This is a genomic window from Curtobacterium sp. MCPF17_050 (genome assembly GCF_003224435.2).
Classification (GTDB): Bacteria; Actinomycetota; Actinomycetes; order Actinomycetales; family Microbacteriaceae; genus Curtobacterium.
Map to the genome: position 1 here is coordinate 2,789,117 of NZ_CP126250.1, position 54,879 is coordinate 2,843,995.

A 54,879-nucleotide genomic window follows, 5' to 3' on the forward strand; every position below is an offset into this window, starting at 1 on the left:
GTCCTCGACGACGTCGATGCGGCCGACGCCGTGCTTGCCGGCGAGGGCGTTGAGTTCCTGCACGACGCGCAGGACGCTGAATCGCTGACCGTCGATCGCGACCGGCACACCCTGCTCGAACGTGATCGTGACCTCGTCGGCCTCACGGTCGACGGCGGGGTCCTGCGTGTACGCGTACAGGTCCTCGATCGGGGCGTTCCACGGGTCCTCGAGGAACCCGGTCTCCACCGCGCGACCCCAGACGTTCTGGTCGATCGAGTACGGCGACTTCTTGCTCTGCAGGATCGGCAGGTCGTGCTCCTGCGCGTAGACGATCGCCTTGTCACGGGTCAGCGCGAGGTCACGGACCGGGGCGACGCTCGTCAGGTCGGGGGCGATCGCGGCCACGGCGGCCTCGAAGCGCACCTGGTCGTTGCCCTTGCCGGTGCAGCCGTGCGCGACGCTGTCCGCGCCGAGCTGCTTCGCCGTGGTGGCGAGGTGCTTCGCGATGAGCGGCCGGCTCAGCGCCGAGACGAGCGGGTAGCGCTTCTGGTAGAGCGCGTTGGCCTTGAGGGCCGGGACGAGGTAGTCGTCCGCGAACTCGTCCTTCGCGTCGATGACGACCGACTCCACCGCGCCGCAGTCGAGCGCGCGCTGACGGATGGCGTCCATGTCCTCGCCGCCCTGGCCGACGTCGACGGCCAGCGCCACGACCTCCTTGCCGGTGGCGTCCTTGAGCCAACCGATCCCGACGGAGGTGTCGAGCCCTCCTGAGTACGCGAGTACGACGCGGTCTGCCATGGGTTCTCTCCTGTGTGGTGGTGGTTGTCAGTTGCCGGGGGTCGCCACGTCTGCGGCGGTCGCCCCGTCTGCGGCGGTCGCCCCGTCTGCGGCGGTCGGGGCGTTGGCAGCGAGGAGCCAGGCGAGCAGGGCCTTCTGGGCGTGCAGGCGGTTCTCCGCCTCGTCCCAGATGATGCTGCGCGGTCCGTCGATGACCTCGGCGGTGACCTCGTAGCCGCGGTCGGCGGGCAGGCAGTGCATGAACACGGCGTCGTCCGCGGCGTGCGCGAGCAGGTCGTCGTCGACGCGGTACCCGGCGAAGGTGGCGAGCCGCTGCTGCTTCTCGTCCTCCTTGCCCATCGAGACCCAGGTGTCGGTCACGACGACGTCGGCACCCGCCACCGCGGCGACCGGGTCGGTCACGACGAGCACGGACCCGCCGGTCTCGGCGGCGCGGTGCTCCGCGTCCGTCACGACCTGCGGTGCGGGCGAGAACTCGACCGGTGACGCGACACGCACGTGCATCCCGGCCGTCGCGCAGGCGAGCAGGTACGACTGCGCCATGTTGCTCGCGCCGTCGCCGACGAACGCGATGGTCTGCCCGGCCAACGCGCCGCGGTGCTCGCGGATGGTGAGCAGGTCGGCGAGGAGCTGGCACGGGTGGAAGTCGTCGGACAGCGCGTTGACGACCGGCACCGTGGTGCTCGCCGCCATCTCCTCGAGCCCGGCCTGGCCGTAGGTGCGCCAGACGATCGCCGACACCATGCGCTCGAGCACGCGGGCGGTGTCGGTCGGGGTCTCCTTGCCGCCGAGCTGGCTGTTCGCGGTCGAGATGATGAGCGGGCTGCCGCCGAGGTCGCTGATGCCGACGTGGAAGGACACCCGGGTGCGGGTGGACGACTTGTCGAAGATCACGGCGACGCTCTGCGGACCGGCGAGGGGCTTGGCGCCCCACCGGTCGCGCTTCATCTCGACGGCGAGGTCGAGGATCGCGGACTGCTCGGCCTGCGTGAGGTCGTCGTCCCGGAGGAAGTGGCGGGTCATGCGGAGGTCTCCTGGTCGGCGCCCTCGACGGCCGCCATGCTCTGGGCGAGGATCGCGAGGAACGCGTCGATCTCGGCGTCGGACACGATGAGCGGCGGCGCGATGCGCAGGCTCGACTCGTTCGGTGCGTTGATGATGAGGCCGCGCTCGAGCGCGGCGGCCGACACCGCGGCGGCGACCGGGCGACGGAGGCCGACACCGATGAGCAGGCCGCTCCCCCGGACCTCCTCCACCAGGTCGGAGCCGAGTGCGGTGATCCCGGTGCGGATGCGCTCGCCCTTGACGACCGCACCGGCCACCAGGTCCGCGCGCTCGATCTCGGCGAGCACCGCGTTCGCGACGCGGGTGCCGAGCGGGTTGCCGCCGAAGGTCGAGCCGTGCTGGCCCGCCGAGAACAGGTCGGACGCCCACCCGAAGGTCACGAGCGCCCCGATCGGGAAACCACCGGCGATGCCCTTGGCCACCGTGATCGCGTCCGGGACCACGCCCGTGTTCTGGAAGGCGAACCAGGCGCCGGTGCGGCCGATGCCGGTCTGGATCTCGTCGAGGACGAGCAGTGCACCGTGCCGCTCGGTCAGGGCCCGCGCGGCCTGCAGGAAGCCCTCGGGCAGGTCGACGACGCCGGCCTCGCCCTTGATCGGCTCGAGGATGAGCGCCGCGACGGTGTCGTCGACCGAGCGCTCGAGGGCCTCGATCGACGTCTCGATGTGCTCGACGCCCGGGATCATCGGCAGGAAGTCCTGCTGGAGGGCGGGCTTGCCGGTGAGCGCGAGCGCGCCCATGGTGCGGCCGTGGAACGCCTGCTGCAGCGCGAGGATCTTCGTCTTGCGACCGTCCGCGCCGCGGTTCAGCCGAGCCAGCTTGAACGCCGCCTCGTTGGCCTCTGCGCCGGAGTTGCCGAAGTACACGCGGCCCGCGTCGCCCGCGCCGGAGATCCGCTTGAGGCGTTCCGCGAGCTCGAGCTGCGGCGGCGTCGCGAAGTAGTTCGACACGTGCACGAGCTTCGCTGCCTGGTCGCTGATCGCCTCGACGAGCGCCGGGTGGGCGTGGCCGAGCGAGTTCACCGCGATGCCGGCGAGGAAGTCGAGGTACTCGTTGCCGTCGACGTCCCACACCCGGCAGCCCTCGCCGCGCTCGAGCATGATCTTCGGCGGGGTCAGGGATCGCATGAGCGACGCCCCGAACCGGTCGTTCCAGGTCTCGGTCTGCGTCTCGGTGCTCACCGTGCTGTGCCCTTCTCGTCGTCGTGCGGAGTCGTGGAGTCGTCGTCGCGTCGGGCGACGTGCTGGCCGCCCCGGACGTCGTCGTGGCCGCTGCCCGGAGCGTGGACCGCCGCGCGTCGGCCGATCTCGGCGTGGGTGTTCTGGTTCTCGGTCCGCCGGCTCGGGTCCGGGATGACCTCGGTGCCGGCGCCGCGGAGGGTGAAGACCTCGAGCAGGATCGAGTGCGGGATGCGGCCGTCGATGATGGTCGCACCACCGACACCGCCGACCACGGCGTCGAGGCACGCGGTCATCTTCGGGATCATCCCGGACTCGAGCGACGGCAGCAGCTGGCGGAGTTCCTCGACCGCGATGAGGTCGATGATCGAGTCGCGGTCCGGCCAGTTGCGGTACAGCCCGGGCACGTCCGTCAGCATCATCAGCTTCGACGCGTTCAGCGCGATCGCGAGTGCGGCCGCCGCGGCGTCGGCGTTCACGTTGAGCGCCTGGTCCGGGTGGGCGTCGTCGATCGCGATGCTCGACACCACCGGGATGCGGTCGGCACGGATCGCGGCGAGGACCCCGGACGGGTCGACGTGGGTGATGTCGCCGACGTGGCCGAGGTCGAAGTGCTCGCCGTCGACGACGACGCCCTTCTTCTCGCCGGTGAACAGCGACCCGCCGTCGCCGAACACCCCGACGCCGAGGCCGTCGCCGTGCTCGTCGATGAGGTCGACGATCTCGCGGTTCACCTCGCCGGCCAGGACGTCGCGGACGACCGTGATCGCCTCGGTCGTCGTGACGCGGTAGCCGCCGCGGAACTCGGACTGGATGCCCTGCTCCTTCAGCGCCGCGGAGATCTGCGGACCGCCCCCGTGCACGACGACCGGGTGCAGGCCGGCGTACCGGAGGTAGACCATGTCCTCGGCGAACGCCCGCTTGAGGTCGTCATTCACCATCGCGTTGCCGCCGAACTTGACGACGACGATCTTGCCCGAGAACCGCTTCAACCACGGCAGGGACTCGATGAGGGTCGCGGCCTTGACGGTCGCGAGCTCGTGCTCTTCTTCCTTCGAGAGGTCCGCGTCGCTCATCAGCTGGAGTACGCGCTGTTCTCGTGGACGTAGTCGTGCGTCAGGTCGTTCGTCAGGATCGTCGCCGCGGCCGTGCCGACCCCGAGGTCGATGAGCACGTGCGTGTCCCGCGGGCTGAGGTCGACGTCGTCGCTCGGCTGGTCCGGGGCACCGGCGTGGCACACCCGCACCCCGTTCATCGACACGTCGACCGCGTACGGGTCGAACTCGGCGTCGGTCGTCCCGATCGCGGCGAGCACCCGCCCCCAGTTGGGGTCGTTGCCGAAGACCGCCGCCTTGAACAGGTTGTTGCGGGCGACGCTCCGGCCGACCGTCACGGCCTCGTCCTCGCTGACCGCGCCGACGACCTCGATCGTGATGTCGTGCGCTGCGCCCTCGGCGTCCTGCTGGAGCTGGCGGGCGAGGTCGGCGCAGACGCCGGTCAGGGCCTGCTGGAAGGTCTCGGCGTCGGGGGTCGTGCCCGAAGCACCGGAGGCCATGAGCACGACGGTGTCGTTCGTGGACATGCACCCGTCGGAGTCGACGCGGTCGAAGGTCACGCGGGTCGCCGCGCGCAGGGCCCGGTCGAGCTCGTCCGCGGGCAGTGCCGCGTCGGTGGTGATCACCACGAGCATCGTCGCGAGGCCGGGTGCGAGCATGCCCGCGCCCTTCGCCATCCCGCCGACCGTCCAGCCGTCGACCGAGACGACGGACTGCTTGGGCTTCGTGTCGGTGGTCATGATGGCAGCCGCGGCGTCGGGTCCGCCGGCACCGTCGAGGGCGTCGGCGGCGAGCGTCACGCCGCGGAGCACGCCGTCGCGGAAGGTCTGGTCGCCGACGCCGATGAGCCCGGTGGAACACACGACGACGTCACCCGCTCCGATGCCCAGCGCGTCGCCGACCGCCTCAGCGGTGAGGTGGGTCGTCTGGAAGCCGAAGGGACCCGTGAAGCAGTTCGCGCCTCCCGAGTTGAGGACGACGGCACGGGCGATGCCGTCGCCGACCACCTGGCGGGACCAGATGACCGGGTGCGCCTGCGCACGGTTCGTGGTGAAGACGGCCGCCACGGCGTCCGAGGGGCCGTCGTTGACGACGAGCGCCACGTCCGGCTTGCCACTCGTCTTCAGGCCGGCGGTGACGCCGGCTGCACGGAAGCCGGCGGCGGCGGTGACGCCCTGCAGGGCGCCGTCGGTCGCCGGGAGGCCCGTGGTCGCGTCGGCGCTGTCGTTGCGGTCGGTCACGGGGCGACTCCGTCCACGCTGAGGCCCAGGGTCTCGGGGAGCCCGAGCGCGATGTTCGCGGACTGCACGGCGGCACCGCCGGTCCCCTTGGCGAGGTTGTCGAGTGCGGAGACGGCGACCACCCGGCCGGCGGCCTCGTCGACCGCGATGCCCACGAGGGCGGTGTTCGCCCCGATGGTGTCGGCCACCCGGGGGAAGACGCCCTCGGGCAGCAGGTGCACGAAGGGCTCGTCGGCGTAGGCCTGCTCCCAGGCGAGCCGGACGTCGTGCGCGGTCACCCCGGGGGCGAGCCGAGCGGTCGTGGTCGCGAGGATGCCGCGGGCCATCGGCACGAGGACGGGCGTGAACGAGACACGGACGTCCGACGCACCGGCCACGCGGAGGTTCTGCTGGATCTCCGGGACGTGGCGGTGCTTCCCGCCCACGGCGTACGCGCTGGCGGACCCCATGATCTCCGCCGCCAGGTAGGTGGACTCGAGCTTCTTGCCGGCACCGCTCGGTCCGACGCTGAGGACCGCGACGATGTCGTCCGACTCGACGAGGCCGGCCTGCACCCCGGGCTGGATGCCGAGCGTGACCGCGGTGACGTTGCACCCGGGGACGGCGATCCGCTTGGTGGCCGCGAGTTCGGTGCGCTGTCGGCCCTGCGGCACGATGTCGTCGACGTCCCGCCACTCGTCCGCGGCACCGGGGGCGGGCGGCGCGTGCAGGAGCTCGGGCAGCCCGTAGGTCCAGGCGCCGTGGTACTCGCCGCCGTAGAACGCGGCCCACGCGGCCTCGTCCGTCAGCCGGTGGTCGGCGCCGCAGTCCACGACGAGCGTGTCCGCGTCGAGCTCCGCCGTGATCGCGCCGGACTGGCCGTGCGGCAGGGCGAGGAACACCACGTCGTGCCCACGGAGGTTCTCCGGGGTCGTCTCCACGAGGGTCAGGTGCGCGAGCGACCGCAGGTGCGGCTGCGTCGCGATGAGCGGCTGTCCGGCGTTCGAGAACGCCGTCACCGTCCGCACGTCGAACTCGGGATGAGCGGAGAGGATGCGCAGCAACTCGCCACCCGCGTAGCCGCTGGCACCAGCCACGGCGACGGATACGGACATGGGTTCCACCTTTGGTCGGACTGTTCGTCGAGGGAGTCGGAGGCGGCGACCCCGGGCGGTGATCCGTCGTGGATCAGTCGCGCAGGGTCGCCCCGAATCGCTCGCCGGCACGTCGGACAGCGCCGTCACGGGCCTCGGAGGCCTCGGCAGCGGTCAGCGTGCGGTCCGTGGCGCGGAAGCGCAGCGCGAACGTCAGGGACTTCTGTCCCTCGTCCAGGCCGGCGCCGCGGTAGTCGTCCACGAGCCGAGCATACTCCAACAGCTCCCCGGCACCAGCTCGCACCTCGGCGAGGACGTCGCCGGCCGGGGTCGCGACGTCGACCACGAGGGAGAGGTCCTGCGTCGCCGCCGGGTAGGAGACGATCGCCGCGACCTCGACGACGTCCGGCGCCGCGGCCACGAGGGCGTCGAGGTCGAGTTCGACGACCGCGACCACCCGGGGCAGGTCGGCGTCCGCCGCCAGCTCCGGGAGCAGCTCGCCGGCGACGCCGACGACGGTGTCGCCGACCAGGAGCGACGCCGCACGACCGGGGTGCAGCGAGGGGTGGGTCGTCTGCGCCACGGTGAGCTCGACCCCGACCGCCCAGGCGACGGTCCGCGCGACGTCGAGGGCGTCGGCGATGCCGAACGGTTCCGCGACGACGCCCGGCTGCTTCACGACCGCGTTGCCGAGCAGGAGCGCGCTGAGGTGGAACGGCTGCGCGGGCAGGGCGGCGTCGAGCGCGGCGAGGGTCTCGGGTGTCGGACGCTGCGCGCCGACCGGTACCTCCGCGGTCCCGAGCGCGACACCCTGCTCGGGCAGGAAGACACGGGACGTCTCGTACACGGCGAGGTCGACGAGTCCGCGCGACACGTTGCGACGCGCCACGTCGACGAGGGCCGGCACGCCGCTGCGGCGGAGGTGGTCCTGCGCGCTGTCGAGCGCGTTCGCGAGCACGACGCTCGGTCCGCCGGCGGCGTCGATGCCCGGGTACGCGGCAGCGGTCGCGGCGGAGACGAACGGAGCGGTCACGACCTCGGTGAGCCCGGCGGCGGCGAGGGCTGCCGCGACCCGACGGCGGGCCTGCTGGTGCAGCGTGAGACCACGGCCGGGAGGCGCGACGGGCAGCACGCTCGGGATCCGGTCGTAGCCGACGATGCGGGCGATCTCCTCGACCAGGGAGACGTCGTCCACCAGGTCGGGGCGCCAGGTCGGCGGCGTGACGGCGAGCACGTCGCCGTCGACCTCCACCGTGGCGCCGATCGCCCGGAGCGTGTCGAGGACCTCGGCGTCGGTGTAGGCGACACCGATGAGCTCGGCGGCCCGACCGGCGCGCATCGCGACGGTCGGACGGGGGCGGTCGTCGACCAGGGTCGACCCGAGCAGGTCCGGCGTACCGCCGGCGAGGTCGACGAGGAGCTCGACGGCCCGGTTCGCCGCGGCCTCGGCGACGAGCGGGTCGACGCCGCGCTCGAACCGGCGCGAGGCCTCGCTGGGCAGCTTGTGTCGCCGGGCGGAGCGGGCGATCGACACCTGGTCGAAGCCGGCGGCCTCGATGAGGACGTCGGTGGTCGCCGCGGTGATCTCGGTCCGGGCACCGCCCATGACGCCCGCGAGACCGACGGCGCCGGCGTCGTCCGCGATGACGAGGTCCTCGGCGTCGAGCGTGCGTTCGACGTCGTCGAGGGTGGTCAGGCGCTCCCCGGGGGTGGCCCGACGGACGGTCAGGCCGCCCTGCAGCGTCGCGAGGTCGTACCCGTGCAACGGCTGCCCGAGTTCGAACATGACGTAGTTCGTGATGTCGACGGGCAGCGAGATCGAACGCACGCCGGCCAGGGTCAGGCGGGCGACCATCCACGCCGGGGTCGGCCGGGTCGCGTCGATGCCGCGGACGACCCGGGTGACGAAGGTGTGCGCGCCGACACGACCACGGATCGGGGCGGCGTCGTCCACGGTCACCGTGAAGCCGTCGCCGGTGCGCGGCAGGACCCGGTCGACCGGGTCGGAGAAGGTCGCACCGGTGGCGTGCGCGTACTCACGGGCGACGCCGCGCATGCTCATGGCGTAGCCGCGGTCCGGCGTCACGTTGATCTCGACCGCGGCGTCGTCGAGGCCGAGCAGCGCGATCGCGTCCGCCCCGACCTCGGGCTCCATGCCGAGGTCGGCGAAGCGCAGGATGCCGTCGTGCTCGTCGCCGAGGCCGAGCTCCCGTGCGGAGGCGATCATGCCGTCCGACACGTGGCCGTACGTCTTCCGGGCCGCGATCGGGAACGGACCGGGGAGCACGGCGCCGGGCAGGGTCACGACGACGAGGTCGCCGACGTCGAAGTTGTGGGCACCGCACACGATGCCGCGGGGCTCGGACTCGCCGACGTCCACCTGGCACCAGTTGATGGTCTTGCCGTTCTTCTGCGGCTCGGGCACGCGCTCGAGCACCCGACCGACCACGACGGGCCCGGTCAGGTCGAAGGTGTGCACGGACTCCTCCTCGAACCCGACCGACACCAGGGCGGCGTGGACGTGCTCGAGCGAGACGTCGTCGGGCAGGTCGACGGACTCGCCGAGCCAGCGGAGTGGGACGCGCATCAGACCACCGTTCCGAACTGCTGCGAGAAGCGGATGTCGCCCTCGAGGAAGTCACGCATGTCGTTCAGGCCGTTGCGGAACTGGAGCGTCCGCTCGATGCCCATACCGAAGGCGAAGCCCTGGTACTCGTCCGGGTCGATGCCCGCGGCGCGCAGGACGTTGGGGTTGACCATGCCGCAGCCACCCCACTCGACCCACCGCGCGCCGCCCTTGGCGTTCGGCTGCCAGACGTCCATCTCGGCGCTCGGCTCGGTGAACGGGAAGTAGTTGGGGCGGAGCCGGATCTGCGCTTCGGCCCCGAAGACCTGACGCGCGAAGTGCTCGAGCGTGCCGCGCAGGTGCGCCATCGTGAGGCCCTTGTCGATCGCGATGCCCTCGACCTGGGTGAAGACGGGCAGGTGCGTGGCGTCGAGCTCGTCGGCGCGGTACACACGACCCGGCGCGATCACGTAGAGCGGGAGCGCACGCGTGAGCAGGGAGCGGATCTGCACCGGCGAGGTGTGCGTCCGCATGAGCAGGTGCCGGTCGACCGGCTCGACGAAGACGGTGTCGGCCATCGCCCGGGCCGGGTGGTCCTGGTCGAAGTTCAGGGCGTCGAAGTTGAACCACTCGTGCTCGAGCTCCGGCCCCTCCGCGACCTCCCACCCCATGCCGACGAAGACGTCGGCCACGGTCTCGTTGAGGAGCGAGAGCGGGTGGCGCGAGCCCGGCGTCCGGCGGGACGGCAGCGCGGTCACGTCGACACGCTCCGACTCGAGCCGCGCACGTTCCTCGGCCTCGGCCAGCACGGACTCCTGCGCGGCGACCACCTGGGCCACCTGCCCGCGGGCCTGTCCGACGAGCTTGCCCGCCGCGGCCTTCTGCTCCGGCGGGACACTGCGCATCGACGCGTTCATCCGGGCGAGCGTCGACTGCTCACCGGTGTGCTCGGCACGGGCCTGCTTCAGCTCCGCGACGGTGGTCGTGGCGCGGACGGCGGCGAGGGCCGCGTCCACGGCGTCGGCGACCGCCGATTCGCTGATCTCGAGAGGTTCTGACACGAGACCCAAGCCTACCGGCCGTCGGGATACCGCCGTCCTGCACCAGGCGGACGGTCGCCGTCAGTCCGTGGCTGTGGAGGGACGGGTCCGCTGTGCGAACGCGCTCTCGTAGAGGCACACCGACGCCGCGGTCGCGAGGTTCATCGACTCGGCCCGCCCGTAGATCGGCACCTTGACCGCGCGGTCGACGAGCGCCAGGTCCTCCGCCGTCAGTCCGCGGGCCTCGTTGCCGAACACCCACACGGTCGGTCCGTCGAGCATGCCGTCGGCGCGGACGTCCGGCAGGTCGTCGCCGGAGACGTCGGCGGCCAGGATCGTGTAGCCGAGCCCGCGGGCACGCTCGACCGCGTCGGCCAGGGTCACCCCGACGGAGACCGGGACGTGGAACAGCGACCCCGTGGTCGAGCGCACGACCTTCGGGTTGTACGGGTCGACACTGCGTCCGGTCAGCACCACGGCGTCCGCGCCGGCGGAGTCGGCGGCCCGGATGATCGTGCCGGCGTTCCCCGGGTCGCGGACCTCCTCGAGGATCGCGACCAGTCCGGGCAGGGCGTCCGACGCGTCGGCGTCGACGCGGGCCTCCGCGCGGGCGTCGGGGAAGACGTCCTTCACGGACGTCGGGAACTGCTGGCACACGGCGACGACGCCCTGCGGCGTGACGGTGTCCGCCATCGCGTCGAGCACCTGCTCGGTGACGAACCACGTGTCCACGGGAGCGTCGTCCAGCCCGTGGCGCGCCGCAGCGGTCGGGGTGACGTACAGCTCACGGAGGAGCTCGGGGCGGTACTCGATCGCCTCGCGCACCGCCTGCGGCCCTTCGAGCAGGAACAGCCCGGTCTCGGCGCGGACGTCCTTCTTGGCCAGGGCGGCCACGGCCTTGACACGGCCGGCACGGGGGTTCTCGAGGAGATCGCTCACGTGCTCAGTCTAGGAACGACCCGACCCCGGGAACGACGGGACCCCCACTCCGACGGAGTGGGGGTCCCGGTGCACGGTGACGTGGCTCAGGCTGCCTTCGGCGCCGAGGTGTCGGCCGGCAGGGCCTTCTTGGCGGTCTCGACGAGCGCCGCGAACGTCTCGGCGTTGTTCACCGCGAGGTCCGCGAGGATGCGACGGTCGACCTCGACGCCGGCCAGGTTGAGACCCTGGATGAGGCGGTTGTAGGTCAGGCCGTTCGCACGCGACGCGGCGTTGATGCGCTGGATCCACAGGCGACGGAACTCGCCCTTCTTCGCGTGACGGTCCCGGTACGCGTAGACGAGGGAGTGGGTGACCTGCTCCTTCGCCTTGCGGTACAGGCGCGAACGCTGGCCGCGGTAGCCCTCGGCGCGCTCGAGGATGACGCGGCGCTTCTTGGCGGCGTTGACCGCTCTCTTCACTCTTGCCATTGATCTGTTCCTTTACGTTCCGGGACGGCTCAGTGGCCGAGGAGCTTCTTGACGGCCTTGACGTCGGCCTTGGCGAGGACCTGGTCCTCGTTGAGGCGGGCCTTGCGCTTGGCGGACTTGACCTCGAGGTTGTGGCGCATACCGGCCTGCTGCTTCATGATCTTGCCGCTGCCGGTGACCTTGAAGCGCTTCTTCGACCCGGAGTGGGTCTTCTGCTTGGGCATCGTGTGCCTTTCCGTGGGGTGGATGGGGGCCGCGCGAGCGCGGGATCGGTCTGGGAGGACCTATTCGGCCGAGGAGTCGGCCGGAGCTGCTGCGGCGGTCCCGGACGTGGTCTCGTCCGCCGGCTTGGTCTTCGCGGAGTGCTCGGAGGCCTTGCGCTCCGCCTTCTCGGCGGCACGCTTGGCGTTGAGCTCGCCCTTGACGTCCGACTTGTTCTTCAGCGGCGCGATGATCATCGTCATGTTGCGGCCGTCCTGGGTCGGACGCGACTCGACGACGCCGAACTCGGCGATCTCCTCCGCGAACTTCTGGAGGAGTCGGACACCCTGCTCGGGACGCGACTGCTCGCGACCGCGGAAGAGGATCATCGCCTTCACCTTGTCGCCACCGAGGAGGAACCCCTCGGCACGCTTGCGCTTCGTCTCGTAGTCGTGCACGTCGATCTTCAGGCGGAAGCGGACCTCTTTCAGGTCGGTGTTGACCTGGTTGCGGCGGGCTTCCTTGGCCTTCTGAGCGGCTTCGTACTTGAACTTGCCGTAGTCCATGATCTTGGCGACGGGCGGCTTCGAGTTCGGCGCGACCTCGACCAGATCCAGCTCGGCTTCCTGCGCGAGGCGCAGTGCGACGGCGATGGGGACAACGCCGACCTGCTCGCCCTGGGGACCGACGAGTCGGACCTCGGGGACGCGGATTCGGTCGTTGGTACGGGGATCGGTGATGCGGAGCTCCTTCAATCAGGTGGTGGCCGTCCGGGGCGTGTGCCCGGGACGACGGCACGAGAGAGGAGATCTGACGCACGGATCGCAGATCCGTTCGGCAGCCGCCCGACGCCGACCCTTGCGGTCCGGCCGACCGGGGCCCACGTCGTGAGCACCGGCGGAGCGGTGGTGACCCGGTAGCCTTGGTGCAGCCACGGGTGGGAGGAACTCCTCTTTCGTGACACCGTCCTGACTCCCGGAAGGATCCGGGCGCGCGGACAGCGTCTGCCGTCGGCGAGTCTAGCAGAGGAGCACCGTGACCGACACCCCGAGCAACCAGGCCCCCGGATCCGACGAGGACGGGCTCGACGGCGCGGGCGATGCCGCCAGGGACATCTCCGAGGTCCCCGCGATCGAGCTCGTCAACACCGTGGCCGTCCACCTGCTCAGTGCCGCCGCCGTCAAGGTCGGCCTGGCGGACGACCCCGAGCGACAGACCGACCTGGACGAGGCCCGCAAGCTCATCACCTCGCTCGCCGGCCTGGTCACCGCTGCGGCCACCGAGATCGGCGACCAGCACGCCCGTCCGCTGCGCGACGGGCTGCGCTCCGTGCAGCTCGCGTTCCGCGAGGCCTCGGCCATCCCGGACGCGCCGGGCAAGGGGCCGGGCGAGAAGTACACCGGTCCCGTCAACTAGCCCCGGACCTCCCCGGTCGGACCCGGGCACGGACCGGACGTGGACGGACGGGAGGCCCGTGGCTGTGTCGCCACGGGCCTCCCGTCCGGTGTGCGGTCAGCCCGCCGAGCGTTCGACCAGTCGGTCCACGGCCGCGACCGGGATCCCGACCCACGTCGGACGGTTGCGCGCCTCGTACACGACCTCGTACACGGCCTTGTCGAGCTCGAACGCGTCGAGCAGTGCCCGGTGCGCGCGCAGGTCGGCACCGCTGCCCCGCGCGTAGCCGTCGAGGAAGGCGTTCCGCGCCTCCTGCGCCCAGTCGCCGGTGTCCACGGGATCGTCGTCGTGTGCGAGCGCACCCGCGACGTAGTCGAACGAGCGCAGCATGCCGGCGACGTCCCGGAGCGCGACGTCCGGACGCGAGCGTTCGGGCATCGGGCGGAGCGGCTCGCCCTCGAAGTCGAGGAACACCCAGCCGCGGGGCTCCGGGGCCGACAGGACCTGCCCGAGGTGCAGGTCACCGTGGATGCGCTGCATGGTCGGCCACGGCACGGACGCCGCACGGTCGTACACGCGGGCGACGGCGGCGGCGTGGTCGGCGACCTGCGGCACCTCGGCCGCGGCGGTCTCGAGTCGGCGGCGCATGGTCGCGACGGCCTCGTCCACCTGCTCCGGGCCGGCGGTCGCGGTCGGCATGGCGTCGGCGAGGACGGTGTGCACCTCGGCGAGGGCCGCACCGAGGCGGTCCGCGGCGCTCGCGAAGGACTCGCCGCCACGGGCCGCGGTCAGGGCCACGCGCCAGGCGTCCTCGAGGCCGGGCAGGAACTCCTGCGCGAAGGCCAGGTGGCCGTGTGCGGTGCCGCCCGGCTGCCCGTCGTCCGGCCACTCCCCGGCGAGCGCGCCGAAGGTCCGGGGCACACGCTCGGACCCGGCCGCCGAGAGCGCCCGCTGCGTGGTCACGTCGGGGTTGGCGCCGTCGTGCAGCACACGGAAGACCTTCGTGATGACCTGGCCGCTCTCCTCGGTCCCGCAGATCACCGAGGTGTTCGACTGCTCGCCGCTGAGGACACGGGCGTCGGTGACGGGGCCGATGTGGTCGCCGTCGGCCTCGATGCGTCCGAGCAACCAGCGTGCGTAGGCGACGTCGTGCGGGCCGTCGTAGACGTGTGCGCCGTCGACCTCGGCCACGAGGGCGTGCGCGAGTTCGGGGACGGGCGTCTGCCGGATCGTGAGCGGCACCTGGTACAGGACCGGTCCGGTCGGGGCGTCGTCGAGCACGTAGAGGGTGCGGATGCGGGCGTCGGCGGTGTCGTCGCTGTCCTCGGCGAGGACGCGGACCCGCGGGGTCCCGCCCTTCGCCGCGTACCAGCGTTGGTCGGCCATCCAGCCGGCGACGGCTGTCTCGAGGGGGTCGGCGTGCACGGCGTCGGTCATGTCGGGGACGGTACCCGTCGCGGCTGCACCGGTCCGGGGGTTCGGCCACTCCGTGCCGTCCGCCCGCCACTCCCGGGCGCTGTCCGGTCTGCCGACACCACCTTTACATCGATGTACCGCACGACCAGCATGGAGCCATGAACGCGTACCCCGGCAACGACGCCGCACCCGCACTCCCCGTCGCGACCCGCCAGGACGGCGAGTACCCGCGGCCGCAGATGATGCGGTCCCACTGGGCGGACCTCGACGGCACCTGGTCGTTCCGGAACACCGGGGACGACCCCTCGTGGCGGGACGGGTTCCCCGACGCCCGGGACATCGTCGTCCCGTTCCCGCCGGAGTCCGCGGCGTCCGGCATCGACGAGCCCGGGTTCCACCCCGTGGTCTGGTACGCGCGGACGATCACCGCCGCCGACCTCGCGGCCGCCGGCCACGGCGCCGACGCCCCGCGCCTCCTCCTGCACTTCGGTGCCGTGGACCACCGCGCACGCGTCTGGGTCGACGGCCGGTTCGTCGGCGACCACGAGGGCGGCCACACCCCGTTCACCCTCGACGTCACCGACGCCCTGACCGGCACCGACACCGGCACCGACGGCGACCACACGCTCGTCGTCCGCGCCGAGGACGACCCGCACGACCTCACCCAGCCCCGCGGCAAGCAGGACTGGCACGAGCAGCCGCACGACATCTGGTACCGCCGGACCACGGGGATCTGGCAGACCGTCTGGCTCGAGGCGGTCCCGACCACGGCCGTCCGGTCCGTCCGGTGGACGAACGTCGACCACGAGACGATGCGGCTCGCCGTCCGGCTGGCGGGCCCGCACCCGGTCGGCACGCGGCTCCGGGTCGAGGCGCACTGGGCGGAGCACGACGAGCACCTCGCCACGGTGGAGGTCGCCGTCCAGCCGAGCGCGCACGAGGTCGACCTCGTCGTGCCGATCGCCCGGCAGGCGAACGGGCAGGCCGAGCAGGAGCTGCAGTGGAGCCCGGACGCACCGCACCTCGTCGACGCGGTGGTGTCCCTGGTGTCCGCCGACGGCGCGCCGCTCGACGCCGTGAGCTCGTACTTCGGCATCCGCACCACCGCGGTCGGCAGCGGCCGGTTCCTGCTCAACGACCGCAGCATCGACGTGCGCAGCGTGCTGAACCAGGGCTACTGGCCGGAGTCGCACCTGACCGCACCGACCCGCCAGGCCCTCCGCCGCGAGGTCGAGCTCATCAAGGAGCTCGGCTTCAACGCGGCGCGGAACCACCAGAAGATCGAGGACCCACGGTTCCTGTACTGGGCCGACCGGCTCGGCCTCATGGTCTGGGGTGAGGCACCCGGTGCGTACGCCTTCTCCCCCACGGCCGTGCAACGCCTGATGCGCGAGTGGATGGACGCGGTGGAGCGGGACGCCTCGCACCCCTCGGTCGTCACCTGGGTGCCGGCGAACGAGAGCTGGGGCGTGCAGCACATCGCCACGGACCCCGCGCAGCAGGCGTACGCGCGTGCCCTCGCTGACGTCACGCGGGCGCTCGACCCGACCCGGCCGGTGATCTCGAACGACGGGTGGGAGCACCCCGACTCGGACATCCTGTCGGTGCACGACTACGAGGGTGACGGAGAGCGGCTCGCCCGCACGTACGCCGACGACACCGCGCGGGCCCGGCTGCTCGCCGGCATCGGTCCGGCGGACCGTCCGATCCTGGTCGGTGGGGCGGTGGACCGCGGCCAGCCGGTGATGCTGACCGAGTTCGGCGGCGTGAACCACCAGCCGGGCGTGCAGCGCGACGACGCCTGGGGGTACACGACCGCGGCGGACGGCGACGACTGGATCGCCAGGATCACCGCCCTCTACGACGCGGTGCGGGCGAGCTCGTTCCTCGCCGGCAGCTGCTGGACCCAGCTCACCGACACGATGCAGGAGACGAACGGTCTGCTCAACGCGGACCGGAGCCCGAAGGAGCCGATCGAGCGGATCCGCCGGGCCGTGCTCGGCCGCTGACCGCGGCGGTCCGCCGAACGGGTGGCGGAACCGACGGGTGGCGCAACGGACGGGAGGCCCGTGACCAGTCGGTCACGGGCCTCCCGTCCGTCTGCCGGCACCGAGGCGCCGACGGACGCGACTACCCCGCGAGGAAGCGGAGCACCGCCTCGTTCCACTCGTCGCGGTGTGACGCGAGCACGCCGTGCGGGCCGCCCTCGATGACGTGCAGCTGCGCGTCCGGGATCGCCTCGGCGGTCCGCTTGCCGGACACCTCGAACGGCACGATGCCGTCGGCGTCGCCGTGGATGACGAGCGTCGGGACGTCGACCTTCGTCAGGTCGTCGCGGAAGTCGGTCGTCGCGAACGCCGCCGTGCAGTCGAGCGTGCCCTTCGGCGAGGCGAGCTCGGCGATCGCGAGGTCGTAGGCGCGCTGGTCCTCGCTCACGAGCGGCTTGTGGGTCAGCGAGACCTTGCCGCCGGCGGTGTAGAACATGTCCACGAACTCGTGCAGGAACGCCGGGCGGTCGCCCGTGATGCCCGTCGCGAACCAGTCGGCGAGGTCCTGGTCGACGCCGCCCTCGGGGTTGTCGTCGGACTTCCACAGGTACGGCGGGACGGCGCTGGCGAAGACGAGCTTCGCGACCTCGCCGGTGCCGTAGGTCGACACGTAGCGGGCGAGCTCGCCGCCGCCCATCGAGAACCCGATGAGCGTGACGTCCGTCAGCCCGAGCTCCGTGATGAGCTTGTCGAGGTCCGCGGCGAACGTGTCGTAGTCGTACCCGTTCCACGGCTGCGAGGACTGACCGAACCCGCGGCGGTCGTAGGCGATGACGCGGTGCCCCGCGGCGACGAGGGCCGGGACCTGGCCCTCCCACGAGCGGCCCGACAGCGGCCAGCCGTGGATGAGGACGACGGGGTCGCCCGTGCCGAAGTCGTCGTAGTGCAGGTCGATGTCGTGCCCGTTCTCGGCTCCGACGGTGATGAACGGCATGCTGCCTCCGTGGTGGTGGTTTCCAGGGAACGACCGCGATGCAACGCCCGGCCTCTGGACGCGACCTGGCCGGTGCGGCGAACGGACAGCGGACCTTCTGCCAGGATCGGGCAGGTGACGGACCCGGCGGCGACGACCCGAGCCTCCCGGCGGGCCCGCGCGGGGCGGACGGTGACGGCCGTCCTGGAGGCCCGCCACAGCGGGTGGACGACTCCCCTCCTCCTGTGGCTGGCCTCGCGCATCGTCAGCACGGTGCTCCTCGGTTCGGTCTACTGGCTCGCGACGGCGAACGGGTGGCACTTCGCCTCGTACCGGCGTGACCCGTCGTTCGCCACCTTCTCGGGCTCGTGGGACGCGTCCTTCTACCGGACCATCGCCGAGCACGGGTACCCGCGCGACCTGCCCACCGACGGCGACGGGCACGTCCTCCCGAACCCGTGGGCGTTCCTGCCGCTGTTCCCCGGCGTCGTCCGGGTCCTCATGGCGCTGACGGGGTCGTCGTTCTGGGTGGCGGGGCTCGTCGTCGCCACCCTGTGCGGTGCCGGGGCGTGCGTGGTCCTGTTCCGCCTCGTCCTCGCGGTCGCGGACGCCCGACGTGCGCGATGGGCGACCGCGTTCTTCGCGTTCGGCGCGACGGGCTTCCTGCTGCAGGTCGCGTACGCCGAGAGCATGTTCCTGGTCCTGCTCTTCGGCGCACTGCTCGCGCTCGTGCGCCGGCGGTACTGGCTGGTCGCCGTCCTCGGTGTGCTCGCGGCGGCCGCCCGCCCGGGGGTCCTGGCGCTCGCGGTCGCCCTCGCCGTGCACCTCGTCGTGCGGGAGGTCGCCGCCCGGCGTGCGGGAGGCGGTCGACCCGGCGGGGAGCCGTTCCGGTGGCGGGATCGTGGGGCGGTCGTCGCCGCAGGGCTCGTCGTCGCGGCGGCGGGGCTCGCGTGGCCGGTGGTCGCGAGCGCGGTGACCGGTCGTCCGGACGCGTACCTCGAGACGGAGTTGTCGTGGTGGGTCGGGTTCGTCGGCCGGCAGCACTTCGCACCGCTGACGCCGTGGTTCCTCATGGCGGGGACGTGGCTCGGGCCCGCGGGCATCGTGCTCGTGGTGCTCGTGCTCGCCGGGGCCGCGTGGTTGTCCTGCCGACGGGGCGTCCGCGCGCTCGGGCCCGACGTCCTCGGCTTCACGGTCGCCTACGTGGCGTACCTGGTGGCGGTGTTCCTGCCGCAGCAGAGCCTGCCCCGCCTGCTCATGCCGGTCGCGCCGCTGCTCGCCGCCGACACGTTCACCGCGACCCGACGACGGGCGACCGGGTGGCTCGTCGTCGGCGTGTGCCTGCAGGCGGTCGCGGTCGTCCTGCTCTGGTTCCTCGGGTTCCCCTGAACCCGGGCACCGACGCCCCACCCCGGATGCGGGCCTCGTGCCTCAGGCGCCGGTGCCGGACCCGCGGCGCGGACCCGGGGTGCGGAGTGCGACCACGAAGCCGATGACGGCTGCCACGGCCACCGCCAGGGTGGCCCCGGCGTTGAGCAGGAACGGCATCCCGTCGACCGTCTGGCTCCGGAAGCCGAGGAACGCGTCGTACAGCACGTGGAGCAACACGGCCCCGAGGAGCGACCCGGTGACCCGACGGGCGAGGTGACAGGCGGAACCGAGCAGGAACGTCGTGAGGACCTGGAACGCGCTGCCGTCCGCGTTGAAGGCGTGTGCCAGGGCGAAGGTCGCGGTGGCGACGAGCCACACCACCCACTCGGACGCGACCCGGCGGAACCCCGCGACGAGGACCCCGCGGAACACGAGCTCCTCGACGAGGGCCACGGCGAGCACGCCGACGAGGAGCGCGCCGAGGTACCCACCGGCATCGGCCCGCAGGGGTGTCGTGAACGCGACGAGCGTCACCGCGGTGAACACGACGAGCACGCCGACACCCCACCACGACCGCGCGCGAGCGGGCTCGGTCAGGACGGACCGCCACCCGCCGAGCGCGGACACCACCACGACGAGGACCACCAGCACGACCCCGTCGCCCAGGGCCTGTCGGAGCAGTCCGACCGTCGAGCCGAGCGGATTGCCGCCGGCCCCGCCGAGCAGCGAACCGACGACGAGCAACAGGACCGGCAGGAGCACGGCGAGCCCCGCGCTGACCACGGCGGCCACGACGTCGGACCGGACGCGGGCGGGGAAGGCCGGACCGCGGTCGGTCTCGCGGAGTGCAGGTGCGGGCACGGGATCCCCTCTCGTCGCGGTACGAGGACACCCGTGATGGTACCGACGCGCCGCACCCTCCGTGCCGTGCGGAGGTTCCGGTCCCTACGCCGCGATGGTGTGGAACCAGGCGGTGCCGCCCGGGTGCTGCACCGTGATCATCTCGTCGAGGTCACGGTACGGCCCGTCCTGGTTGTGGCTCGCCGACTTGATGCGGATCGTGCCGTCGGCCTCGGTGAACACCTCGGACACGATGGTCGTGTGGTCCGGCGAGCCGTTGCCGTTCCAGTCGAACATGACGATGTCGCCGACCGCGACGTGCTGGCGTTCGTCCGAGGTCCGGCGGGTGAGCCCGAACGTGGCCGCGTTCTGGTCGAGCCACGGGTCCATGGCCGGGCAGTAGGTCCACGTCGAGGAGTGATCTGCACCGCCGGCCCGGTTGTACCAGTCGGCGCGCTGCTCCCAGCCGCGGGCCTCGAGCGTCTGGTTGACGTAGTTCGCGCAGTCGCCGCCGATGGGGTTCATCGTCCCGTACTCGGCGGTGTTGTAGTCGGCCCAGTGCCGCATGGCGTACTCGAGCTGGCGATCGACCGCGGTCTGGGCCGCGTAGGCGACGGTCGTGGTGGCGATCGCGGTGCTCGCGTCCGGAGTGGGCGCGGCCGTGGGGGTCGGCGTGCTGGCGGCACCGTCCTGGGTGGCACCGACCTGGCCGTCGTTCGCCTGGCTGCCGTTGCCGTCCGAGGTCCGGTTCGCCGACGGGACCGGTTCCACGGGCTCGGTGAACAGCGCGACGTCGGCCGGCCCGGCGGTGTACATGGCCTGGTGCGGCGCCGTGAACGTGACCTTGCCCGCTCGGGCGACGACGTCCCGTGCGGCGACCCCGCCGACGGTGACGCCCTTGACGACGGCGAGCCCCGACCCGGTGACGGTCACGGTGACGCCGCCGGCGAGGGGCAGCTCCGCCGGCTCGACCGTCGTGGCCGAGGGGCGCGCACTCGCGGCTCCGGTCGACGACGAGCCCGACGACGTCCCGCCGGTCGGTGCCGCGCCGGACGACCCCGGCGTCGACGAGGACCGGCCCCCCGGCCCGTCCGCGGAGCAGGCCGCGGCGACGAGGCCGACGCCGGTGATGCCGGCGAGGGACAGGAGGGTGCGGCGCGTGATCGGAGCAGTCATGACCGGACCAGGCTATGCGACGTCGTCCCGGGATCGGCCGACCGCACCGCCGGGAGCAGCGCGGGGTCAGGCAGCGGGGTCAGGCAGCGGGGTCAGGCAGCGGGAGCGCTGACGTTCACGAGCCAGGTGATCCCGAACCGGTCGGTGACCATGCCGAACTCGTCGCCCCACGGCGCCTGCGTGAGTGGTTCGAGCACCCTCCCGCCGACAGACAGGGCCGCGAAGTACCCGCGCAGGTCCTCGGCGTCGTCAGCGTCACCGGAGACGGACAGCGAGATGTTGTTCGTCTCCGACCGCCCCATCGACGCCGGGGTGTCCGACGCCATGAGCACGTACCCCCGCGTCGTCTCGAGCTGCCCGTGCATGACCTTGTCCGCGTCGGCCGGGTCCCCGTCGGCGCCCATCTCGGCGAAGGTACCGATCCGCAGCTCACCGCCGAACACCGACTGGTAGAACTCGAGCGCCTGTCGGGCGTCGTCCCGGAAGCCGAGGTAGGGGTTCAGTCGCGAGGTCATGATGGGCTCCTTCGTCCGTCGCCTCATCGTGACAGCCGACCCGGAGCCCCGCAAGGACCGATCAGTGGCAGGAGACGTCGCGGTCGATCGTGGTGGAGCCGTACGCGGCCTCGATCTGGGTCATCACGATCGTGCCGCCGGACAGCGGGGTCCCCGAGCAGGCCCGACGTGCCTTCGTGGTCGTGCTCTTGCCGAGGGCGATCCAGTTCGACCGGCCGTACAGGGTGCTCGACGAGCTGACCGACCCGGCGATGGTCTTCCACTGCGACGGCGTCGAGTAGATGCCGATCATCCGGACCCCACCCGCCTTGAGTCCGGCGATCATGCCTTCCATCGCGGCACGGTTCTGCGCCGTGTCCTTCTGGTACGAGAGCCCTTCCTCGACGTCGAGCCACCAGCGGTACGCGGCGGGGCGGCCGATGCCGCGGATCGTCACGTCGTCGTAGCCGCGCGCGTACCCGTACATGAACGAGCACGCGAGGGTAAGCTGCTTCGCACCGCCCTTGGTCGAGCACCGACCGAACCGGTTCGTCGGCGCGGTGCCCTTGTAGGTGTTCGACTTCGGCCAGACCGACGCCTGCAGGCCGGGGTTGGCGAACAGGACGTAGAGCTGGGTCTTCGGCTGGGTCGATCCGCCGACGGAGCCCGCGGCCCAGGCCAGCTGCTCGGCCAGGCACGGGTTCGTCGTGTTGCCGAGCGATCCGTTCACCCCGACGATGCCGAAGGCCTGTCCGGTCGGGACCGTCTTCCCGCACTGCGGCCACGAGATGTCCACTCCGGTCGGGGTGACGGCGGCGGAGGCCGCGGCGGTCGGGCCTGCGACGGCGACACCTGCTGCGATGACGACGGCGGTGACGACGGTGGCGACGAGACGACGCACGCGGTTCATGCTTCTCCCCCTGAATGTGTCCGAGCGGGCGACGTGCCCGATCGGACGACGTGCCCGATCGGGCGGCGTGCCCGAGCGGACGACGGTGCTCGGTCGGGCGACGGTGCCTGGCCGAGTGGCGGCTCCCCTCGGGACCACCTGTTGTGGCGCTCGGGGAGTCTAGGGGCCGAGCACCCGGCACCGACACCCCCCGTTGCGGGCTGTGGACGGCCGGCAACGAGAACGGCCCGGAACCAATCGGTTCCGGGCCGTCGTGCTTCTCGGTGGAGCTAAGGGGATTCGAACCCCTGACCTTCTCATTGCGAACGAGACGCGCTACCAACTGCGCCATAGCCCCGAGTGCTCGACAACGATAGCACCGGGTCGCGGCGATCCGGTAATCGGGCCGCGGCGGTCGGGCGTGCCGTCCGGTCAGACCGCTCGACGGCGTCGCATGATCGCGTCGAGGTCCGTCTGTCCGTACGCGTCGTCGCCGATCACGCCCATCCCGGCCCAGCGGCTCGGGGCGGCTGGGATGCCGGGGACGTCGACCTCGTCGGTCGCGGAGGCAGCCGGACCGGGCGCAACCGGACCGGGCGCAGCCGACGCACCGGGCGCGGGCGCACTCCGGGGAGCGGGCGACCCGGCGGTCGCGGCACGGAGCCCGAGCCGCTCCGCGAGCCGCCCCTGGTCGTGCGAGGACAGCGCCGCGGCGGCCTCCTCGACGTCGGCACGCATCCGCGACACCCGTGCGAGCGACGGGTCGGCCGCTGCGGCTCGGACGGCAGCGGCTTCTGCCTCCGCCTCGGCCTTCGCCTGGGCCACGCGGTCACGCAGCCGGGCGGCGAGTTCGGCCGACGACTCCGGGGACGGATCGGGTCGGGTCGGCGTCTGCACGTACAGCGGCTTCGGGATCGGCCCCGGCGTCCAGGTGCGGTCCGCGGGCGCGGCCGTCGGCTGGTCGGTGGAGAGCGGCGGCGCGGGATCGGTCCACGCGGTCGTCGGCCGGGAGGCCCGGGTCTGCTCCGCCGCACCGGCCGCGGCCCGTCGACGGCGCGCGGTCGCGACCTGGTGCAGCTGTGCGAGCACGGCCGCGGAACCACCGGCCGCGACGAGTCCGGCCACCGCGAGCAGCCAGGCGCCGGGGGCGACGACGAGCACGACCACCGCGAGCACGAGCCCGAGCGTGCCGAGCGTCGTGGCACCGAGGCGTGAGCGACGCATGCGCATCGCGGTCAGGGCGGGCACCGAGGACGCCTTCTCGAGCACGGGCGCCTGGGCGGCGAGGCGACGGGTGATCTCCCGCTGCCGTGCGGCCTCGTGGGCGCGGACGATCGCGGCACGCTTCGCCTCCTCGGACCGGGCGACGCGCTGCGCCTCGGCGAGGGACTTCGCGTTCAGTTCGACGCGCACCTCGTCCGGCAGCTCGGCGGTCTGCGCCAGGATGCGGAGGGTCTGCTGCAGTCGGATCGCGTTCCGCTCGGTGGCGAGGTACTCACGACGGGCCGCCCACGCGGGCATCAGGTACACGACCCAGAGCACGGCCGCCACGAGCAGCACGACGCCGCCGCCCCAGGTCCCGATTCCCATGGGGGCAACGGTAGGGGGAGCGCGCCGCCCGGACGCCCATTGCCGGGAGCGTGTCGAGCGAGTCGTGACGGATCCGTCGGCGGCGCGGCGGGCCTCCCGGCCGCGCCGGGGTCACCGGGACGCGACGCGACCCGTCCCGTGGGTCGTCAGCCGCGCGGCGAGACGGGCAGCGGCACGCCCGCCTCGTCCCAGGCCTCCTGCGGCACGCGGCCGGCACCGTGCGGCACCTGCCCACGGACCCAGCGGTCGAGGACGCCCTCGCGGATCTCCTCCGCGACGAGGCCGAAGCAGAAGTGGTCCCGCCAGTCGCCGTTGATGTGGATGTAGCGGCGGCGCAGGCCCTCGTACCGGAACCCGAGCTTCTCCACGACGCGGAGGCTCGGGGCGTTCTCGGGACGGATGCAGATCTCGAGACGGTGGATGCCGACGGAGCGGAAGCAGTGGTCGGTCGCGAGCGCGACCGCGGTCGGCGTCACGTTGTGGCCGGCGGCGTCCTGCACCACCCAGTACCCGATGGAGGCGCTCGCGAGCGACCCGTACGTGATGCCGGAGACGTTCAGCTGGCCCACGAAGCGTCCGTCCAGTTCCATCGCGAACGGGAGGCCCAACCCGGCACGGGCGTTGGCCTGCAGCGCGCGGATGCTCCCCTTGACGTCGGCGGACGCGAACCCGGAGGGGTTCGTCGCCTCCCACGTGCGGAGCCACGAGCGGTTGCCGGCCAACGCCAGGTCGAGCTCACGGGCGTCGCGGATCCGGAGGGGGCGGATGGTGACCCGCCCGTGGGTGAGGGTCGGGATCGTCGTCATCGCTTCTGGTTCCTCCGGGGTCCCGCGCTCGGCGGGACGGGTGTCCCGCACGGGGCCGGGGTCACCGGACCCGTGCGGGATGGGTCGACTCATTCGCCCGCGTTGAACTCCTTGAGCCAGGACTTGAGGTCCGGGCCGAGGTCCTCGCGGTCCGAGGCGAGCTGCACGATCGCCTTGATGTAGTCGAGTTTGTCACCGGTGTCGTAGCGGCGTCCACGGAAGACGACGCCGTACACGCCACCTGTCCATTCCTCGGCGCTCGCCATCTTCATGAGCGCGTCGGTGAGCTGGATCTCGCCGCCCTTGCCGGGCTCCTGCTTCTCGAGGACGTCGAAGACCTCGGGGCGGATGACGTAGCGGCCGATGATCGCCAGGTTCGACGGGGCCTCACCCTGGGCCGGCTTCTCGACCAGGCCGGTGATCTTCACGACGTCGTCGGTGTCGGTCTCCTCGACGGTCGCGATGCCGTAGAGGTGCGTCTGCGACGCCGGGACCTCGAGCAGGGCGACGACCGTGGCCTTCTTCTCGCCCTGGACCTCGATCATGCGCTTGAGCAGCGGGTCGCGGGCGTCGATGATGTCGTCACCGAGGAGCACGGCGAACGGCTCGCGGCCGACGTGCATCTTCGCGCGGAGCACGGCGTGACCGAGGCCGAGCGGGTCACCCTGACGCACGTAGTGCATGTCGGCCAGGTCCGTGGACTGGTTGACCTTCTGCAGCTTCTCGTGGTCGCCCTTCTTCTTGAGGGTCTCCTCGAGCTCCGACACGTGGTCGAAGTGGTTCTCGAGCGCGTTCTTGTTGCGCCCGGTGATCATCAGCACGTCGGTGAGTCCGGCGTCGACCGCCTCCTCCACCACGTACTGGATGGCCGGCTTGTCGACGACGGGGAGCATCTCCTTCGGCATCGCCTTGGTCGCGGGGAGGAAGCGCGTGCCCAGCCCTGCGGCGGGGATCACTGCCTTCGAAATCTGGAAGCCCATGGACAAGACCGTATCCGAAACGCATTTCGCGGGCATGTCAACTGATAGGAGGACAGGCAGATCAGCGGGAAGCCGCAGCACCGGCGCTCGCTACACTCTTCGCCATGACCGCCGATCTCGGGAACGAGAAGCGCGCCCTCCGAGCCGACCTCCGGCAGCGGCGACGCAGCCGGACCTCGACCGTCCGCGACGCCGACTCCCTCGCCCTGACCGCCACGCTGCAGCGCTTCGTCGAGGAACGCCAGATCACCTCGGTCGCGCTCTACCTGTCGGCGCCCGACGAACCCGACGTCCGTCCATTCCTCGACTGGGCGTTCGAGCGGGGCATCCGGGTGCTCCTGCCGATCACCCGCGAGGACGGGTTGCTCGACTGGGCGGTCGGCGACGGGTCCTCGGAGCGCGAGGGACCGTTCGGCATGCCGGAAGTCGTCGGCGAGGTGCTCTCCCCCCTGGCGATCAACGACGTCGACGTGATCATCACGCCGGCCGCCGCCGTGGGGCACGACGGCGTCCGGATGGGCTGGGGACGCGGGTACTACGACAAGACCCTCGGGTCCATGGCCAACCGCCCGCCCGTCTATGCTGTGGTGTTCGACACGGAGTACCTCGACGAGGTCCCGCGCGAACCCCACGACGAACCCGTCGACGGCATCATCACGCCGTCGCGCATCATCACGTTCCGGAGCTGACGTGCCCACCTACTCGTACCGCTGCACCGAGTGCGGCAACGCGTTCGACATCAAGCAGGCCTTCTCCGACGCCACGCTCACCGAGTGCCCGGTCTGCGGCGGGGTCCTACGGAAGGTGTTCTCGCCCGTCGGTGTGACCTTCAACGGAGGTGGCTTCTACCGGACCGACTCGCGCGCGACGCCGTCGGGGTCGGGATCCGGCTCATCGTCGGGGTCGGGGTCGTCGTCCGGGTCGGGGTCGTCCGGCTCCTCCGGGTCCTCGTCCGGCTCCGGGTCCTCGTCCGGCTCCGGGTCCTCGTCCGGCTCGGCGTCGTCCTCCGGGTCCGGGTCGTCCTCCGGGTCGGGGTCGTCCGCGTCCTGACCGGCCCCGCGCCTGCTGGATAGGTTGGACCGGGCCATCGCGCGGTGGCCGTCCACGACAGAAGGGGGCTCGCGTGAAGGGCTTCAGGGAGTTCCTGCTCCGCGGGAACGTCATCGACCTCGCGGTGGCGGTCGTCATCGGAGCCGCGTTCACCGCCATCGTGACGGCGGTCGTGACGGCGTTGATCAACCCGCTCATCGGTGCGGTCTTCAACGCCTCCAGCTTGGACAAGGCCCTGATCGTGTCGTTCGCGACCGTGTCCGGCGGCGACACCGAGCTGCTGTTCGGCAAGGTGCTCGGCGCCGTCCTGAACTTCGTGATCGTCGCAGCGGTCGTCTACTTCGCGCTCGTCGTGCCGGTGAACCACCTCAAGAAGGTCGCGTTCGACCGGACGAAGCACGACGAGGAGCAACCGCCCGCGGACGTCCCGCCGACGGACGTCGAGGTGCTCCTCGAGATCCGCGACCTGCTGCGCGCCCAGCAGGGTGCCGAGCCGGGTGTCGGCGGGCACGGAGCGCACGTCGCTCCGGCGGACGCACCCGAGGGCGCCGGCATCGCCGGAACGACGAAGCTGTAGGTGCCGGTGCCGGTGCCGGTGCCGGTGCCGGTGCCGGGAGGGTCGGCCTACGCCGGAGCGCGATGCGCCCGGTGCTTCCGGGCCATCTCCCCCGCGTACTGCAGCCCGGCGAGGACGTGCCCGACCGTGCCGAGCCAGACGAAGACGAGACCGACGTCCCGGACCCAGTGGTGGTCGGCGGCGACCGACGTCGACGAGAACAGCAGGACCGGCAGCCCGACGAACAGCAGCGCGGACCGGATCTTGCCCGTCCACGTCACGCGGAGGTCCGGGTTGCCGCGGAACCACGCGCTCGAGAGCGCCAGGAGCGCCAGGTCGACGGCCACCACGACCACGACCACGATCCACGGCAGCAGCCCGACGAGCACGAGCGACAGCACGATCGCCACGATCGCCAACCGGTCGGCGATCGGGTCGAGCGTCTTGCCGAGTTGGGACTCCTGGTGGAGTCGTCGCGCCAGGAACCCGTCGGCCCAGTCGCTCACGCCGAGGACCACCAGGGAGGCCAACGCCCATCCCGGGTGTCCGGCGACGACCAGTCCGACGTAGACCGGGATGAGGGCGAAGCGCACCAGCGTGATGAGGTTCGGCAGCGTCTGCCAGTCGGGCCGGGTCCGCCGGGAGGGCTCCGTCATCACACGCTTCCGTTCGGGGTGGGTCACTGCAAGGGTACCGGTCCGACCCGTGCACTCGTCGGTCGCACCCGACCGGCGGCAGGCCGTCCTCCGTCAGCCGGGACGGTCATCCCCAGTGCGGCGGCCGGTCGCGGAGGAGCCGGTCGTCGTTCTCGCCCGTGCCGTGGCGCGCCGGTTCCGGCGCCGGTGTCGGGTCGCTGCCGGGGACCGCACGGGTCGTGACGCGCCTGCCGGAGCGGGACGTGCCTCCCGGCCCGGTCGACCGCGGCAAGGCAAGTTCCGGGGTCGCCGCGGGGTCGGTGGCCGCCCCCGACGCGTCTCCTGCCCGGGACGCACCCGCGTCCGGTGTCCACGTCCCCGTCAGGTGGTCCGTCGTCGAGGTCACCGGTCCTGCCTGCCGCGAGGCCCGGCGTGGGACCCTGGCGGTCATCGGCGTGCGGACACCGGCGGGATCGAGATCTCCTGGGTGGCACCGCGGTCGACCCCGAGCACCTGCGCCACCGTGTTCGCCACCCGGTCCGGGTCGGAGAACAGCTGGAACGCGTGCACGCGGACGTAGTGCCAGCCGAGACGACGGAGCACCTCGGGACGGAGCCGGAGCGACTCACGCAGCGACCCCTTGACGAGCGACGCATCGGTCTCGATGGTGACGCAGACCCCGCCGTGCGCGGCGACCAGGCCGAGCTTGCCGCGGTGGCCGAGCGCGACCGGGATGCCGCGCATCTCGAGCCGGCGGGCCAGGTCGACGAGCAGCGGGTCGGAGTCGTCCGGCACGTACTCGGCGGTGGTCCGGGCGCGGACCTCGGCCAGGATCTCGGCGAGGGCGACCGTGCCGTGCCCCATGCGCTCGGCCTCGATGTCGGACGGCTGGAAGCACGTGACGATGACCATCGACCGACGGGCACGGGTCATCGCGACCGCGAGCAGCCGCTCACCGCCGGGCTTGCCGAGGGGACCGAAGTCGCGGAGGACCCGACCGTGGGGGGTCCGGCCGTAGCCGATGGAGAACACGACCCGGTCGCGGCTCTGCGCCACGGACTGCTCGAGGGTGGCCACGATGAACGGCTCCGGACGGTCACCGATGACGAACTCGGTGAGGTCCTTGTGGCCCTGCGCGGCAGCGAGCACGGCCTGCTCGACCCGGACCGCGTGCTTCGCCGAGGCCGTGATGACCATGAGCGACTCGGTCGGACGGGTGCGGGCGTGCTCGATGACGTGCCGGACGACCCGGTCCACCTCGGCGTCGACGCTCTCGACGGCGCCGGACTCGGGGTCCGGCACGGCCTTGCCCTCGCTGACGTAGTCGAGCGCGATCGAGCCGTGGCCGAGGAACGAGCCGGCCCAGGGCAGCGACTCGATCCGTCCGCCGTAGAAGCGACGGTTGACCAGCTCCGCCAGGTCCTCGCCGCCGGCGCGGTACGACCGAGTCAGCGACAGGGTCGGCAGGAGCGTGGACAGCTTCGCGAGGGCGGAGTCGGCGTGCAGGGCGTCGAGCGTCTCCTCGTCCACCTGCAGCGCGCGGTGGTCCGGGTCCACGGCGATGCGGAACGGCGACGGCGTCTGCGTGACCGGGTCACCGAACACGACGGTCTGCCGGGCGCGGCGGACGGCGCCGACGGTCTCAGCGATCGTCACGGCGCCGGCGTCGACGAGGATCACGGTGTCGAACGGCATCGTGTCGGCGATCTGCGCGACCTCGTACGGGGAGGCGAGCCAGACCGGGGCGATGGCGCGGGACAGGTGCGGTGCGGAGTCGTGGAGCAGACGCGACGTGATCGCGCCCTCCTTGAGCTGCGTCTTCAGCGCGGAGGACTCCTCCGGCCAGTCGACGAGCCCGACCTTCCAGTTCTCGGCGAGCTGCCACGCCAGGCCCTGGGACACCCCGGCCGCGTGCGCGTCGTCCACGAGTCGGAAGTCGGCCTCGACCCGGTCGAGCATGTCCGTGTTCGCACCGAGCAGGGCCCGGTCGGACTCGAGCATCGTCTCGAGCGCGGACTGCCACCAGGCCAGCTCGAGCTCGGCGGGCACCTGCACGTCCGGCACGTGCCGGTTCGCCAGGTCGGTGAGCAGCGGCTCGAGCTGCAGGTCGCGGAGCGTCTGCATGAGCTCGGTGCGCTCCTGCAGGTTGTGCAGGACGTCGGACTCGGCGGCCAGTTCGGCGATCGTCGGGACGAGCTCGTCGATCGGCAGGTTCGCGAGCTGCTGGTCGCGGCTGGTGCGACCGAGCGGCTCGTCGAGTCGGGCCAGGTCCTCGACGACGTTCGAGAACAGCACCTGGACGTCGGCGATGCCGGTGGGGACCTCGGGGTTCACGCCCGCGGCCACGTAGCGCTGCCAGAGGACACGCTGCTGCTGGACGCGGGTGAGGGCCTCGTGCAGGTCGGACACGTGCACGCCGGGACGGACGTACTCGCGGGCGAGCTTCTTGAGCCGACGGCGGTTCGTGCTCGACATCGGCGCGCCCTCGCCCCGGGGAGCGGTCGCGGCGACGAGTTCGGACACCGACCGGTCGAACACGATCGGCAGGAAGCGGTCGAGGGTGTCCCGGATCTCGGTGAGCAGGCGGAGGTAGATGCCGAGCTCGTTGATCGTCGTGAACTGCCGCATGTGGGTCGACGCCACGAGGTCGTGTGCGCGCTGCAGGAGGGCCGGCAGTGCGCCGCCGTCGAGTTCCCGCGCGGTCGCGTGGGCACGCTGGGCGCCGTCGCTCGAGGTGAACCTCGCGCCGTACCAGGGCGAGTCGTCGGGGCCGTAGCGGAACTCGCCGAGGTTCGCGGCGCTGACCATGGTCTCGGCGACGCGGGCGCGACCGGTGACCATCGAGACGACGGACTGCTTCGACAGCCGGGCCGTCGTGGACGGGGCGACCGGCAGCAGGGACAGGCGGGAGAGCTCGACCAGGCAGTCGAGCACGCTGACCCCGAAGTCGGGGTCGGTGCGGGTGAGGGCACCGCGGTAGTCGGTGAGGACCTTGCGGAGCCGCACCAGGGCGTCGTCGACCTCGCGGAGGTTCGGCCGGCTCGCCTTCTCGTTGCGGGCGATCGCACGGACCACGTCACGGCGGAGCGTCGCCGGGGTGACGGCGACGCCGGGCAGGTGCACCTCGCCGAAGCGGGCCGCGATGCCACGGAGCGTTGCACGGCGCGGGCTGACGACGAGGACGCGCTTGTTCGCGGCGACCAGGCCGCCGAGGGCGTTCACGATCGTCTGCGTGCCGCCGGTGCCGGGGAGCGTCTTCACGACGATGGAGTTGCCGGCCGTGATCTGCGCGATCACGTTCTCCTGCTCGTCGTCGGCGTCGAGCAGCAGGGTGTCCGTCTCCGGGCTGCGCTCGTCCGACGGCGTCTGCTCGACCGGGTGGTACGACTGCTCGACCTGCCACTTGGCGCTCGGGTTGCCGGCGAGGGCGTCGAGCACCGGGTGCGCGAGGTCCTTCGTGTCCTCGACGAGACCGGTCGCGACCTCGGCGAACGTCGACACGACGAGGCGGGCGTGCACCGAGAAGCCGGGGATGTGCGCCGTCAGGCCGCGGAGCCGGTCGATCACCGGGTTCGGGGTGAAGGAGCCGTCCTGCTGGGCGAGGGCGACGAACGACTGCGCGTCGAGGGTGATGCCGAACTGCTCGCGGAGCGCGTCGGCCAGGCCCGGGTTGAGCACCGGTTCACCGAGCAGCCGGACCTCGAAGTCGCGGCCATGACGCCGGATCGCGAGCGGGCGGAGGAGGACCGGACCCCGGTGGTGCTCGTCGCCGTGCTCCCAGTCCGCGATGCCGATGCCGAGCTTGACGGCGTCGATCCCGCGGACGGTGGCGAGCTCGGTGCCCTTCGCCTCGACGTGTCCGGCGGCGACGCGGGCGGCTCGCAGCGCGACCTCGTCGCGGATCAGGCTCGAGAGCAGCGTGGTCTTGCCGGTGATGAACTGGGCCAGACCGCCCGGGTGCGTCGTCGAGAGTTCGATGCGCGCGCGGGGGTGGTCGGCGAAGTGCACGAGCGGACTCGTCCCACCGACGCCGGCGAGCTGCTCGCGCCACGCGTCCCACGCGGGCTCGGCCGCGTTGCCCGCGGTCAGCCGCGGGTCGCCGAGACTGATCGCGTGCGGGCTCGTGACCTGGAGCTCTGGGCGCAGCGGGGACTGCTCGTCGGGCAGGTCGGTGCCCTCGACGGGGGCGTCGTCGTTCACGTCGTCCTCATCGTCGGTCGCCCTGTCCACTCTCCACACCCGCCCACTGTAGGCCGAAGCGCTGCGGCACTCTGGCAATGAGCCCGCTGTTTCGGCGTTTCACCCGGCCCGGATGCGCTGTGGTGGACCGCCCCGCCGCCGCGCCGGGGCCGGGAGGCGCGGGTGTGGTACCAACGGTGCATGGCCACCGACGACCGTCCTGCTCCGCCCACCCCTGCCGTGTCCCGGCGTCGATCGGTCCCCGCCGAGATCTCGCGCTCCTGGCTCCTCGTCGCCGGCACCGCCGCGGAACGCTTCGAGCGGGCCACCCGCTCCCGTGCCGACCAGGTGATCCTGGACATCGAGGACGCCGTCGACCCCGCCGCGAAGCCGTCCGCCCGCACCACCGTCGCCGCCTGGCTGGCCGGTGGCGGCGAGGCCTGGGTGCGGATCAACGACGTCACGACCGAGTTCTGGGAGGACGACGTCGAGGAGCTCCGCGGCCTGCCCGGGCTGCAGGGCGTGATGCTCGCGAAGACGGAGTCCCCAGCGCAGGTCACCGACACGTGGCACCGGCTCGGCGGACACACCCCCGTGATCGCGCTGGTCGAATCGGCGCTGGGCATCGAGGAAGCGGTGTCGATCGCCCGCGCGCAGGGGGCGTTCCGCCTGGCCTTCGGGAGCGGCGACTACCGCCGCGACACCGGCACGAGCGCGGACACCCTCGCGATGGCGTACCCGCGGTCCCGCCTGGTCGTGGCGTCCCGCGTCGGCGACCTGCCCGGACCCATCGACGGCCCCACGGTCGGTTCCTCGCACCCGATCCTGCGCGAGCAGTCACAGGTCGCGGTGTCGCTCGGCCTGACCGGCAAGCTCTGTCTGGACACCGAGCAGCTCCCCGTCATCAACGAGGTCATCTCCCCGACCCCGACCGACGTCGCCTGGGCGCAGGACTTCCTCGACGACTTCGAGGCCCGCGGACGCGTGATCCGCGACGGGTCGGACCTGCCGCGACTCGGACGGGCGCAGAAGATCCAGCGCCTCGCCCAGGCGTTCGGGGTGGAGGCGCGGTAGGAACGGTGCCATGACCTGGTCGAACGTCCCCGGATCCGGACCGCAGCAGCACCCGGGCGCCCGGCAGCACAGCGAGGCCGAGCGCGTCGCGTGGGAGCAGGGTGCGACGTCGCTGTTCCCGCCGGCGAAGATCGCGGACCGGGTGTCCACCGTCCTGCTCCTGGTGGCCGGTGCGGTCCTCACCGCGATCGCCGCCGTCGCGGGCGTGATCGCCGTGGCCTCCACGACCGCGTCCTGCGGCGCCGACGACGGCTGCTCCCCCGGCGGGACCGTCGGCGGTGCGGCGATCGCGGTCGGCGGAGCGTTCGTCATCGGGGTCGTCACGCTCGTGTTCGCGATCCGCGCCTGGATCCGGCGACGGACGTCGTGGTGGATCGCCGGGATCGGCTTCGTCCTGACCGTCGCCGTCGTCACGTGGGGGACGGTTCTCGTCGTGCAGGCGCTCGACGAGCAGGGCGTCGGCCCGGGGCGCGGCTTCGACACCGCACAGCTCCCCGTCCCCTGAGCCGCCCTGCGTCCACGGCTGGACGTCCGCCGACCGGCGCGGCGCATGCTGGGCCCATGAAGCAACGAGTCATCGGAGACACGTCCGTCAGCGCCATCGGACTCGGCGGCATGCCGATGTCCATCGAGGGCCGGCCGGACGAAGCGCGCTCCGTCGCCACCGTCCACGCCGCCCTCGAAGCCGGTGTCACCCTCATCGACACCGCCGACGCGTACCACCTCGCCGCCCACGACGAGGTCGGCCACAACGAGGAGCTCATCGCCCGGGCCGTCCGCGAGTACGGCGGGGACACGTCGGAGGTGCTCATCGCCACGAAGGGCGGCCACCTGCGGCCGGAACCCGGGGCCTGGGCACAGAACGGCGACCCGGCCTACCTCAAGGAGGCCGCGAAGGCCTCGGCGAAGCGTCTCGGCGTCGAGGCGATCGGCCTCTACCAGTTCCACCGCCCGGACCCGGCCGTCCCGTACGCGGACTCGGTCGGTGCGCTCGCCGAACTGCTCGACGAGGGCGTCATCCGCATGGCGGGCATCTCGAACGCCACGGTCGACCAGATCCGGCAGGCGAACGAGGTCCTCGGCGGCCGCCTCGCATCGGTGCAGAACCGATTCTCCCCCGTCTTCCGGTCCAGCGAGCCGGAACTCGAGCTCTGCGACGAGCTCGGCATCGCGTTCCTGCCGTGGAGCCCGCTCGGCGGCATCGCCGGTGCGGCCGACCTCGGCACCACCGCCGAGGACTTCGCCGTCCTCGCCCAGGAGCGGGACGTCACCCCGCAGGTCATCGCGCTCGCGTGGGAGCTCGCGAAGAGCGACGTCGTCATCCCGATCCCGGGAGCGTCCCGCCCGCAGTCGATCCTCGACTCCGTGACGGCCGCGACCGTGAAGCTCCGTCCGGAAGAGGTCGAGCGTCTCGACGCGTCGCGTCCGGAGCAGGCCGCGTAGGTCCACCGCGCGCCGCGGCGAGCCGACCGGATCGCGCACCACGGGCCTCCCGTCCGGACGACGGGAGGGCCGTGGTGCGTCCGTCAGCGGACGGCGCCGCTCAGGACGCGCAGGTCGAGTCGAAGTCGGTCCCGGCGGTCTGGACCGCCGTGGCCGAGTCCTGGAACGCGCCGAGGTCGGCCGACTGCGGGTCCTTCGTGATCGCCTCGAGTCGCGTCACCATGTCGCCGTAGGCGCTCTGGAACGCCTCGGCCTTGCCCTTGACCTCGGTGTTGCTCACCGCGTCGACACCGGCGTCGATGTCCGCGTCGAGCTCCTTGAGCTTGGCGACCGCGGCGTCCGGGTCGGACTGCAGCTTCGTGGCCTCGGACTGCAGCCCCTCGGCCGCCGACCGCACCTTGCTCTCGAAGGCGGCACACGCGTCGGCCTTGGACTGCGAGCCCGACTGCTCCTCGGCGGCCTTCGACGGTGCGCTCGAGGACCCGCTCGTGGCGCCCTGACCCTGGGTCCCCTCGGCCGTCGTGCTGCCGCCGGAGGAGCAACCGGCGAGCAGGACCGCGGCGAGCGCTGCGGTCGCGAGGACGGAGACGTGCTTCGTGGACATGGGATCCCCCCTGGTCGGTGTGGGGCCGCCGACCGGAGGCCCCGTTCCGCCCCGACAGTACTGATCGGATGCTCAGGGAGTGCGGGACGGCCTCCCCCGTCCGCCCAGCCCCGTCCGCCCCGTCCCGACCGGGGACGCGCGTACGGTCGAGGGATGCGTGCCATCACCATCTCCCAGCCCGGCGACGTCGACGTCATGTCCCTCGGTGAGCTCCCCGACCCGGTGCCCGGCGACGGCGAGGTCCTCGTCGAGGTCGCGGCGGCCGGCGTCAACAACGCGGACCTGCAGCAGCGCCAGGGGAACTACCCGCCGCCGCCCGGAGCGTCCGACGTGCTCGGGCTCGAGGTGTCCGGGACGATCCGTGCGCTCGGCGCCGGCGTGACGGGCTGGTCCGTCGGAGACCGCGTGTGCGCGCTCCTCAGCGGCGGCGGGTACGCGTCGCTCGCCGTGGTGCCGGTGGCACAGCTCCTGCCGGTGCCGGACGGGCTGGACCTGGTGGCCGCCGCCGCGCTCCCCGAAGCGGCCTGCACGGTGTACTCGAACATCGGGATGCTCGCCGGACTCCGGCCGGGGCAGACCCTGCTCGTCCACGGTGGGACCGGGGGCATGGGGTCGCACGCGGTGCTCTGGGCGAAGGCCCTCGGCGCCCGGGTGGTCGCGACGAGCGGTGGCGCGCGGAAGGTCGCGGCCTCCCGCGAGCTCGGCGCGGACCTGGTCGTCGACCACCGCGAGGAGGACTTCGTCGAGCGTGCCCTGGCCTTCACGGACGGTGTCGGCGTGGACGTCGTCCTCGACGTCGTCGGTCCGTCGTACCTGCACCGCAACCTCGAGGTCCTCGCGCCGAACGGGCACCTCGCGATCATCGCCGCCGGGTCCGGGCCGGACGCGACCCTGCCGATCGGCCAGCTCATGCGGAAGCGCGCCTCGGTCAGCGGCACGACCCTGCGGGCACGACCGGCTGCCGAGAAGGCCGAGATCGTCGCTGCCGTGCGGCGGGACGTGTGGCCGTTCGTCGAGGACGGCCGTGTCCGGCCGGTCGTGGACACCGTGCTGCCCCTCGCCGACGCGGCCGAGGCGCACCGGCGTCTGGCGTCCGGCGACGTCGTCGGGAAGCTGCTGCTCGCCGTGTAGCGGCGCCGGCGTCGGTCACACCGTCGACGGCCGTGCCCCCGCTACGCGTGCACGCGCGCCAGGAACGCCCGGAGCGCCGGGTGCTGCGGGGCGTCGAGGACGGCCGCGGGAGCGCCCTGCTCGACGACCTCGCCCTCGTGCAGGAAGACGATCCGGTCGGCGACGTTCCGGGCGAAGTGCATCTCGTGCGTCGTCATGAGGATCGTCGACCCCTGCTGCTTGAGCTCGGTGACGAGGTCGAGCACCTCGCCGACGAGCTGCGGGTCGAGGGCGCTCGTCACCTCGTCGAGCAGGAGCAGCTCCGGGTCCGACGCGACGGCCCGGACGATCGCGACGCGCTGCTGCTGGCCACCCGACAGACGGTCCGGGTACGAACCGGCGAAGTCACCGAGCCCGATCCGGTCGAGCAGGCGGCGAGCCGTCGCCTCGGCGTCCGCACGGGAGGCCCGGTGCACCTTCCGCGATGCGAGGGTCACGTTGTCGAGGACGCTCATGTGCGGGAACAGGTTGAACTGCTGGAAGACGACGCCGATCCGCGCGCGGGTGGCGTCGACGTCGACGCGGGGGTCCGAGACGTCCTCGCCCTGGAGGAGGACCTGCCCGTCGTCGATGCCCTCGAGCAGGTTCACGGTCTTGAGCAACGTCGACTTCCCGGAGCCGGACGCCCCGATGACGCAGATCACCTCGTGTCGGTGCACGGTCAGGTCGATCCCGCGCAGGACGGGGCGGTCGCCGAAGGACTTGCGCAATCCACGCAGTTCGAGGACGGGAGCGGTCTGCTCGGTCACACCGTGCCTCCGATCTGTTCACGCTGCTGCTGCTTCCGCGCGACGGCGTCCGTGACCCGGATGAGCGGCAGGCTGATGAGGACGAAGAGCAGGCCGGCGACCAGGTAGGGCGTGAAGTTCGTCTGCTCCGCCTGCGCGATCTGGGCGCTGCGGACGGCGTCGACGGCGCCGAGGATCGAGACGAGCCCGACGTCCTTCTGCATCGACACGAAGTCGTTCATGAGCGCCGGCGTGACCTTGCGGATCGCCTGCGGCAGCACGACGAGCCGCAGCGTCTGCGCGTGGGACAGGCCGAGCGACCGGGCGGCCAGGCGCTGGGACGGGTGCACCGCCTCCATGCCGGCACGGAGCACCTCGGCGACGTACGACGAGTAGGTCAGCACGATCGCGATGGTGCCCCAGAACTCGGGCGCCAGCCGCGGGAAGACCCCGAGCCCGGGCAGGCCGAACCCGACCAGGTACAGCACGATGATGAGCGGCAGGCCGCGGAACAGGTCCGTGTACCCGGTCGCGAGCATCCGGAGCGGGAAGAACACCGGGCTCCGCAGGCCGCGGACGACCGCGAGCAGGGTGCCGAGCACGGCGACGCCGATGCTGGCGGCGAACAGGACCCGGACGTTCAGCCAGAGCCCGAGCAGGATGTCGGGCAGGGTCTCCCACGCCACCTGCGGGTCGAAGAACGACCGCTGCACCGCGGCCCACCCGGGGGTGTTGACCACGCCGACCCAGACGAGCGCGACGACCACGAGCGTCGAGACGACGGACACCACGACGGAACGGCGGCCGCGCTGCTGGCGGTAGAGCTGCCGCTCGCGTTCGACCTGGCTGGGTGCCGGGGCGGCGACGGGCGCGCCCACGCCCGCCGGACCGCCCGCATCGGCGGGCAGGGTCATGCCCGCGTCACTTCAGGACCGGGGTGTTCGTCTCGGAGGAGAGCCACTTCGTCTGCAGCTGCTCGAGCGTGCCGTCCTCCTCGAGCGACTCGAGGGCGTCGTTGACCTTGCTCGTCAACGCCGAGTCCTTCGGCAGGACGAAGCCGAACTGGTCGCCCGCGTCGTCGGACGGGAACTGCGCCGACACGGTGCCGTCGTCGAGCTGGGCGGCGGACATGTAGAAGGCGGTCGGCAGGTCGGTGACGATCGCATCGATCTGGGCCGACTTGAGCGCGAGCACGGCGTCGTCGTTCGAGTTGAACACCTGCGGGGTGACGCCGAGCACGGACTTGACGCTCTGGATGCTCGTCGACCCAGCGGCGACGCCGATCGTGTCCTGCTTCAGCGCGGCGATCGTCGTGTCACCGGCGGCCTTCGACCCGGTGGTCGTCACGACGGCCTGCGTGGTCGTGTAGTACGGCGTCGACATGTCGACGGCCTTCTTGCGCTTGGCGTCGATCGAGAACTGCTGGATGTTGAGGTCCCAGTCCTTCGCACCAGGGGCGATCGCGCTGTCGAAGGTGCTGCGCTCCCACACGACGTCGCTCTTCGCGTAGCCCATCTCCTCCGCGACGGCGTAGGCCACGGCGGACTCGAAGCCCTTGCCGGACTCGGGCTGGTTGTCCTCGACCCAGGGCGAGTACGCCGGGTCGCCGGTGGCGATCGTGAGCTTGCCGTCGGTGACGGTGCCGTCGGCGTTGTCGCTGCTGCCCCCTGCGGAGCATGCGGCGAGGGCGAGCGCGGCGACGGCGGTGGTCGCGACGGCGATGGTCAGGCGGAGGGGACGGGTCACGGTCTGGCCTTCGTCAGGGGGAACAGGGCAGGACCCGAGTGTACTGGGCCGTGGGATACCAACGACCGGTCGACGCGGTTCCTGCCCTGCCGACGCTCGGCTGGTGTCAGCGACGCCGACGCTCGTTGATCGCCGCGCCGGTGTAGGTGATCGCCAGGAACATCGCCGCACTCGCCGCGAGTCCCGCGACCCAACGGTCGGAGGCCGGCGGGGTGGTCATGACGGCAACGCTGGCCGCGACCAACGACGCGCTCACCGGGAGTGCGACCGGGAGCCGGAGCAGCAGGCCGACAGCGGCGATCAGCGCCGCAGCAGCGACGGCTGCAGCACCGGTTCGAAGTCGTGCCATGGGCGGTTCCTCCCGTTGTGATCCTGGCCGGACGGCCAGCGATGCCAACGTAGGACCGCCTCCTTCACGGGGTCAAGTACAGTACATCAGTCGAGCATCGTGAAGTCGTCGAACGAGAACCCGGGCGACACCAGGCAGCTGAGGAGCACCTCGCCGTCACCCGGGAGCGTCCGCTGCCACATGCCGCCGCGGACGAACGCCTGTGCGTCGTTCACGCGGTCACGGCCGGCGTCCGGGCCGAGGGTGATGCGTGCGCCGGGGTCCGGCTGGTCGCCGGACCCACCGAGTTCGAGCTCGACGGCGTCCGGCCCGTGCCACATCCAGATCTCGTCGCTCGTCACGCGGTGCCACGCGGAGGCCTCGCCCGGCGGCAGGAGGAAGTGGATGAGCGTCGCGGCGGGGCGCTCACCGGCGGGCGTGCTCACGGTTGCGGGCGACGTCCACGTGCGGACAAACCAGCCACCCTCGGGGTGCGGCTCCATGCCGAGCGCGGCGGCGCGCTGCGGGACGTCGAGCCACTCGACGACGTCTCCGGCGACGGTGCGGCGAGCGGCCATGCCGGGGCGGGGTGCGGTGTCGGTCATCGGGACTCCTTGCTCGGGGTGGGTGCCGCGCCTGCGGCGGACGGGGTCAGGGGGACACGGGCAGCAGCGTCGGCGGTCCGGACCACCCCGCGGACGACGGTCGCCACCGCACGCCCGGATCCGTCCTCCACGAGTTCGGCGAGCGCGTCCGGCACGGTCCGGGCGTCGACGTCGAACACCGCGAGGTCGGCGCGGGCTCCGACGGCCAGGTGTCCGATCCGGTCCGGTCCGACCGCGAGTCCCATCGCGTGGGCGCCACCGAGGGTCGCCGCCGCGAGCAGCCGCTCGTGCAGGTCGCGTCCGCTGTAGCCCTGTGCGCGGGCGATGCGGTGCAGTGCGGTGACGTCCGCCATCGGGTCGAGCGACGGCGAGGACGACAGCGAGTCGGTGCCCACGGCGATCGGGCTGCCCTCGCGCAGGTAGTCGGCGACCGGCGGCGGGTCGAGCCCGATGACGGCGTTCGAGCGCGGGCAGAGCGCGACCGCGGTGCCGCGCGCGCGGAGCAGCGCCCGGTCTGCGGCGGTCATGTAGACGCCGTGCGCGATGTGGCAGTCCGGCCCGAGCACGCCGAGGCGGTCCACGAACGAGGTCGCACTCGCGCCGAACCCGAGCGCGCGCATGGCCCGGAAGGACGGCACGTTCGCCAGGTGCCAGTCCGCACCGTGGCCGACGCCGACGACGCCCGCGAAGCCGGGGACCGGTTCGATCGCGGTGCGCTCACCCTCGAAGGCCGCTTCGCCGAGGTGCAGGTGCAGCCGGAGTCCGCGCTGCCGGACGATGTCGGGCAGTTCGAGCAGCGGCGCGACGTCGAGCGAGTACGGGGCGTGCGGGGAGAGCCCGGCGCCGGGGGTGGTGGGCACCCGTTCGAGTTCGGCGAGGACCTGGTCGCGCCCGTGCTCCTGCCAGGCGGCGTTCTCCCAGTCCATCACCTCCCAGTAGGCGATGCCGCCGAGCCCGGCGTCCTCGAGCGCGGTCACCGCCTCGATGTCCGTCACCACGTCGGCGATGCTCGTCACCCCGGCCGCCACCGACTGTGCCGCACCGGCCGCGGCCTCGGCCCGCCAGTCGTGCGGCTGCGCGTAGACGGCGTTGAACGCGGCGGCCCAGTCCTCGAATCCGGCGTACCGGCCGCGCCCGACACCGGCCATGCCCGTGTACTGCAGGTGCGTGTGCGCGTTGACGAGTCCCGGGAGGAGCGCACCCCGCCACCGCCGCTCGGTCACGGGGGTGCCGTCGAGCTGGTCCACCACCCAGGAGCGTTCGCCGACGTGCAGGATCCGGCCGTCGCGCACCGCGACGGCGCCGTCCGCGATCGGCGGCGCGGTCATCGGCACGACGATCCGCGCGGAGTGCACCGTCGTCTGCCCGGATGCCGCCGGCCGCCGGCCCGTCACGTCGGGTCCCCGAACCGTCGGGTCCGGACGTCCGGCTCGCGGTCCACGGGTTGCGCGGCGAGCGCTCCGGCGGACGTCCCGCCCTCGTCGCCGCCACCGCCGGGAGGCCCGCCCCGCGCCCCGAACGCGGCGAGCGCCACGCGGGCGGTCGCCTCGTCCACCTCGGGGTCGATCGGCACGACGGCGCGGTCCAGCTCGTCGCCCCGCTCGACGAGCATCCGCACGGCACCGAGCTGCGCCGCGAAGGACAGGTCCATCACCTCGATCGGGTTGCCCTCGGCCGCGGTGATGTTGATGCACCCGCCGCCGTCGAGCAGCAGCACGCCGGGACCGTCCGGGAGCGTGAGGCGCTCGACCCGTCGACCCACCGTCGTCCGCTCGGCCCCCGCTGCGACGGCGTCCTCGACCGCGATCTCCTGGTCCACCCCGCCCGCGACCGACAGGACCGCTCCGGGAGCGCACGCACGGAGCACCGTCAGGCTGACCGTGTCCGCCACCCCGGTCGCGCTCACCACCAGGTCGGCGGTGCGGACGGCGTCGACGAGCGGAGCGACCTCGTACCCGGCGAACACGGCCTGCAGCGCCCGGACCGGGTCGGTGTCGGCGACGGTGACCCGGAACCCGAGCGCCCGGAGGACCAGGGCGACCCCCTCCCCCACGTGACCGAACCCGGCGACGACCGCCCGGCCTCCCGTCAGGTCGGGCCGGACGCCGGGGTCGAGCGCGTCGACCAGGTCGAGTGTCGCGAACACCGTCGACTGCCCTGTGCCGTACCGGTTGTCGAAGAACGTCTTGGTGCGGGCGTCGTTCACCGCGACGACCGGGATCCCGAGCTGGCCGCGGGCCGCCATGACGCGCAGCGGGCGGAGGCCGCTCGTGGTCTCCTCGGCGGCTCCGAGCATCGTCGGCAGCAGGTCGGGGCGCTCCTGGTGCACGAGCCGGATGACGTGCGACCCGTCGTCGACGAGCACGTGCGGCCGGGTGTCGAGCATCGCGAGCGCGAGCGCGCGCTGTTCCGCCACGGTGGCGGTGCTGCTCGCGTGCACGGGGACGCCGGCCCGGCGGAGGACCGCGGCGACGGCGTCGTCCGTCTCGTCCGTATGCGCGTAGACGACCACCTCGGCGCCGGCGTCCTGCAGCAGGAGGGACAGCACGGCGGTCTTCGGCTCGAGGAACAGGCTCACCCCGACGCGGGTGCCCCGGAGCAGGCCGCCCTGCCGGAGCTCGTCGGCGACGGCACGGGACACCGGCATGGAGCGGCGGGCCCAGCGGATGCGGGCCTCGGCGGCGGGGTCGTCCTCGGGCTCGCGGCCGGTCGACACGAGGAACACGTCGTCGGAGAGCGTCGGCACGCCGAGGACGCCGGGGCGGGCGAGCACGGTCGGGCCGAAGGCGTCCTCGTCGACGGCGGGGACGTGGCGGCCGGCGTCGACCACGAGCAGCAGCGCGCCGCGGGGACGGTCCGCGGTGGCGTCCTCCACGGCGGCGGCGCTCTGTTCGGGCGTGCCGAGACACCAGAGCTGGTCGACGGCCGCGCCGTCACCGGCGTCCGCGGGTCGGGCTCCGAGCCCGACGAGCGATGCGTGCAGGGCGGCGGCGTCCCGGGGATCACCGCCGACGACGCGGAAGCGCCGAGCGGCGAGGAGCGTGTTCGTCACGCGGGCGGTGTGCCGGACCGCAGCGGACGCCCAGGCCGACGTTGCGGGGTCAGCGCGAGTCGGGTCGGCGCGGGTCGGGTCGGCGCGGGTCGGGTCGGCGCGCGGCATGGGGACATCGTAGGGCGGGCCGGTGGCCCGGCGGTGCCGGCGGTCGAGGCTGGCCGTGGCGCACGGGCGCGCCGGGCCCGGCAGGGTCAGAGCACGTGCGGCGGCGGCGTCCGGTGCCAGACCTGCTCGGCACCGTCGTCGGGGACACCCCAGGGTCCGGCGGGGACCTGCCACGAACCGACGGCCGGCACCTGCTGCGCCTCGATCCGCCGCGACAGCCGTCGGTGGTGCAGGAGCACCCCGACCAGGACGGCGACGCCGATCACGGACACGACGGCGAGGCCGGCGACGTACAGCGTCGTCACGACACCGGCGAGCGCGGGGGGCACGGTCCCGTCCTGCGCCGCCGAGAACGGCGTCCCGGTGATCACGAACGCGAGCAGGGTCGAGATCGTCGAGTTCGAGTCCCACAGCCCGTGCAGCACCGACACCACGACGTAGGCGACCAGCACCGACCACGTCCACCGGAACCGGGGACGACCGTGCGCCGCCCCGAAGAGCACCGCCCCGAGGATCGCCGTCCAGAGCACGTGCCCCACCGGCGAGAGCACGGCGCGGGCCACCTCGGTCTGCAGGAGCGACACGAGGTCGATGCCGCGGGTGGTGATCGCCGCGTTGAACGCGTACCCGGCTGACTCGAACGCCGAGAACCCGGCACCCACCGTCGCCCCGAGCAGTGCGCCCTGCCGTGCCGTCTTCGGTCGGACCCGCCAGCCGACCACGACCAGCAGCAGGCCCTTCACGAGTTCCTCGGCGAAGCCGACGAGCAGGTACAGGGTCGCCCCGGGGCGCAGGTCGGACTCGAGCAGGGACGCCCCGAGCACCCCGAGGACCCCGCCGACGAAGAACGCCGTGACCAGCTGCATCGTGCTCACCGTGCCGGTGACCCGTTCGATGACGAACAGCACCACGGTGAAGGGCACGAGGAAGCTGCCGAGCAGGATGATGGTCGGCACCAGGTTCGTGTTCTGCGTGGCGACGGTGACGATGATCGTCACGACCCACAGCAGGAACCCGCTGAGGAGGGTCTTCCACCACCAGCCGTGCCGGTGGTGGGGGTGCGCGCCGACGTGCGCGGTCTCGAGCGTCATGTGCCTCATCGTGCTCCGCGCCGCATGCCGAGGGTCTCCGGGAATACGGATGACGCGGTTCGGGTAGTCCCCCGCATGACCGATGAGACGTTCGACAAGGTGACCGTGTTCGGCGCGGACTGGTGCCGCGACTGCCGCCGCTCCAAGGCGCTGCTGGACCGACTGGGCGTGGACTACGAGTACGTGGACGTCGAGGCCGATCTGTCCGCCGCCGACCGCGCGCAGGCGATCAGTGGCCGGAAGAACATCCCCGTCGTGGTGCTGCCGGACGGCAAGCACTTCGTCGAGCCGTCCGACGCCGAGCTGCAGGCGGAGCTGGAGTCGTCGGGCGTGGTCTGACCGTCCGTCCGACGAACCTGGGAACGTGCTGAGCCGTACGCGTGTTAACTCGGGCGTCGGCCCTGAGCTCGGTGCACCGCCGAGGCCTCGGACCGGCCGCAGAACAAGGAGGACACCGTGATCGGTCTCATCATCAGCCTCATCATCGTCGGGCTCATCGCCGGCGCCCTCGCCCGCCTCATCATCCCCGGCAAGCAGCACATGTCCATCCTGATGACCATCGTCCTCGGGATCGTCGGCTCGTTCGTCGGTGGTCTGCTCGGGTTCCTGATCTTCCAGCACGACCCGCAGGACGGCTTCTTCCAGCCGGCCGGCATCATCGGCTCGATCATCGGAGCCGTCATCGTGCTGTTCCTCTACACGCGCTTCGCGGGTCGGGGTGCCAACCGTCGCTGACGGCGCGCCCTGCGCTGACGCGCTGACCACGCGACGGGAGGCCCGGTACCAGCTGGTACCGGGCCTCCCGTCGTCCTGTGCCCCGGAAGTCCGGAAGGCGCGCAGGCGGCCGGCGTACGGTCCACGACATGACTGATGCGAACGACACCCGTCGCCCGGAGCAGGACGCAGCACGGCTCGGCCTCGTCGTGGTCGGTGAGGCCGCCGCGCTGCAGTCCGGCGACGAAGCCGCGATGGACGCAAGCGAGGCGAACATCCGCGAGACCGTCGACGAACTCGTGGACGTCCCCCTGACCGAGCGCCAGGAGGAGGTCGTGGAGCGGCTCGCGCAGGCCGGCGGGACCCTGACCGCCGGGCTCAGTGGCGCGCTCGCCGCCCGGACCGGCAACAGCGTCGACGACGTCCTCGAGGGCGCCGCGCGGAGCATCGTCTGGCAGGAGCGCCTCACCGAGGAGCGCGAGGACGCCGGGCCCCACGACATCGGGCGACAGGACATCGGGCGACAGGACATCGGGCGCGACGACCAGGACGGCCGCCACTCCGCCTGACTCCGGACCACGGACACACGGGAGGCCCGTCACCAGCTGGTGACGGGCCTCCCGTGTGTCCCCGGGCCCCGGAGTGACGTCAGCGACGCCACCACTCGTCGAACGGCGACGCGGGTACCTGGCGCTTGTGCTCGGTCGCGCGGTACCGCGCCTCGATCGCCTCGGCGACCTCGACCGGGACGTCGTGTCCCTGCAGGTAGGCGTCGAGCTCGGCGTAGGTGAGGCCGAGGTTCGCCTCGTCGGTCTGGCCGGGCAGGTCGTCGAGCAGGTCCGCGGTCGGCGCCTTCTCGTACAGGCGGGCCGGCGCACCGAGGTGCTCGAGCAGCTGGCGCCCCTGGCTCTTCGTCAGACCGGTCAGCGGCGTGAGGTCGACGCCGCCGTCGCCGTACTTCGTGAAGAAGCCGGTCACGGCCTCGGCCGCGTGGTCGGTGCCGACGACCAGGAGCCCGCGCTGCCCAGCGACGGCGTACTGCGCGACCATGCGCATGCGGGCCTTCACGTTGCCCTTCACGAAGTCGCTCAGGGCGACGCCGGCCTCCGCGGTGTCCTGCACCACGCCGTCCACCCCGTGCTCGATGTTCACGACGATGCCGGGGTCCGCGGCGATGAACTGCAGGGCGAGCTGCGCGTCGTCCTCGTCGGCCTGCACCCGGTAGGGCATCCGCACGGTGACGAACTCGGCGGCGTGCCCCTCGGAGCGGAGCGACTCGACCGCGAGCTGCGTCAGGCGGCCGGCGAGCGTGGAGTCCTGTCCGCCGCTGACGGCGAGGACGTAGCCGTTCGCGCCGGTGGTCAGCAGGTAGTCACGCAGGAAGCCCACGCGTCGGGCGATCTCCTGCTCCGGGTCGATGGTCGGCTGGACGTTGAGGTCCGCGGCGATGGCGGCTTGGAGTTCTCGCACGCACCCAGTATCCGCCCGAGCCGCGCCGGGCGCACGGACACCGTGGAGGTGCTCACTAGAGTGGCGGCCACACCGGTCGGAGCCGCACCTGCACCGGAGACGACGGAGGTCGATCGTGAGGGACGAGCGCCGCGCCGGACTGCTCGCCGTCACCGTCACCGCCTTGCTCTGGGGCACCACCGGCACCGCCGCGACCTTCGCGCCCGACGTCGGCCCGCTCGCGATCGGTGCCGCGGCGCTCGGCGTCGGCGGGATCCTGCAGGCGGTCGTCGGCGCGCGGGCCCTCCGAGCGGCTGCTCCATTGCTCGTGCGGAGCCGCGCACTCGTCCTCGTCGGCGCGGTCGCCGTCGCGGTGTACCCGCTCGCGTTCTACAGCTCGATGCACACCGCCGGGGTGGCCGTCGGCTCCGTGGTGTCGTTGGCGTCCGCTCCCCTGGCGTCCGGGGTCCTGGAGCGGGTCGTCGACCGGCGGCCGCTCAGCCGGTGGTGGGTGCTCGCCGCGGCGCTCGGCGTCGTCGGGAGCGTGCTGCTCTGCCTGTCCAGCCTGGCGGGGTCGGCGGACCCGGCCGGCGTCGGGTCGCCTGGGTCGACGGTCCTCGGGGTCGTGCTCGGCCTCGTGGCCGGAGCCACGTACGCGGTCTACTCGTGGGCGTCCCGTCGGCTCATGGTCGACGGGGTCCCCCGCGCGGCCGCGATGGGTGCCGTGTTCGGCGGCGGTGGGCTGCTCCTCATGCCGGTGCTCGCCGTCACCGGAGCGCCCCTGCTCGCGTCGCCGCAGAACGCCGCGGTCGGCGTGTACATGGCGATCGTGCCGATGTTCCTCGGGTACCTGCTGTTCGGGTACGGACTGGCGAGGATCCCGGCGAGCACCGCCACCACCGTCACCCTCACCGAACCGGCGGTCGCTGCCGTGCTCGCGGTGCTGGTGGTCGGCGAGCGGCTCACCGCGGTCGGGTGGGCCGGGCTGGGCGTGATCGCGATCGTGCTCGTCGTCCTGGCGGTCGCGCCGACGAACACCCGGGCTGGTTCGCGCTCCTGAGGACGGGCCCGGACGGACCACCGAGGTGCCCCTGGAGGGACTCGAACCCCCAACCCTTTCCTGAGGACGGGACCGGACGGACCACCGAAGTGCCCCTGGAGGGACTCGAACCCCCAACCCTTTCCTGAGGACGGGACCGGACGGACCACCGAGGTGCCCCTGGAGGGACTCGAACCCCCAACCCTTTCCTTAGGACGGAACTGCTCTTCCATTGAGCTACAGAGGCCGGCCCGACCACTCTAGCGGGAGCCGGGACGCGCCGGACGAGAGGCGTGGGGCGGGCGTACCCGAGGCCTCCCGTCCGGCCCCACCTACGCGGCGACCAGGTACTCGTCCCAGTCCGGCTGCGGCCGCTCGATGCCGCGGACGACCCAGGCCGAACCGTGCGGGGCCTTCGGCGGGAACCGCAGCGTCCACCCCATCTCACGCGGGGTGCGGTCGCCCTTGACGTTGTTGCAGGCGAGGCAGCAGGCGACGAGGTTCTCCCACGAGTCTCGACCGCCACGGGACTTCGGCTGGACGTGGTCGATCGTGGTGGCGTTCCGGCCGCAGTAGGCGCACCGGTTGGCGTCCCGGCGGAGCACACCGCGCCGGGACACCGGGATCAGCCGGGACTGCGGGATGCGCACGTACCGGGTCAGGATGATGACGGACGGACGGTCGTAGCTGACGGCGGCACCGGTGACGGGGTGCAGGGTGTCGGCGGCGACGACGGAGGCCTTCTGGTTCATGACGAGGACCAGGGCTCGACGGAACGAGATCACCGCGAGGGGCTCGTAACCGGCGTTGAGGACGAGAGTGCGCATGGGTTCCCTTCCGACGTGCCTGGACGGCTTCCAGGCGGTGCGGGCACCGGGTCGGTCGGCGTGGAACGGGTCGTCACGGCCTCCGGGCCCGAGGGCGGGTCCGGCCGGCCCACGCCGTCGGAGCGGGCCGTCCTGCCGGAGCGGGGCGGTCCCACCGTCGTGGCGGGCCGGATACACGAAGAGCACCACCCGTCAGGGCGGTGCTCCGGTCAGTCGCGCGCGAGTTGCGGCTCGCAGGCAGTGGTCGTCCGTATGTCGACATGCGCGCGCCGACCCATGGTGCGGGTCGTGCGTGACGTCGACATGTGGTCTCCCGTTCGGGTCGAGGCGATCCGATGCGTGCAGGCTAACCCAGAAACCGGCCCCGCACGAGGGGTGCGGGGCCGGTTCGGACGCTGTTCACAAGCGCGCCCGCAGGGTGTCGTCCGGGGTGTCAGATCCCGAAGCGGACGATGTGGTAGTTGCTCGACCAGATCGGGCGGATCGATACGGAGCCGCCGGGCTTCGGGGCGTCCATGATCATGCCGTTGCCCATGTAGAAGCCGTCGTGCGAGTCGTCGTTGAAGACGACCACGTCGCCCGGCTGCGCTTCCGACTCGGGGATCGTGGTGCCGGCCTGGTCCTGCAGCGTGACCGAGTGGGCGAGGCTGATGCCGTGCTGCGCGTAGACGTACATGACGTAGCCCGAGCAGTCGAACCCGGCGGGGGTGGCGCCACCGAACACGTAGGGCGTCCCGATGTACTGCTTCGCCGTGGCGACGACGGCCGGCAGCGAGAACGGGGTCCCCGCGGCAGGTGCCGCACTCGTCGCGGCGGCGTTCGCGGCGTCGGCGGCCGAGGCGGTCGTGGCCGCTCCGGTCGAGTCGTCGGCGAGGTAGTCCTCGGCCGTCTTGCCGTCGTAGGCGTACTCCGCTGCCTTCGCGGCACGAGCGGCCTCGAGCTCGGCGGCGGCCTTCGCCGCTGCCTTCGCGGCGGCCTGCGCCTCGAGGGTCGCGGTCGAGGTGGCGCTGAAGCCGTCGCGCGAGGTGTCGGCTGCGCCGGCCGCGGCGGACACGTCGAACTGCTGCGCCTGCACCGCGAGGTCGGAGGCCGCGTCGGTCTGCGCGGCTCCGGCCTGCGACGTGGAGGTGGTCGCGAAGGCGGCCGGGACGGCCATCGTGCCGAACATCCCCGCCGCGACGGCCAGGACGACGGGAGCCATGAACCGGCGCTTGCGGGACGACGCTGACGGAGCGGCCGCGCGGGTGACGCCGAGGGCGCGGCCGTCACGGGTCGCGGCAGCGCGGGTGGCGGGCGTCCGGGCGGCTGCCGGACGGGCTGCGCTCGTACGGGGTGCGGTCGGGGCGGACGCCGTGCGGGCGAGCGGGCGACGTGCGGCACGCTCGGCTGCTTCGCGTGCTGCCCTGCGGGTCAGGGGAGCTGCGACGGTGTCACCGGTGGTCGTCGGGTTCGCGGTCGGGTCGTCCGCGGCGGTTCCGGTGTGGGTCAAGTGGGTCTCGGGCGCCTCGTGACACGCGCCCGGTCGAGGACGGTCGCGTGCAACCCCATCCGTTCGTCATCGTTTCCGATCGAGGCAGGAGACGGGTCACGAGACGTCCTGCCACGGGTCCCGAGATCGCTGCTCGCGGGACTCGACGAGTGTACGGGCGCACCGCGGACATGTCGAGACGAAACCGTGACCTGGTAACGGATAGGTGAAGAACCCCTGGTCAGAGCGAGGGAATTGGTCACCACGATGGCCTGCTGCTTCTTGTACGTCCACTCAGGTCTTGTCCCCCGGGGCCGTACCCCCTATGGTTCGCCCACCACGAGGACCCAGGCGCGAGCTCACCGCGGCGATCCCGGTCCATCAACGGACCCTCGTGCTGTGACGCCCGGCACCTGCACCGAGCGATCGCAGCGAACGAGGACGGGATGCAGGTACCCCGGAGCGCGGGCTCCGGTGCACCCCGACGCAGCGCCTGGCCCGGGCTGTGTCGGCGGGCGACAGGTCACTCGCCGGAGAGGTCCTCGGCGATGTCGTCGGCGTTGCCGGGGAAGCACAGCGAGACCGCCTGCACGGTGTAGTTCCCGGGGTACGCGTACGCGCTGATCGACGCGATCTTCCCGCCACCGCTGCCGATGACCGCGGGACCGTCGCTCGACTCGCGGCGGACGACCTGCATCCCCTGGGACTTCCAGTGCTCCTCCATGCGCGTGGCGTCCTCGTCGGGCGACCCCTCGAGCGTGCTCCCGGTCAGGTAGCGCCACTGCGCCCCTCCCGTGCCGTCCTCGAGTTCGCAGTCTTCCGGGTAGTCCGGGCCGGTGCGCGCCTTCCACTCCCCACCGAGTCGCTCGGTGGCGTCGTCGACGGCTTCGATCATCTGCTGCTTCGCGGTGTCGGCGTCCACGGTCGGCTCCGTTCGTCCTGGTGCTGCGGTGTCGGATCCCCGCAGGACACAGCCTGCGAGCACGGTGGTGGTGGCCGTCATGACGAGGACGCCCGCGACGGCGCGCCTCGCCGTGGTCCATCGAGCGGTGGTCGTCGTCGTCATCGTCCCGCCATCCACCAGGGCCTCCCGTCGATCAGGTCCTGGTCTCGCTTCGTCGGTGGTTCCGGGTGGTACGCGGTCGCATCGTCCTCGTGCCCCGTCGTCACCCGCCCCACGTTGTACACGGACTCGGTGTCGGCGTCCAGGTAGCCGGACCTGTCACCGGTGAGCGGGTCGTGGTCGAGGACCGGCCTGCGGTCCGCCGCGTCGGCCGGGTTCGAGTCCGTCCCGAAGACCGTCGCACCGAAGGCCTCTCGGGACGGATCCACGTGGTGCCCGGGTGCCGTGCGTCCCAGCGCTGCGAGGTGGTCGCCCTGTCCGGCCTCGTCGGGGAGGACGTTCCGTGCCTGGCCGACGTAGACGTGCTCGGCGTGCACCTTGCCGGCCGAGTCGACCGCGTTCGGCAGGCCGGCGGACCCCAGCGCGAGCGCCTTCGCGTCGCCTGCGTCGAACTCCATGTCCGTCGCTGTCCCTCCCCCGGTCGGCGTCGCAGTTCCCCCGCGACGCAGACTGGCTCGCCGGCGTGCCGGTGAGCAGGACCGCCGCTCCGATCGCCGGAGCACGGCGCTCAGAGCACGTCGTCCCTGCCGCTGATCTCGAGCGAGCCCACCACGTCCTTCACCCGCCGCCCGTCCGGTCCTGCCGTCGGCACGTCCTCGCCGACGATGACCCGCGTCCGACGGGCGTCCAGGGAACGGACGGGCACGCCCGTTCCTGCCCCTGGGTGCGGCGGGCGAGGAGACGTCAGTCGGTGCTGATGTAGACGTGCTGCGCGACCTCGGTCGGCAGCTCGATCCCGGCGTCCTCGCCGTCGACGCGGACCGCCACGTAGGCGCCCGCGCGCTGCACGCTGGCCGTGCGTCCGGGCATGACCCCGGCGGCGCGGAGCTGGTGCAGCAGCTCCGGCTCGAACTGCACCGGCTCGCCCAGACGGCGGATGACGCCGGTCGCGATCGCGTCGGTGTCGTCGGTGGCGACCACGATGTTGCGCACCCCGTCGAGGAAGCCGGCCGCCGTGGGTCCACCGATCTCCGCGAGGCCGGGGATCGGGTTGCCGTACGGGGACTCCGTCGGGTTCCCGAGCATCTCGAGCAGGCGGACCTCCACCTGCTCGCTCATCACGTGCTCCCACCGACAGGCCTCGTCGTGGACGAAGGCCCAGTCGAGGCCGATCACGTCGGCGAGCAACCGCTCGGCCAGACGGTGCTTGCGCATCACGTGCGTGGCGCGGGACCGACCGGTGTCGGTGAGTTCCAGGTGCCGGTCGCCCGAGACGACGACGAGGCCGTCGCGCTCCATGCGGGCGATCGTCTGCGAGACCGTGGGGCCCGAGTGCCCGAGTCGCTCCGAGATCCGGGCGCGCAGCGGGACGATGCCCTCTTCTTCGAGGTCGAGGATGGTGCGGAGGTACATCTCCGTGGTGTCGACGAGATCGGTCACGCCTCCGCCTCTCCTGATGTGGACCCAGCCCGACCCACACTACTTGCTGGCGCCGACGCACCGGGACCGACACCGTGCGCTCTGCGCGGACGCCGGCCGGGAGGCCCGTCCCGGCCCCGCCCCGTCCGGCCGGTCCATGGGGGCGACCGCAGGGCCGTCGGTAGGATCGGCCCATGGCAGACATCGTCATCCCAGCCGACCTCCTCCCCACCGACGGCCGCTTCGGATGTGGTCCGTCGAAGATCCGCGGAGCGCAGCTCGAGACCCTCGTCACCCGCGGAGCGACCGTCCTCGGGACCTCGCACCGCCAGAAGCCCGTCAAGGACCTGGTCGGCTCCGTCCGGCAGGGCCTCGCCGACCTGTTCCAGGTGCCCAACGGCTACGAGGTCGTGCTCGGCAACGGCGGGTCGACCGCGTTCTGGGACGCCGCCGCCTTCGGTCTCATCGAGCGCCGGGCGGAGAACCTGTCCTTCGGTGAGTTCGGGTCGAAGTTCGCCAAGGCCGCCGCCGCCCCGTGGCTCGAGGCACCGCACGTCGTGGAGGCCCCGGGCGGGTCCCGCGCCGAGCTCGAGATCGTCGAGGGTGTCGACGTCTACGCCTACCCGCACAACGAGACCTCGACCGGCGTCATGGCCCCGGTCGTCCGGGCCGCGGGCGACCCCGGCGCACTGACCGTCGTCGACGCCACGAGCGCTGCCGGTGGTGCCGCGTTCGACGTCGACCAGACCGACGTCTACTACTTCGCCCCGCAGAAGAACTTCGCCTCGGACGGCGGGCTCTGGCTCGCGCTGTTCTCCCCCGCGGCGATCGAGCGTGTCGAGCGGATCGCCGCGTCCGACCGCTACATCCCGGAGTTCCTGTCGCTGAAGAACGCCGTGGACAACTCCCGGTTGGACCAGACGCTGAACACCCCGGCGATCACGACCCTGCTGCTCCTCGACGACCAGGTGCGGTGGATCAACCAGTCCGGTGGTCTGGCGTGGGCCGACGGCCGCACGAAGACGTCGTCCTCGACGCTCTACGACTGGGCCGAGGCCTCCGACTACGCGACGCCGTTCGTCACCGACCCGGCGCACCGGTCGCAGGTCGTCGTGACGATCGACCTCGACGACTCGATCGACGCCAAGGCCGTGGCCGCGACGCTCCGGCAGAACGGCATCGTCGACACGGAGCCGTACCGGAAGCTCGGCCGGAACCAGCTCCGTGTCGCGACCTTCACGGCGATCGACCCCGACGACGTCACCAAGCTCACCCGGGCGATCGACCACGTGGTGGCTGCCCTGGCGAGCTGACCCCGCCGCCGCGAGACGCAACGAGGGCGGTGTCACGCAACGGTGTTCCGTTGCGCGACACCGCCCTCGTTGCGTGAGGTGGACCGACGGGTCAGGACCGGTGGAAGCCGGGGTCGGTCTCGCCGGCGTCGAGCTGGTCCAGGTCCAGGTCGTCGTCCGGGTCGACGGGACGGACGCGGCGGGTGCGGCGACGACCACGGGTGCGGGCGGGCGGGGCGACGGGCTCGTCGTCGTCCGACTCCTCGTCGTCGTTGTCATCCGAGTCGTCGTCGTCATCCGAGTCGTCGTCGTCGGACTCGTCATCGTCGTCCGAGTCGTCGTCGTCGGACTCGTCGTCGTCGTCCGACTCGTCGTCGTCCTCGTCAGCCTCGTCGTCGAAGTCGTCCTCGTCCTCGTCCTCGTCCGACTCCTCGTCGTCCTGCGCGGCCCGGTACTCGGCCAGTCGCTCCGACCACGGCACCCACTCCGGCGCGAGCAACGAGCCGTCACCCGGCATCAGTTCGACCTCGAGCACGGTGGGCTCGTCACCCTCGACCTGGGCGATGCTGACGGTCCAGCGCCACCCCGGGTACCCCGGCATGCGGTTGGCGAAGAGGACGGAGACGACGCCGTCGCCCTCGTCGACGGTGCCGACGGGGCTCCCGACGGTGGCTTCGGGGGTGATCTCGAGCAGTGCGCCGCGGGCGAGCTCGGTGAGGTCGGTGGTCATGTTCACGCGTCCAACTGGTCGGCGACGTGTCGCAGGATGGTGGCGATCCGCTCACCGTTCTTCGGGTAGCGGCCCCGCTTGAGGTCACCGCTGATGCGGTCGAGTTCCTTCACCAGGTCCTCGACGATGACGGCCATGTCGTCGGCGGAGCGACGGGTCATCTTGGAGAGCGACGCCGGCGCTTCGAGGATCCGCACGGTCAGCGCCTGCGAACCCTTCTTGCCCTGCACCACGCCGTACTCGAGCTTGGTGCCGGCCTTCACCGTGGCCACACCGTCGGGCAGGGAGGAGGCGTGCAGGAAGACCTGGTCGCCGTCGTCTCCGGTGATGAAGCCGAAGCCCTTCTGGTCGTCGTAGAACTTGACCTTGCCGGTGGGCATGCTGGGACTCCTCGATACATGGACGGCCGCGGTGCGTCGGATATCCTGGGCCGATGGCCAAGCCGACCCGATCCACCGGGGACCCCCGCACTGCTGCGGAACCCCCGGCGACGTCCAATCGTACCGAACGCACACTCGCGTTCATGGTCGGTGGGATCGTCCTCCTCATCCTGGCGAGCTTCATCGTCATGATCACTGGGTGGCTGACGATGAAGCAGATCCCCGGGGACGGCATCTGGCCGGTCGCCCTCGGCGTCGTCTACTTCGGCCCTCCGGTCGCCTTCGTCCTCATGCTGGCGCTCCTGGCCCTCACCTGGACCCGCAAGGCCCGGCAGCACCGCGCAGAGGCCCGCTGACGTCCGCCACGGACGCCGGCCGAGGACGATGACGACCACGACGGACCTCGCCGCACGCCTGCGCGAGCTCCCCGACGACGCACTCGAGCAGCTCGTGCTCGCGCGCGCCCTCCCCACCGCCGCGCTCGGCGAGTCCGGACCGCAGCACATCGCGGACTTCTTCGACCTCGCCGAGGCGCTCCGCACCGACGACGCGGTGGACGCCGCCGTCGAACGGCTCCCGCGCCGCACGCTCGTCGCACTCCGC

Annotated in this window: 58 protein-coding genes, 2 tRNA genes and 1 pseudogene (2 of these 61 only partly in view); 17 read left to right on the forward strand and 44 right to left on the reverse strand. The window is 72.3% G+C overall.

Annotated features, from left to right (window positions below):
* The 12 genes from DEJ34_RS13265 to infC form a co-directional block, all read right to left on the reverse strand.
* Positions 1-780: the 5' portion of an argininosuccinate synthase gene (locus DEJ34_RS13265; RefSeq protein ID WP_110824039.1), read on the reverse strand. Its footprint begins 417 nt before the window's first position; only the first 780 of its 1,197 coding nucleotides appear in the window; its start codon is at positions 778-780; its stop codon lies beyond the left edge, outside the window.
* Between the two features lie 27 nt (positions 781-807).
* A complete protein-coding gene (gene argF / locus DEJ34_RS13270) occupies positions 808-1,803 on the reverse strand; it encodes an ornithine carbamoyltransferase (RefSeq protein ID WP_110900908.1) in 996 nt (331 codons plus the stop codon).
* Positions 1,800-2,972 carry an acetylornithine transaminase gene (locus DEJ34_RS13275; RefSeq protein ID WP_284180730.1) on the reverse strand — a complete coding sequence of 391 codons (1,173 nt, stop codon included), beginning with the start codon at positions 2,970-2,972 and terminating at the stop codon, positions 1,800-1,802. The genes argF and DEJ34_RS13275 overlap by 4 nt, the downstream gene beginning before the upstream one ends.
* A 50-nt stretch (positions 2,973-3,022) precedes the next feature.
* Complete coding sequence (argB, locus tag DEJ34_RS13280) at positions 3,023-4,099, reverse strand: acetylglutamate kinase (RefSeq protein ID WP_258368360.1); 1,077 nt, start codon at positions 4,097-4,099, stop codon at positions 3,023-3,025.
* A complete protein-coding gene (gene argJ / locus DEJ34_RS13285; protein ID WP_110911711.1) occupies positions 4,099-5,259 on the reverse strand; it encodes a bifunctional glutamate N-acetyltransferase/amino-acid acetyltransferase ArgJ in 1,161 nt (386 codons plus the stop codon). The genes argB and argJ overlap by 1 nt, the downstream gene beginning before the upstream one ends.
* A 56-nt stretch (positions 5,260-5,315) precedes the next feature.
* Positions 5,316-6,413, reverse strand: a complete 1,098-nt coding sequence (locus DEJ34_RS13290; protein WP_110891005.1) for an N-acetyl-gamma-glutamyl-phosphate reductase — start codon at positions 6,411-6,413, stop codon at positions 5,316-5,318.
* A 73-nt stretch (positions 6,414-6,486) separates the two neighbouring features.
* Positions 6,487-8,979 carry a phenylalanine--tRNA ligase subunit beta gene (gene pheT / locus DEJ34_RS13295; protein WP_110911670.1) on the reverse strand — a complete coding sequence of 831 codons (2,493 nt, stop codon included), beginning with the start codon at positions 8,977-8,979 and terminating at the stop codon, positions 6,487-6,489.
* The gene (gene pheS, locus DEJ34_RS13300) at positions 8,979-10,019 is read right to left on the reverse strand and encodes a phenylalanine--tRNA ligase subunit alpha (protein WP_110824424.1); all 1,041 of its coding nucleotides are present in this window, start codon (positions 10,017-10,019) and stop codon (positions 8,979-8,981) included. The genes pheT and pheS overlap by 1 nt, the downstream gene beginning before the upstream one ends.
* A gap of 60 nt (positions 10,020-10,079) precedes the next feature.
* Positions 10,080-10,937: a TrmH family RNA methyltransferase gene (locus tag DEJ34_RS13305; protein WP_110911671.1), complete on the reverse strand. Its 858-nt coding sequence runs from the start codon at positions 10,935-10,937 to the stop codon at positions 10,080-10,082.
* 86 nt (positions 10,938-11,023) lie between these two features.
* Complete coding sequence (gene rplT / locus DEJ34_RS13310; RefSeq protein ID WP_110824044.1) at positions 11,024-11,407, reverse strand: 50S ribosomal protein L20; 384 nt, start codon at positions 11,405-11,407, stop codon at positions 11,024-11,026.
* Positions 11,408-11,436: 29 nt separating this feature from the next.
* Positions 11,437-11,631 carry a 50S ribosomal protein L35 gene (gene rpmI, locus DEJ34_RS13315; RefSeq protein WP_110824045.1) on the reverse strand — a complete coding sequence of 65 codons (195 nt, stop codon included), beginning with the start codon at positions 11,629-11,631 and terminating at the stop codon, positions 11,437-11,439.
* A 60-nt stretch (positions 11,632-11,691) separates the two neighbouring features.
* Positions 11,692-12,363: a translation initiation factor IF-3 gene (gene infC / locus DEJ34_RS13320; protein WP_110824046.1), complete on the reverse strand. Its 672-nt coding sequence runs from the start codon at positions 12,361-12,363 to the stop codon at positions 11,692-11,694.
* A 280-nt stretch (positions 12,364-12,643) separates the two neighbouring features.
* Between infC and DEJ34_RS13325 the strand changes: the two genes are divergently transcribed.
* The gene (locus DEJ34_RS13325) at positions 12,644-13,024 is read left to right on the forward strand and encodes a DUF1844 domain-containing protein (RefSeq protein ID WP_110824047.1); all 381 of its coding nucleotides are present in this window, start codon (positions 12,644-12,646) and stop codon (positions 13,022-13,024) included.
* A gap of 96 nt (positions 13,025-13,120) precedes the next feature.
* On the opposite strand, the gene DEJ34_RS13330 is transcribed toward DEJ34_RS13325, so the two are convergent.
* A complete protein-coding gene (locus DEJ34_RS13330; protein WP_110911672.1) occupies positions 13,121-14,440 on the reverse strand; it encodes a maltokinase N-terminal cap-like domain-containing protein in 1,320 nt (439 codons plus the stop codon).
* 137 nt (positions 14,441-14,577) lie between these two features.
* Here DEJ34_RS13330 and DEJ34_RS13335 point away from each other — a divergent pair, with 137 nt between their 5' ends.
* Positions 14,578-16,428: a glycoside hydrolase family 2 protein gene (locus DEJ34_RS13335; protein ID WP_110911673.1), complete on the forward strand. Its 1,851-nt coding sequence runs from the start codon at positions 14,578-14,580 to the stop codon at positions 16,426-16,428.
* A gap of 121 nt (positions 16,429-16,549) precedes the next feature.
* On the opposite strand, the gene DEJ34_RS13340 is transcribed toward DEJ34_RS13335, so the two are convergent.
* Positions 16,550-17,401 (reverse strand): alpha/beta fold hydrolase, encoded by an 852-nt coding sequence (locus DEJ34_RS13340; protein WP_110911674.1) that lies wholly within the window; start codon positions 17,399-17,401, stop codon positions 16,550-16,552.
* A gap of 114 nt (positions 17,402-17,515) precedes the next feature.
* Here DEJ34_RS13340 and DEJ34_RS13345 point away from each other — a divergent pair, with 114 nt between their 5' ends.
* On the forward strand, positions 17,516-18,769 hold the full coding sequence (locus tag DEJ34_RS13345; protein ID WP_258368361.1) for a putative hexosyltransferase: 1,254 nt from the start codon (positions 17,516-17,518) through the stop codon (positions 18,767-18,769).
* A gap of 42 nt (positions 18,770-18,811) precedes the next feature.
* Here the strand turns inward: DEJ34_RS13345 and DEJ34_RS13350 are convergent, their stop codons facing one another.
* The 8 genes from DEJ34_RS13350 to galU form a co-directional block, all read right to left on the reverse strand.
* The gene (locus tag DEJ34_RS13350; protein WP_110911675.1) at positions 18,812-19,612 is read right to left on the reverse strand and encodes a CPBP family intramembrane glutamic endopeptidase; all 801 of its coding nucleotides are present in this window, start codon (positions 19,610-19,612) and stop codon (positions 18,812-18,814) included.
* Between the two features lie 84 nt (positions 19,613-19,696).
* Positions 19,697-20,767, reverse strand: coding sequence for an amidase domain-containing protein (locus DEJ34_RS13355; protein ID WP_110911676.1), 1,071 nt, complete (start codon positions 20,765-20,767; stop codon positions 19,697-19,699).
* Positions 20,768-20,859: 92 nt separating this feature from the next.
* Positions 20,860-21,282, reverse strand: a complete 423-nt coding sequence (locus tag DEJ34_RS13360) for a VOC family protein (RefSeq protein ID WP_110824053.1) — start codon at positions 21,280-21,282, stop codon at positions 20,860-20,862.
* Positions 21,283-21,343: 61 nt separating this feature from the next.
* The gene (locus tag DEJ34_RS13365; protein ID WP_110911677.1) at positions 21,344-22,171 is read right to left on the reverse strand and encodes a glycoside hydrolase family 25 domain-containing protein; all 828 of its coding nucleotides are present in this window, start codon (positions 22,169-22,171) and stop codon (positions 21,344-21,346) included.
* A 264-nt stretch (positions 22,172-22,435) separates the two neighbouring features.
* Positions 22,436-22,508: transfer RNA gene (locus DEJ34_RS13370), tRNA-Ala, on the reverse strand.
* Between the two features lie 74 nt (positions 22,509-22,582).
* Positions 22,583-23,740 (reverse strand): hypothetical protein, encoded by a 1,158-nt coding sequence (locus DEJ34_RS13375; protein ID WP_110911678.1) that lies wholly within the window; start codon positions 23,738-23,740, stop codon positions 22,583-22,585.
* Between the two features lie 146 nt (positions 23,741-23,886).
* Entirely contained in the window at positions 23,887-24,546 is a 660-nt protein-coding gene (locus tag DEJ34_RS13380) for a GNAT family N-acetyltransferase (protein ID WP_110824056.1), read from the reverse strand.
* Positions 24,547-24,635: 89 nt separating this feature from the next.
* Positions 24,636-25,526, reverse strand: coding sequence for a UTP--glucose-1-phosphate uridylyltransferase GalU (galU, locus tag DEJ34_RS13385; RefSeq protein WP_110890996.1), 891 nt, complete (start codon positions 25,524-25,526; stop codon positions 24,636-24,638).
* Positions 25,527-25,630: 104 nt separating this feature from the next.
* On the opposite strand from galU, the gene DEJ34_RS13390 reads away from it, so the two are divergent.
* Both DEJ34_RS13390 and DEJ34_RS15685 read left to right on the forward strand, forming a co-directional pair.
* Positions 25,631-26,215, forward strand: a complete 585-nt coding sequence (locus DEJ34_RS13390) for a 5-formyltetrahydrofolate cyclo-ligase (protein ID WP_110911679.1) — start codon at positions 25,631-25,633, stop codon at positions 26,213-26,215.
* Between the two features lies 1 nt (position 26,216).
* A pseudogene (locus tag DEJ34_RS15685) lies at positions 26,217-26,309 on the forward strand (FmdB family zinc ribbon protein); the annotation flags it as partial.
* 62 nt (positions 26,310-26,371) lie between these two features.
* Here DEJ34_RS15685 and DEJ34_RS15690 read toward each other — a convergent pair.
* A complete protein-coding gene (locus DEJ34_RS15690) occupies positions 26,372-26,632 on the reverse strand; it encodes a hypothetical protein (protein WP_349775016.1) in 261 nt (86 codons plus the stop codon).
* A gap of 17 nt (positions 26,633-26,649) precedes the next feature.
* On the opposite strand from DEJ34_RS15690, the gene mscL reads away from it, so the two are divergent.
* Entirely contained in the window at positions 26,650-27,153 is a 504-nt protein-coding gene (mscL, locus tag DEJ34_RS13400; RefSeq protein ID WP_110911681.1) for a large conductance mechanosensitive channel protein MscL, read from the forward strand.
* A 47-nt stretch (positions 27,154-27,200) separates the two neighbouring features.
* Here the strand turns inward: mscL and DEJ34_RS13405 are convergent, their stop codons facing one another.
* The gene (locus DEJ34_RS13405) at positions 27,201-27,788 is read right to left on the reverse strand and encodes a CDP-alcohol phosphatidyltransferase family protein (RefSeq protein ID WP_110911682.1); all 588 of its coding nucleotides are present in this window, start codon (positions 27,786-27,788) and stop codon (positions 27,201-27,203) included.
* Positions 27,789-28,214: 426 nt separating this feature from the next.
* Positions 28,215-31,967, reverse strand: coding sequence for an AAA family ATPase (locus DEJ34_RS13410; RefSeq protein ID WP_502864295.1), 3,753 nt, complete (start codon positions 31,965-31,967; stop codon positions 28,215-28,217).
* Positions 31,968-32,147: 180 nt separating this feature from the next.
* On the opposite strand from DEJ34_RS13410, the gene DEJ34_RS13415 reads away from it, so the two are divergent.
* The 3 genes from DEJ34_RS13415 to DEJ34_RS13425 are packed head-to-tail and all read left to right on the forward strand — an operon-like array spanning position 32,148 to position 34,463.
* Positions 32,148-33,020 carry an HpcH/HpaI aldolase/citrate lyase family protein gene (locus DEJ34_RS13415; RefSeq protein WP_181420440.1) on the forward strand — a complete coding sequence of 291 codons (873 nt, stop codon included), beginning with the start codon at positions 32,148-32,150 and terminating at the stop codon, positions 33,018-33,020.
* Between the two features lie 10 nt (positions 33,021-33,030).
* Entirely contained in the window at positions 33,031-33,525 is a 495-nt protein-coding gene (locus DEJ34_RS13420) for a DUF6264 family protein (protein ID WP_110900923.1), read from the forward strand.
* A gap of 56 nt (positions 33,526-33,581) precedes the next feature.
* On the forward strand, positions 33,582-34,463 hold the full coding sequence (locus DEJ34_RS13425) for an aldo/keto reductase (RefSeq protein WP_110890990.1): 882 nt from the start codon (positions 33,582-33,584) through the stop codon (positions 34,461-34,463).
* Between the two features lie 100 nt (positions 34,464-34,563).
* Here the strand turns inward: DEJ34_RS13425 and DEJ34_RS13430 are convergent, their stop codons facing one another.
* Positions 34,564-35,067: a hypothetical protein gene (locus DEJ34_RS13430; protein ID WP_110824067.1), complete on the reverse strand. Its 504-nt coding sequence runs from the start codon at positions 35,065-35,067 to the stop codon at positions 34,564-34,566.
* 153 nt (positions 35,068-35,220) lie between these two features.
* Between DEJ34_RS13430 and DEJ34_RS13435 the strand changes: the two genes are divergently transcribed.
* Positions 35,221-36,198, forward strand: coding sequence for an NAD(P)H-quinone oxidoreductase (locus DEJ34_RS13435; protein ID WP_110911685.1), 978 nt, complete (start codon positions 35,221-35,223; stop codon positions 36,196-36,198).
* Positions 36,199-36,239: 41 nt separating this feature from the next.
* On the opposite strand, the gene DEJ34_RS13440 is transcribed toward DEJ34_RS13435, so the two are convergent.
* From DEJ34_RS13440 to DEJ34_RS13475, 8 genes are all read right to left on the reverse strand, one after another.
* Positions 36,240-36,986, reverse strand: a complete 747-nt coding sequence (locus tag DEJ34_RS13440; RefSeq protein ID WP_110900926.1) for an amino acid ABC transporter ATP-binding protein — start codon at positions 36,984-36,986, stop codon at positions 36,240-36,242.
* Positions 36,983-37,879, reverse strand: coding sequence for an amino acid ABC transporter permease (locus tag DEJ34_RS13445; RefSeq protein ID WP_110911686.1), 897 nt, complete (start codon positions 37,877-37,879; stop codon positions 36,983-36,985). The genes DEJ34_RS13440 and DEJ34_RS13445 overlap by 4 nt, the downstream gene beginning before the upstream one ends.
* A 7-nt stretch (positions 37,880-37,886) precedes the next feature.
* The gene (locus tag DEJ34_RS13450) at positions 37,887-38,711 is read right to left on the reverse strand and encodes an ABC transporter substrate-binding protein (RefSeq protein ID WP_110911687.1); all 825 of its coding nucleotides are present in this window, start codon (positions 38,709-38,711) and stop codon (positions 37,887-37,889) included.
* A 106-nt stretch (positions 38,712-38,817) separates the two neighbouring features.
* Positions 38,818-39,060 (reverse strand): hypothetical protein, encoded by a 243-nt coding sequence (locus tag DEJ34_RS13455; protein WP_110911688.1) that lies wholly within the window; start codon positions 39,058-39,060, stop codon positions 38,818-38,820.
* 86 nt (positions 39,061-39,146) lie between these two features.
* On the reverse strand, positions 39,147-39,644 hold the full coding sequence (locus tag DEJ34_RS13460) for a cupin domain-containing protein (RefSeq protein WP_258368364.1): 498 nt from the start codon (positions 39,642-39,644) through the stop codon (positions 39,147-39,149).
* The gene (locus DEJ34_RS13465; protein WP_110911714.1) at positions 39,641-40,972 is read right to left on the reverse strand and encodes an amidohydrolase family protein; all 1,332 of its coding nucleotides are present in this window, start codon (positions 40,970-40,972) and stop codon (positions 39,641-39,643) included. The genes DEJ34_RS13460 and DEJ34_RS13465 overlap by 4 nt, the downstream gene beginning before the upstream one ends.
* Before the next feature lie 62 nt (positions 40,973-41,034).
* On the reverse strand, positions 41,035-42,804 hold the full coding sequence (locus tag DEJ34_RS13470; RefSeq protein ID WP_110911689.1) for an adenosylhomocysteinase: 1,770 nt from the start codon (positions 42,802-42,804) through the stop codon (positions 41,035-41,037).
* Positions 42,805-42,890: 86 nt separating this feature from the next.
* Positions 42,891-43,895, reverse strand: a complete 1,005-nt coding sequence (locus DEJ34_RS13475) for a PrsW family intramembrane metalloprotease (protein WP_258368365.1) — start codon at positions 43,893-43,895, stop codon at positions 42,891-42,893.
* A 75-nt stretch (positions 43,896-43,970) separates the two neighbouring features.
* Here DEJ34_RS13475 and DEJ34_RS13480 point away from each other — a divergent pair, with 75 nt between their 5' ends.
* The 3 genes from DEJ34_RS13480 (at position 43,971) to DEJ34_RS13490 (ending at position 45,178) form a co-directional block, all read left to right on the forward strand.
* Entirely contained in the window at positions 43,971-44,234 is a 264-nt protein-coding gene (locus DEJ34_RS13480) for a glutaredoxin family protein (protein ID WP_110824075.1), read from the forward strand.
* 117 nt (positions 44,235-44,351) lie between these two features.
* Entirely contained in the window at positions 44,352-44,630 is a 279-nt protein-coding gene (locus DEJ34_RS13485; protein WP_110824076.1) for a GlsB/YeaQ/YmgE family stress response membrane protein, read from the forward strand.
* Between the two features lie 128 nt (positions 44,631-44,758).
* Complete coding sequence (locus DEJ34_RS13490) at positions 44,759-45,178, forward strand: hypothetical protein (protein WP_110911691.1); 420 nt, start codon at positions 44,759-44,761, stop codon at positions 45,176-45,178.
* Positions 45,179-45,257: 79 nt separating this feature from the next.
* Here the strand turns inward: DEJ34_RS13490 and nadE are convergent, their stop codons facing one another.
* Positions 45,258-46,079: an NAD(+) synthase gene (gene nadE / locus DEJ34_RS13495; protein ID WP_110824078.1), complete on the reverse strand. Its 822-nt coding sequence runs from the start codon at positions 46,077-46,079 to the stop codon at positions 45,258-45,260.
* A 115-nt stretch (positions 46,080-46,194) separates the two neighbouring features.
* On the opposite strand from nadE, the gene DEJ34_RS13500 reads away from it, so the two are divergent.
* Positions 46,195-47,118: a DMT family transporter gene (locus DEJ34_RS13500; protein ID WP_258368366.1), complete on the forward strand. Its 924-nt coding sequence runs from the start codon at positions 46,195-46,197 to the stop codon at positions 47,116-47,118.
* A 154-nt stretch (positions 47,119-47,272) separates the two neighbouring features.
* Here the strand turns inward: DEJ34_RS13500 and DEJ34_RS13505 are convergent.
* The 7 genes from DEJ34_RS13505 to DEJ34_RS13535 form a co-directional block, all read right to left on the reverse strand.
* Positions 47,273-47,344 (reverse strand) — tRNA-Arg (locus DEJ34_RS13505).
* Positions 47,345-47,429: 85 nt separating this feature from the next.
* On the reverse strand, positions 47,430-47,924 hold the full coding sequence (locus DEJ34_RS13510) for an HNH endonuclease (protein WP_110824428.1): 495 nt from the start codon (positions 47,922-47,924) through the stop codon (positions 47,430-47,432).
* Between the two features lie 433 nt (positions 47,925-48,357).
* The gene (locus tag DEJ34_RS13515; protein WP_110911693.1) at positions 48,358-49,413 is read right to left on the reverse strand and encodes a C40 family peptidase; all 1,056 of its coding nucleotides are present in this window, start codon (positions 49,411-49,413) and stop codon (positions 48,358-48,360) included.
* A gap of 502 nt (positions 49,414-49,915) precedes the next feature.
* Positions 49,916-50,458: a hypothetical protein gene (locus tag DEJ34_RS13520; RefSeq protein WP_110911694.1), complete on the reverse strand. Its 543-nt coding sequence runs from the start codon at positions 50,456-50,458 to the stop codon at positions 49,916-49,918.
* Positions 50,455-50,913 (reverse strand): hypothetical protein, encoded by a 459-nt coding sequence (locus tag DEJ34_RS13525; protein WP_110911695.1) that lies wholly within the window; start codon positions 50,911-50,913, stop codon positions 50,455-50,457. The genes DEJ34_RS13520 and DEJ34_RS13525 overlap by 4 nt, the downstream gene beginning before the upstream one ends.
* A 110-nt stretch (positions 50,914-51,023) precedes the next feature.
* Positions 51,024-51,161 (reverse strand): hypothetical protein, encoded by a 138-nt coding sequence (locus DEJ34_RS13530; RefSeq protein WP_181419630.1) that lies wholly within the window; start codon positions 51,159-51,161, stop codon positions 51,024-51,026.
* Between the two features lie 38 nt (positions 51,162-51,199).
* The gene (locus DEJ34_RS13535; RefSeq protein WP_110824083.1) at positions 51,200-51,895 is read right to left on the reverse strand and encodes an iron-dependent transcriptional repressor DtxR; all 696 of its coding nucleotides are present in this window, start codon (positions 51,893-51,895) and stop codon (positions 51,200-51,202) included.
* Positions 51,896-52,068: 173 nt separating this feature from the next.
* Between DEJ34_RS13535 and serC the strand changes: the two genes are divergently transcribed.
* The gene (gene serC / locus DEJ34_RS13540) at positions 52,069-53,187 is read left to right on the forward strand and encodes a phosphoserine transaminase (protein ID WP_110911696.1); all 1,119 of its coding nucleotides are present in this window, start codon (positions 52,069-52,071) and stop codon (positions 53,185-53,187) included.
* Positions 53,188-53,278: 91 nt separating this feature from the next.
* On the opposite strand, the gene DEJ34_RS13545 is transcribed toward serC, so the two are convergent.
* A complete protein-coding gene (locus tag DEJ34_RS13545) occupies positions 53,279-53,896 on the reverse strand; it encodes a DUF3027 domain-containing protein (protein WP_110911697.1) in 618 nt (205 codons plus the stop codon).
* Between the two features lie 2 nt (positions 53,897-53,898).
* Positions 53,899-54,276, reverse strand: a complete 378-nt coding sequence (locus tag DEJ34_RS13550) for a cold-shock protein (protein ID WP_110824086.1) — start codon at positions 54,274-54,276, stop codon at positions 53,899-53,901.
* Between the two features lie 143 nt (positions 54,277-54,419).
* Here DEJ34_RS13550 and DEJ34_RS13555 point away from each other — a divergent pair, with 143 nt between their 5' ends.
* Together DEJ34_RS13555 and DEJ34_RS13560 are read left to right on the forward strand one after the other, a co-directional pair.
* A complete protein-coding gene (locus DEJ34_RS13555) occupies positions 54,420-54,632 on the forward strand; it encodes a hypothetical protein (RefSeq protein ID WP_110824087.1) in 213 nt (70 codons plus the stop codon).
* A 28-nt stretch (positions 54,633-54,660) separates the two neighbouring features.
* Positions 54,661-54,879 carry the start of a helicase-associated domain-containing protein gene (locus tag DEJ34_RS13560; RefSeq protein ID WP_110911698.1) on the forward strand. It continues 1,566 nt past the right edge of the window, so the window shows 219 of its 1,785 coding nt (coding positions 1-219); the start codon lies at positions 54,661-54,663; its stop codon lies off the right edge, out of view.

Bases quoted from the DNA above. Each gene is read 5' to 3' on its own strand.
- DEJ34_RS13335 (WP_110911673.1), top strand. From the start codon at position 14,578: ATGAACGCGTACCCCGGCAACGACGCCGCACCCGCACTCCCCGTCGCG.
- DEJ34_RS13290 (WP_110891005.1), bottom strand. From the start codon at position 6,413: ATGTCCGTATCCGTCGCCGTGGCTGGTGCCAGCGGCTACGCGGGTGGC.
- DEJ34_RS13460 (WP_258368364.1), bottom strand. From the start codon at position 39,644: ATGACCGACACCGCACCCCGCCCCGGCATGGCCGCTCGCCGCACCGTC.
- DEJ34_RS13275 (WP_284180730.1), bottom strand. From the start codon at position 2,972: ATGCGATCCCTGACCCCGCCGAAGATCATGCTCGAGCGCGGCGAGGGC.
- DEJ34_RS13480 (WP_110824075.1), top strand. From the start codon at position 43,971: ATGACCGATGAGACGTTCGACAAGGTGACCGTGTTCGGCGCGGACTGG.
- DEJ34_RS13490 (WP_110911691.1), top strand. From the start codon at position 44,759: ATGACTGATGCGAACGACACCCGTCGCCCGGAGCAGGACGCAGCACGG.
- DEJ34_RS13470 (WP_110911689.1), bottom strand. From the start codon at position 42,804: ATGCCGCGCGCCGACCCGACCCGCGCCGACCCGACCCGCGCCGACCCG.
- rpmI (WP_110824045.1), bottom strand. From the start codon at position 11,631: ATGCCCAAGCAGAAGACCCACTCCGGGTCGAAGAAGCGCTTCAAGGTC.
- DEJ34_RS13430 (WP_110824067.1), bottom strand. From the start codon at position 35,067: ATGTCCACGAAGCACGTCTCCGTCCTCGCGACCGCAGCGCTCGCCGCG.
- DEJ34_RS13545 (WP_110911697.1), bottom strand. From the start codon at position 53,896: ATGACCACCGACCTCACCGAGCTCGCCCGCGGCGCACTGCTCGAGATC.
- DEJ34_RS13420 (WP_110900923.1), top strand. From the start codon at position 33,031: ATGACCTGGTCGAACGTCCCCGGATCCGGACCGCAGCAGCACCCGGGC.
- DEJ34_RS13340 (WP_110911674.1), bottom strand. From the start codon at position 17,401: ATGCCGTTCATCACCGTCGGAGCCGAGAACGGGCACGACATCGACCTG.
- DEJ34_RS13525 (WP_110911695.1), bottom strand. From the start codon at position 50,913: ATGGAGTTCGACGCAGGCGACGCGAAGGCGCTCGCGCTGGGGTCCGCC.
- argB (WP_258368360.1), bottom strand. From the start codon at position 4,099: ATGAGCGACGCGGACCTCTCGAAGGAAGAAGAGCACGAGCTCGCGACC.
- galU (WP_110890996.1), bottom strand. From the start codon at position 25,526: ATGGGCTTCCAGATTTCGAAGGCAGTGATCCCCGCCGCAGGGCTGGGC.
- DEJ34_RS13520 (WP_110911694.1), bottom strand. From the start codon at position 50,458: ATGACGACGACGACCACCGCTCGATGGACCACGGCGAGGCGCGCCGTC.
- pheT (WP_110911670.1), bottom strand. From the start codon at position 8,979: ATGCGCGTCCCACTCCGCTGGCTCGGCGAGTCCGTCGACCTGCCCGAC.
- DEJ34_RS13380 (WP_110824056.1), bottom strand. From the start codon at position 24,546: ATGACGACGATCCCGACCCTCACCCACGGGCGGGTCACCATCCGCCCC.
- DEJ34_RS13330 (WP_110911672.1), bottom strand. From the start codon at position 14,440: ATGACCGACGCCGTGCACGCCGACCCCCTCGAGACAGCCGTCGCCGGC.
- DEJ34_RS13510 (WP_110824428.1), bottom strand. From the start codon at position 47,924: ATGCGCACTCTCGTCCTCAACGCCGGTTACGAGCCCCTCGCGGTGATC.
- DEJ34_RS13405 (WP_110911682.1), bottom strand. From the start codon at position 27,788: ATGACGGAGCCCTCCCGGCGGACCCGGCCCGACTGGCAGACGCTGCCG.
- DEJ34_RS13360 (WP_110824053.1), bottom strand. From the start codon at position 21,282: ATGACCTCGCGACTGAACCCCTACCTCGGCTTCCGGGACGACGCCCGA.
- DEJ34_RS13555 (WP_110824087.1), top strand. From the start codon at position 54,420: ATGGTCGGTGGGATCGTCCTCCTCATCCTGGCGAGCTTCATCGTCATG.
- argF (WP_110900908.1), bottom strand. From the start codon at position 1,803: ATGACCCGCCACTTCCTCCGGGACGACGACCTCACGCAGGCCGAGCAG.
- DEJ34_RS13455 (WP_110911688.1), bottom strand. From the start codon at position 39,060: ATGGCACGACTTCGAACCGGTGCTGCAGCCGTCGCTGCTGCGGCGCTG.
- rplT (WP_110824044.1), bottom strand. From the start codon at position 11,407: ATGGCAAGAGTGAAGAGAGCGGTCAACGCCGCCAAGAAGCGCCGCGTC.
- DEJ34_RS13445 (WP_110911686.1), bottom strand. From the start codon at position 37,879: ATGACCCTGCCCGCCGATGCGGGCGGTCCGGCGGGCGTGGGCGCGCCC.
- DEJ34_RS13355 (WP_110911676.1), bottom strand. From the start codon at position 20,767: ATGACTGCTCCGATCACGCGCCGCACCCTCCTGTCCCTCGCCGGCATC.
- DEJ34_RS13465 (WP_110911714.1), bottom strand. From the start codon at position 40,972: ATGACCGCGCCGCCGATCGCGGACGGCGCCGTCGCGGTGCGCGACGGC.
- DEJ34_RS13390 (WP_110911679.1), top strand. From the start codon at position 25,631: ATGACCGCCGATCTCGGGAACGAGAAGCGCGCCCTCCGAGCCGACCTC.
- DEJ34_RS13425 (WP_110890990.1), top strand. From the start codon at position 33,582: ATGAAGCAACGAGTCATCGGAGACACGTCCGTCAGCGCCATCGGACTC.
- DEJ34_RS13375 (WP_110911678.1), bottom strand. From the start codon at position 23,740: ATGGGAATCGGGACCTGGGGCGGCGGCGTCGTGCTGCTCGTGGCGGCC.
- DEJ34_RS13365 (WP_110911677.1), bottom strand. From the start codon at position 22,171: ATGAACCGCGTGCGTCGTCTCGTCGCCACCGTCGTCACCGCCGTCGTC.
- DEJ34_RS13415 (WP_181420440.1), top strand. From the start codon at position 32,148: ATGGCCACCGACGACCGTCCTGCTCCGCCCACCCCTGCCGTGTCCCGG.
- DEJ34_RS13550 (WP_110824086.1), bottom strand. From the start codon at position 54,276: ATGCCCACCGGCAAGGTCAAGTTCTACGACGACCAGAAGGGCTTCGGC.
- serC (WP_110911696.1), top strand. From the start codon at position 52,069: ATGGCAGACATCGTCATCCCAGCCGACCTCCTCCCCACCGACGGCCGC.
- DEJ34_RS13435 (WP_110911685.1), top strand. From the start codon at position 35,221: ATGCGTGCCATCACCATCTCCCAGCCCGGCGACGTCGACGTCATGTCC.
- DEJ34_RS13475 (WP_258368365.1), bottom strand. From the start codon at position 43,895: ATGACGCTCGAGACCGCGCACGTCGGCGCGCACCCCCACCACCGGCAC.